47 protein-coding genes, 1 tRNA gene and 1 pseudogene are annotated in these 40,525 nt (G+C 50.7%); 21 read left to right on the top strand and 28 right to left on the bottom strand.

Annotated features, from left to right (window positions below; genetic code table 11):
- The first annotated feature begins 479 nt into the window (after positions 1-479).
- A complete protein-coding gene (locus AC5JMP_RS15450) occupies positions 480-1,019 on the top strand; it encodes a GNAT family N-acetyltransferase (protein ID WP_495852376.1) in 540 nt (179 codons plus the stop codon).
- Between the two features lie 6 nt (positions 1,020-1,025).
- Positions 1,026-1,655: a DUF3592 domain-containing protein gene (locus tag AC5JMP_RS15445; RefSeq protein ID WP_495852375.1), complete on the top strand. Its 630-nt coding sequence runs from the start codon at positions 1,026-1,028 to the stop codon at positions 1,653-1,655.
- Between the two features lie 217 nt (positions 1,656-1,872).
- Here the strand turns inward: AC5JMP_RS15445 and AC5JMP_RS15440 are convergent, their stop codons facing one another.
- Both AC5JMP_RS15440 and AC5JMP_RS15435 read right to left on the bottom strand, forming a co-directional pair.
- The gene (locus tag AC5JMP_RS15440; RefSeq protein ID WP_495852374.1) at positions 1,873-2,964 is read right to left on the bottom strand and encodes an NAD(P)-dependent alcohol dehydrogenase; all 1,092 of its coding nucleotides are present in this window, start codon (positions 2,962-2,964) and stop codon (positions 1,873-1,875) included.
- Between the two features lie 47 nt (positions 2,965-3,011).
- A complete protein-coding gene (locus AC5JMP_RS15435; protein WP_495852373.1) occupies positions 3,012-3,746 on the bottom strand; it encodes an SDR family oxidoreductase in 735 nt (244 codons plus the stop codon).
- A gap of 162 nt (positions 3,747-3,908) precedes the next feature.
- On the opposite strand from AC5JMP_RS15435, the gene AC5JMP_RS15430 reads away from it, so the two are divergent.
- Complete coding sequence (locus AC5JMP_RS15430) at positions 3,909-4,841, top strand: AraC family transcriptional regulator (protein WP_495852372.1); 933 nt, start codon at positions 3,909-3,911, stop codon at positions 4,839-4,841.
- A 7-nt stretch (positions 4,842-4,848) separates the two neighbouring features.
- On the opposite strand, the gene murD is transcribed toward AC5JMP_RS15430, so the two are convergent.
- Positions 4,849-6,252, bottom strand: coding sequence for a UDP-N-acetylmuramoyl-L-alanine--D-glutamate ligase (gene murD, locus AC5JMP_RS15425; protein ID WP_495852371.1), 1,404 nt, complete (start codon positions 6,250-6,252; stop codon positions 4,849-4,851).
- 482 nt (positions 6,253-6,734) lie between these two features.
- On the opposite strand from murD, the gene AC5JMP_RS15420 reads away from it, so the two are divergent.
- The 3 genes from AC5JMP_RS15420 to AC5JMP_RS15410 all read left to right on the top strand — a co-directional run bounded on the left by AC5JMP_RS15420 (position 6,735) and on the right by AC5JMP_RS15410 (position 12,985).
- Positions 6,735-8,111 carry an ammonium transporter gene (locus AC5JMP_RS15420; RefSeq protein ID WP_495852378.1) on the top strand — a complete coding sequence of 459 codons (1,377 nt, stop codon included), beginning with the start codon at positions 6,735-6,737 and terminating at the stop codon, positions 8,109-8,111.
- Between the two features lie 315 nt (positions 8,112-8,426).
- Positions 8,427-11,363, top strand: a complete 2,937-nt coding sequence (locus tag AC5JMP_RS15415) for a tetratricopeptide repeat protein (RefSeq protein WP_495852370.1) — start codon at positions 8,427-8,429, stop codon at positions 11,361-11,363.
- Positions 11,364-11,377: 14 nt separating this feature from the next.
- Complete coding sequence (locus AC5JMP_RS15410) at positions 11,378-12,985, top strand: FAD-dependent oxidoreductase (RefSeq protein ID WP_495852369.1); 1,608 nt, start codon at positions 11,378-11,380, stop codon at positions 12,983-12,985.
- A gap of 7 nt (positions 12,986-12,992) precedes the next feature.
- On the opposite strand, the gene AC5JMP_RS15405 is transcribed toward AC5JMP_RS15410, so the two are convergent.
- Complete coding sequence (locus AC5JMP_RS15405) at positions 12,993-13,664, bottom strand: DUF305 domain-containing protein (RefSeq protein WP_495852368.1); 672 nt, start codon at positions 13,662-13,664, stop codon at positions 12,993-12,995.
- 394 nt (positions 13,665-14,058) lie between these two features.
- Between AC5JMP_RS15405 and AC5JMP_RS15400 the strand changes: the two genes are divergently transcribed.
- Positions 14,059-15,819: a TolC family protein gene (locus tag AC5JMP_RS15400; protein ID WP_495852367.1), complete on the top strand. Its 1,761-nt coding sequence runs from the start codon at positions 14,059-14,061 to the stop codon at positions 15,817-15,819.
- A gap of 42 nt (positions 15,820-15,861) precedes the next feature.
- On the opposite strand, the gene AC5JMP_RS15395 is transcribed toward AC5JMP_RS15400, so the two are convergent.
- Together AC5JMP_RS15395 and AC5JMP_RS15390 are read right to left on the bottom strand one after the other, a co-directional pair.
- Positions 15,862-15,934: transfer RNA gene (locus AC5JMP_RS15395), tRNA-His, on the bottom strand.
- Between the two features lie 72 nt (positions 15,935-16,006).
- Positions 16,007-16,372, bottom strand: coding sequence for a sll0565 family protein (locus AC5JMP_RS15390; RefSeq protein WP_495852366.1), 366 nt, complete (start codon positions 16,370-16,372; stop codon positions 16,007-16,009).
- A gap of 185 nt (positions 16,373-16,557) precedes the next feature.
- Here AC5JMP_RS15390 and AC5JMP_RS15385 point away from each other — a divergent pair, with 185 nt between their 5' ends.
- Entirely contained in the window at positions 16,558-16,902 is a 345-nt protein-coding gene (locus AC5JMP_RS15385; protein WP_495852365.1) for a DUF6439 family protein, read from the top strand.
- An 8-nt stretch (positions 16,903-16,910) separates the two neighbouring features.
- Here the strand turns inward: AC5JMP_RS15385 and AC5JMP_RS15380 are convergent, their stop codons facing one another.
- The 13 genes and pseudogenes from AC5JMP_RS15380 to AC5JMP_RS15320 form a co-directional block, all read right to left on the bottom strand.
- On the bottom strand, positions 16,911-17,489 hold the full coding sequence (locus AC5JMP_RS15380) for a chromophore lyase CpcT/CpeT (RefSeq protein ID WP_495852364.1): 579 nt from the start codon (positions 17,487-17,489) through the stop codon (positions 16,911-16,913).
- A 151-nt stretch (positions 17,490-17,640) separates the two neighbouring features.
- Positions 17,641-17,907, bottom strand: coding sequence for a type II toxin-antitoxin system RelE family toxin (locus tag AC5JMP_RS15375; RefSeq protein ID WP_495852363.1), 267 nt, complete (start codon positions 17,905-17,907; stop codon positions 17,641-17,643).
- Between the two features lie 282 nt (positions 17,908-18,189).
- Complete coding sequence (locus AC5JMP_RS15370) at positions 18,190-18,429, bottom strand: type II toxin-antitoxin system HicA family toxin (RefSeq protein ID WP_495852362.1); 240 nt, start codon at positions 18,427-18,429, stop codon at positions 18,190-18,192.
- Complete coding sequence (locus AC5JMP_RS15365; RefSeq protein ID WP_495852361.1) at positions 18,426-18,635, bottom strand: 2-oxoisovalerate dehydrogenase E1 subunit beta; 210 nt, start codon at positions 18,633-18,635, stop codon at positions 18,426-18,428. The genes AC5JMP_RS15370 and AC5JMP_RS15365 overlap by 4 nt, the downstream gene beginning before the upstream one ends.
- Positions 18,636-18,780: 145 nt before the next feature.
- Positions 18,781-19,044, bottom strand: a complete 264-nt coding sequence (locus tag AC5JMP_RS15360; protein WP_495852360.1) for a DUF4926 domain-containing protein — start codon at positions 19,042-19,044, stop codon at positions 18,781-18,783.
- A gap of 126 nt (positions 19,045-19,170) precedes the next feature.
- Positions 19,171-19,395, bottom strand: coding sequence for a type II toxin-antitoxin system HicA family toxin (locus AC5JMP_RS15355; protein WP_495852359.1), 225 nt, complete (start codon positions 19,393-19,395; stop codon positions 19,171-19,173).
- Positions 19,392-19,595, bottom strand: a complete 204-nt coding sequence (locus tag AC5JMP_RS15350; protein WP_495852358.1) for a type II toxin-antitoxin system HicB family antitoxin — start codon at positions 19,593-19,595, stop codon at positions 19,392-19,394. Before AC5JMP_RS15350 ends, AC5JMP_RS15355 begins: the two co-directional genes overlap by 4 nt.
- Before the next feature lie 188 nt (positions 19,596-19,783).
- Positions 19,784-19,900, bottom strand: a pseudogene (locus AC5JMP_RS15345) (type II toxin-antitoxin system RelE family toxin); the annotation flags it as partial.
- Between the two features lie 158 nt (positions 19,901-20,058).
- A complete protein-coding gene (locus AC5JMP_RS15340) occupies positions 20,059-20,268 on the bottom strand; it encodes a hypothetical protein (protein ID WP_495852357.1) in 210 nt (69 codons plus the stop codon).
- A gap of 80 nt (positions 20,269-20,348) precedes the next feature.
- Positions 20,349-22,139 carry a tetratricopeptide repeat protein gene (locus AC5JMP_RS15335; RefSeq protein ID WP_495852356.1) on the bottom strand — a complete coding sequence of 597 codons (1,791 nt, stop codon included), beginning with the start codon at positions 22,137-22,139 and terminating at the stop codon, positions 20,349-20,351.
- Between the two features lie 48 nt (positions 22,140-22,187).
- A complete protein-coding gene (locus AC5JMP_RS15330) occupies positions 22,188-22,649 on the bottom strand; it encodes a hypothetical protein (protein WP_495852355.1) in 462 nt (153 codons plus the stop codon).
- Between the two features lie 483 nt (positions 22,650-23,132).
- Positions 23,133-23,378, bottom strand: coding sequence for a hypothetical protein (locus AC5JMP_RS15325; RefSeq protein ID WP_495852354.1), 246 nt, complete (start codon positions 23,376-23,378; stop codon positions 23,133-23,135).
- A 39-nt stretch (positions 23,379-23,417) separates the two neighbouring features.
- Positions 23,418-23,666: a hypothetical protein gene (locus AC5JMP_RS15320; RefSeq protein ID WP_495852353.1), complete on the bottom strand. Its 249-nt coding sequence runs from the start codon at positions 23,664-23,666 to the stop codon at positions 23,418-23,420.
- 332 nt (positions 23,667-23,998) lie between these two features.
- Here AC5JMP_RS15320 and AC5JMP_RS15315 point away from each other — a divergent pair, with 332 nt between their 5' ends.
- Entirely contained in the window at positions 23,999-24,250 is a 252-nt protein-coding gene (locus tag AC5JMP_RS15315; RefSeq protein WP_495852377.1) for a helix-turn-helix domain-containing protein, read from the top strand.
- A gap of 15 nt (positions 24,251-24,265) precedes the next feature.
- Here the strand turns inward: AC5JMP_RS15315 and AC5JMP_RS15310 are convergent, their stop codons facing one another.
- Together AC5JMP_RS15310 and AC5JMP_RS15305 are read right to left on the bottom strand one after the other, a co-directional pair.
- On the bottom strand, positions 24,266-24,655 hold the full coding sequence (locus AC5JMP_RS15310) for a HEPN domain-containing protein (RefSeq protein ID WP_495852352.1): 390 nt from the start codon (positions 24,653-24,655) through the stop codon (positions 24,266-24,268).
- Positions 24,652-24,972 (bottom strand): nucleotidyltransferase domain-containing protein, encoded by a 321-nt coding sequence (locus AC5JMP_RS15305; protein WP_495852351.1) that lies wholly within the window; start codon positions 24,970-24,972, stop codon positions 24,652-24,654. The genes AC5JMP_RS15310 and AC5JMP_RS15305 overlap by 4 nt, the downstream gene beginning before the upstream one ends.
- Before the next feature lie 170 nt (positions 24,973-25,142).
- Between AC5JMP_RS15305 and AC5JMP_RS15300 the strand changes: the two genes are divergently transcribed.
- The 5 genes from AC5JMP_RS15300 to AC5JMP_RS15280 all read left to right on the top strand — a co-directional run bounded on the left by AC5JMP_RS15300 (position 25,143) and on the right by AC5JMP_RS15280 (position 27,139).
- Positions 25,143-25,454 (top strand): helix-turn-helix domain-containing protein, encoded by a 312-nt coding sequence (locus AC5JMP_RS15300; RefSeq protein ID WP_495852350.1) that lies wholly within the window; start codon positions 25,143-25,145, stop codon positions 25,452-25,454.
- A 103-nt stretch (positions 25,455-25,557) separates the two neighbouring features.
- On the top strand, positions 25,558-25,929 hold the full coding sequence (locus AC5JMP_RS15295; protein WP_495852349.1) for a hypothetical protein: 372 nt from the start codon (positions 25,558-25,560) through the stop codon (positions 25,927-25,929).
- Positions 25,930-26,083: 154 nt separating this feature from the next.
- Positions 26,084-26,302 carry a hypothetical protein gene (locus tag AC5JMP_RS15290; RefSeq protein WP_495852348.1) on the top strand — a complete coding sequence of 73 codons (219 nt, stop codon included), beginning with the start codon at positions 26,084-26,086 and terminating at the stop codon, positions 26,300-26,302.
- A 12-nt stretch (positions 26,303-26,314) separates the two neighbouring features.
- On the top strand, positions 26,315-26,569 hold the full coding sequence (locus AC5JMP_RS15285; RefSeq protein ID WP_495852347.1) for a helix-turn-helix domain-containing protein: 255 nt from the start codon (positions 26,315-26,317) through the stop codon (positions 26,567-26,569).
- A 186-nt stretch (positions 26,570-26,755) separates the two neighbouring features.
- Positions 26,756-27,139, top strand: a complete 384-nt coding sequence (locus AC5JMP_RS15280) for a DUF2614 family zinc ribbon-containing protein (RefSeq protein WP_495852346.1) — start codon at positions 26,756-26,758, stop codon at positions 27,137-27,139.
- A gap of 50 nt (positions 27,140-27,189) precedes the next feature.
- Here AC5JMP_RS15280 and AC5JMP_RS15275 read toward each other — a convergent pair whose 3' ends face one another.
- The 3 genes from AC5JMP_RS15275 to AC5JMP_RS15265 all read right to left on the bottom strand — a co-directional run bounded on the left by AC5JMP_RS15275 (position 27,190) and on the right by AC5JMP_RS15265 (position 29,630).
- The gene (locus AC5JMP_RS15275; RefSeq protein ID WP_495852345.1) at positions 27,190-28,065 is read right to left on the bottom strand and encodes an ABC transporter permease; all 876 of its coding nucleotides are present in this window, start codon (positions 28,063-28,065) and stop codon (positions 27,190-27,192) included.
- A gap of 87 nt (positions 28,066-28,152) precedes the next feature.
- Positions 28,153-28,794, bottom strand: a complete 642-nt coding sequence (locus tag AC5JMP_RS15270) for an alpha/beta hydrolase (RefSeq protein ID WP_495852344.1) — start codon at positions 28,792-28,794, stop codon at positions 28,153-28,155.
- 11 nt (positions 28,795-28,805) lie between these two features.
- On the bottom strand, positions 28,806-29,630 hold the full coding sequence (locus AC5JMP_RS15265; RefSeq protein WP_495852343.1) for an alpha/beta hydrolase: 825 nt from the start codon (positions 29,628-29,630) through the stop codon (positions 28,806-28,808).
- A gap of 346 nt (positions 29,631-29,976) precedes the next feature.
- Here AC5JMP_RS15265 and AC5JMP_RS15260 point away from each other — a divergent pair, with 346 nt between their 5' ends.
- Positions 29,977-30,684: a response regulator gene (locus tag AC5JMP_RS15260; protein WP_495852342.1), complete on the top strand. Its 708-nt coding sequence runs from the start codon at positions 29,977-29,979 to the stop codon at positions 30,682-30,684.
- 215 nt (positions 30,685-30,899) lie between these two features.
- On the opposite strand, the gene AC5JMP_RS15255 is transcribed toward AC5JMP_RS15260, so the two are convergent.
- Together AC5JMP_RS15255 and AC5JMP_RS15250 are read right to left on the bottom strand one after the other, a co-directional pair.
- The gene (locus AC5JMP_RS15255; RefSeq protein WP_495852341.1) at positions 30,900-31,160 is read right to left on the bottom strand and encodes a hypothetical protein; all 261 of its coding nucleotides are present in this window, start codon (positions 31,158-31,160) and stop codon (positions 30,900-30,902) included.
- An 85-nt stretch (positions 31,161-31,245) separates the two neighbouring features.
- Entirely contained in the window at positions 31,246-31,791 is a 546-nt protein-coding gene (locus AC5JMP_RS15250; RefSeq protein WP_495852340.1) for a DUF4168 domain-containing protein, read from the bottom strand.
- Between the two features lie 241 nt (positions 31,792-32,032).
- Between AC5JMP_RS15250 and AC5JMP_RS15245 the strand changes: the two genes are divergently transcribed.
- Complete coding sequence (locus tag AC5JMP_RS15245; RefSeq protein WP_495852339.1) at positions 32,033-32,782, top strand: 2-phosphosulfolactate phosphatase family protein; 750 nt, start codon at positions 32,033-32,035, stop codon at positions 32,780-32,782.
- Positions 32,783-32,896: 114 nt separating this feature from the next.
- Here AC5JMP_RS15245 and AC5JMP_RS15240 read toward each other — a convergent pair whose 3' ends face one another.
- Together AC5JMP_RS15240 and AC5JMP_RS15235 are read right to left on the bottom strand one after the other, a co-directional pair.
- Positions 32,897-33,802, bottom strand: a complete 906-nt coding sequence (locus AC5JMP_RS15240) for a pentapeptide repeat-containing protein (protein WP_495852338.1) — start codon at positions 33,800-33,802, stop codon at positions 32,897-32,899.
- A 167-nt stretch (positions 33,803-33,969) separates the two neighbouring features.
- Positions 33,970-35,244: a lipid-A-disaccharide synthase-related protein gene (locus tag AC5JMP_RS15235; protein WP_495852337.1), complete on the bottom strand. Its 1,275-nt coding sequence runs from the start codon at positions 35,242-35,244 to the stop codon at positions 33,970-33,972.
- Between the two features lie 203 nt (positions 35,245-35,447).
- Between AC5JMP_RS15235 and AC5JMP_RS15230 the strand changes: the two genes are divergently transcribed.
- The 5 genes from AC5JMP_RS15230 (at position 35,448) to arsB (ending at position 40,464) form a co-directional block, all read left to right on the top strand.
- Positions 35,448-35,765, top strand: a complete 318-nt coding sequence (locus AC5JMP_RS15230) for an ArsR/SmtB family transcription factor (RefSeq protein ID WP_495852336.1) — start codon at positions 35,448-35,450, stop codon at positions 35,763-35,765.
- Positions 35,766-36,008: 243 nt separating this feature from the next.
- Complete coding sequence (locus AC5JMP_RS15225) at positions 36,009-37,070, top strand: PstS family phosphate ABC transporter substrate-binding protein (protein WP_495852335.1); 1,062 nt, start codon at positions 36,009-36,011, stop codon at positions 37,068-37,070.
- A 45-nt stretch (positions 37,071-37,115) separates the two neighbouring features.
- A complete protein-coding gene (locus tag AC5JMP_RS15220; protein WP_495852334.1) occupies positions 37,116-38,126 on the top strand; it encodes an ArsJ-associated glyceraldehyde-3-phosphate dehydrogenase in 1,011 nt (336 codons plus the stop codon).
- A 24-nt stretch (positions 38,127-38,150) separates the two neighbouring features.
- Positions 38,151-39,407 carry an organoarsenical effux MFS transporter ArsJ gene (gene arsJ, locus AC5JMP_RS15215; protein WP_495852333.1) on the top strand — a complete coding sequence of 419 codons (1,257 nt, stop codon included), beginning with the start codon at positions 38,151-38,153 and terminating at the stop codon, positions 39,405-39,407.
- 1 nt (position 39,408) lies between these two features.
- Positions 39,409-40,464, top strand: coding sequence for an ACR3 family arsenite efflux transporter (gene arsB / locus AC5JMP_RS15210; protein ID WP_495852332.1), 1,056 nt, complete (start codon positions 39,409-39,411; stop codon positions 40,462-40,464).
- The last annotated feature ends 61 nt before the right edge of the window (positions 40,465-40,525 follow it).

Raw genomic sequence — 40,525 nt, 5'->3', positions numbered from 1 at the left:
ACAACTTTATTTTGGAAGCACTCTTCTATGTGGCTTCACATTAAATTGGTATTAACCTTATCTTTAAAGTGAATGTTCTTTTTTATCATCTTATTTTCTACGCTATTAACTATAAAGGAGAGTACATGGACGTTAGTGAGCTTGGTTTTCCAATTAAGCAATACCCAGCCTGTGCCGAAACAGAGTAATTTGGCGGCAGCAGCAGCCCAACACTGCGTTGGTGCGGACGTTACAGAGGCTATCTGTGAGAGTTCAAAGTTATCTGCCGCCGCTGCGTTTTACCGTTAGCCCGTTCAGTTGTCTGCGGGGAGAGGGCAGCAACCTTATCGGTTAGTGTTCAAAGTCCAGCTTTACCAGGATATTTAAGGGCGATCGCAAAATCCTCAAGAGTACCCTTAAGGGGAATTCAAAAGTTGGGTTACATCCAATAATCTCAAACGTGTGAACCCGCTACTTGCTGAAAAGGTGAAAGCGCCCTCATGTTACAGGCTCCTGAAGTATTTACAACGGAAAGGCTTGTTTTACGCCGCCCTCGCCTCTCAGATGCAGAGGCAATCTTTGAATACGCCAGCGATTCAACAGTCATTCACTACATGGATTATGGTTCTCGTACTGATGTCAGCGAGGTTGTAAAATCCCTTGAGAGCCGTCCGGCAGAATGGGAATCAGGTAGTTTCTCCTGGGTACTTACAGTCAAGCCCGATGATCGACCCATTGGTACGATCGGTTGTTGGTTAGAAGATCATGCGGCTGGTTTTGGTTATCTGCTCAATCAGAAATATTGGGGACAAGGTTATGCAACAGAGTCCGCTCGTGCTGTAGTGGAATGGGCAATTAGCTTGCCAGAAATTTATCGGGTTTGGGCAACTTGCGATACGGAGAACCTTGCTTCAGTTAAAGTTCTGGAGAAGAGTGGTTTAGTGTGTGAAGGGAGGTTGCGTTGTTATCTGATCCGCCCTAATATTTCAGCAATTCCTAGAGATGCGTTTATGTATGCTAGGGTGCGTGGTGCGAGCTAACCCTTCATGGTAGCGGACGGTCGAAAGCCCCTGGTGCTGAGTTCGAGGTTACTTGCCGCCGCTGCATTTTGCCATTGGGCTGCTTTAAGCTATATACAAGGAGAATATTTCAAGGTTGTGGGTAAGCAGGAGAAATTCATAAAAATGAAAAAAAGCAGCATTTGGCAAACAATACAATACCTCATATTTCCTGGAGTTCCTGCTAGTCTCTGCATCTTGTTTGGAACAGCTGTATCAATCCGAGGACTCTCAGATTATCAAACTGCGGGTGATTTCTGGAATAATGCTATTGAAACTAGAGGCACCATCGTTAAGACAAGTCTTGAATCTAGAACAGCGTCGAGTGGTGGTATTCCCATATCGCATGCAGTTAACGTCTCCACTATTCAATTCATAACTCAACATGGAGAGATAATCACATTTGAAGGCGATGATGATATGTGTGTCGATCGTCCGAACTCTAGTCTCTGCATGGGAAGAGAAGTAGAGATTGTATATGACTCTAGTAATCCTCACCAAGCAATAGTCAAAGGAAGTGCTAGTCCTTTGGCTAGACTCAGGTATGGCATTGGGTGGGGCATGTTTATCTTGCTTAGTGGAATAGTAATTATGGTTGCTCCCACTCGGCATAACTAATGAAGTTGAAGAGTGCTAGGACAAGCAATTGTAGCCCAACGACGTTGGAGCCGAACGCCTTGAGCTGAATTAGTTAGGGTCGCAAGATTATCTGCGTCGGCTCAACTATGCCATTAGGCTGCACTGTCTTTTAGTGGACACATCTCACCTACCTAGGTGCAATTCTGCCGCCCGTTGCAAGCAAGGTAGTGAACCGCTTACCCTAATCTCGTGACAATCAAGATAGGGCGATAGTCCCGACTGGTACATCGAGCGTAGACATATCGATCACCAGACGATAGCGCACCTCTCCCCGATCGAGCCGTTCAAACCCATCCTCAATATCCATAGCCGAGATAATTTCGACATCAGCAGAGATATGGTGCTGGCTACAGAAGTCCAGCATCTCCTGCGTTTCAAGCGTACCTGCCACCCCTGAGCTTGCCAGCCGTCGCCGTCCCAACGTCAGGAAGACGGGACTGAAATCCAGATTTGCGGGAATGCCAAGACAGCAGAGCGTCCCGTCGAGTTTGAGCGATCGCAGATACGGGTTTAGAGGATGACGAGATGAAACAGTATCGAGAATGAAATCGAAGCGTGAGGCTTGCTTTGCCATTTGCGCTTCGTCGGTTGAGAGGATTGCCTCATCTGCTCCCAGCGCTTTTGCATCGGCAAGCTTATCTGGCGAGGTACTGAACAGCACAACATCAGCCCCCAGCGCATGCGCGAATTTCACTGCCATGTGACCTAGACCGCCCAAACCGACAATCCCAACCGTCTTGCCAATCCCTACATCCCAATGACGTAGGGGTGACCAAGTGGTCACTCCTGCACAGAGCAGCGGTGCAACGCTTGCCGGATCAAGACCAGCGGGGAGATGGTAGGCAAACTGAGCGTCGACGACATAGTCATTGGAGTAGCCGCCGCGCGTGATGCTGCCATCCTGCCTGTCGATGCCATCATAGGTGGTGGTCACTCCCTCCAAGCAATATTGTTCCAGCTGGCGTTGGCACGAAGAGCAATGACCGCAAGAATCGACGATCGTGCCCACCGCCACCGCATCACCGACTCGGAACGTTGTGACATCTGTGCCGATCGCCGTCACCTCACCCACGATCTCATGCCCTGGAACGAGCGGAAAGCGGCTTACCCCTCGAATGGCGTGCAGATCACTATGGCAGATGCCACAGAACTGAATTTTTATGGTGATGTCGGTCGGTCGCAATTGCCGACGCTCAAATGCCCAGGGAACAAGGCGATCGCCCTGATTGAGAACCGCAAGTCCGTAAGAGAGATCGATCGCAGTGTTCTGCTTAGTCGTTTCTGACATGTGCTGTTTTCCTGGTTGTGATCTGAGGGGAATGAATATGCAATGCTCTAGAAGGCGCTTGCTGTCGGGCGAACAATGATTTCATTGACATCCACATCTTCAGGTTGAGCGATTGCATATAAAACGGCTCTGGCGATCGCATCTGGCATGAGTGCAGTCTTGCGAAGTTCTTGTAAAAAACCTTTGCTGGTATCATCCGTGATATCAGAGCCAAGTTCGGTTTCGACTACGCCAGGAGAGATGAGGGTAACGCGGATATTTTTTGACTCCTGACGCAGCCCATCAGAGATTGCCCACACCGCATATTTTGTAGCGGAATAGACGGCGCTGGTGGGTCCCACCATGTGCGCGGCGATCGATGCCGTATTGATAAATTGTCCACCGCCTTGCGCTTCCATGATTGGCAGTCCCGCCGCAATGCCATTCAATACGCCGTGGATGTTGACATTAATCATGTTGTCCCACTCCTCGACTTTTAAGGCATTCATCCGCGATAGAGGCATCACACCTGCATTGTTAAAAATCACATCCACGCGACCAAATTTATCTTTTGCAAAGTGAATGAATGCTTTCACATCCTCGCGATTTGTGACATCGACTGCTTTGAATTCTGCTGTGTTACCTTGATCACGAATTTCCTCGACAATCTTGCCGAGCTTCTCTGTCCGCCGCGCCCCCAAAACGACTTTTGCGCCATTTTGAGATAGCAATCGAGCGGTTGCTTCACCAATTCCACTACTGGCGCCAGTAATAGCGACAACTTTTTCGTTAATGTTCAACATAGTCATTTTTCCTGATTGATCTGCTTCTATTTACATTAGAAGTAAAAGCAAGAATGCTAAATACACAGACCTCGCAAGTTATTGCCTAATCCTCCAAGTTGGAATTTTTTGAGTGCTCTATAATGCTGAATGGAGCAGGATTCAATGAGTCGATAGAACAACATGACAACTGAAATCATTGGCTCAGTTATCAATCAAGGTGAGATCGCGAAGCAGTTCCAAGAATTAGCGGCACTGATCACCCGGCACACGGATGGCAAGGGGGATGGGTTTCATCAAACCGCGATTGCTCAATTGGAATTTCAGCGAGAATCTTTAGTTTCCACTGCACTACGCGGTGTCTGTGACCCGATCTTTGCAATTCTAGTTCAAGGTAGAAAAGAACTGTTGCTGAATGAGGAAATCTATCGGTATGGTGCGGCTCAATACTTGGTTGTTTCAGTTGATTTGCCGTTAAGCGCATTTATTACAGAGGCGACTCCCGACAAGCCTTATCTAGGATTTAAACTAACGTTAGATTCCCATCAGCTGTGTGACCTAATTACTCAAACCAGTACGATTCAGCGTCAGCAAGAGAACGCTGTGAGAGGACTGTTTGTCAGCACTATTGACATCCCATTGCTCGATTGCGTTCTCAGACTGACAAAGCTTTTAGATACGCCACAGGATATTCCAATCCTTGCGCCGCTAATGATTCGTGAAATCTACTATCGCCTTTTAATGAGTGAGCAAGGCGAAGCAGTTCGTCAAATTGCCACATCTAGCAGCAATATGCAACGGATTGCAGAGGTGATAAAACGGCTCAAGGCTGATTTTGTCCAACCGTTGCGGATTGAGGATCTAGCAGGACAAGCGAAGATGTCTGCCTCCTCATTTCATCACCACTTCAAAGCCGTGACAGCTATGAGTCCGCTGCAATATCAAAAGCAATTAAGACTATTAGAAGCGCGCCGTCTAATGCTTTCCGAGAACTCCGATGCGTCTAATGCTGCCTATCAGGTGGGGTATGAGAGTGCTTCACAGTTCAGCCGTGAATATTCTCGGATGTTTGGTGCGCCGCCGATTCGGGATATTGAACAGTTACGAATAGCCTGAACATGACTCAGCGATCGTTCAAAAAATCTTGACACAATCGCCGAAAGTGATCGCCCCTCTGCTCAAAATTAGGATATTGGTCAAAGCTGGCGCAGGCAGGTGAAAGCAAAACCACTTTTGCTCCAAGCTGGTGCGCTAGTTCTGCCCCTCTTGTCACGGCACAATCCATCGTTTCCACAATTTCTATATTGGCGTAGCCCACCTGTTTGAGGCGTTCTGCAAAGGCAGGAGCGGCTTTGCCAATCAGCAAAACGGCGATCGCTCTGTCATGAATAGTTTGCAGCCAGCCTGTATCATCTCCGGCTTTAGCCTCTCCCCCGGCAATCAAAATCACGGGTGCTGCTACTGAAGATAAGCCGACTTGCGCCGCGTCATAGTTTGTCGCTTTGCTGTCGTTAATAAAATCAATTCCCTCCCATGTGCAGAGATATTCTAGGCGATGGGGTACTCCAGGGAAAGCCGCAACTGCTTCAGCGATCGCCTCTCGTTCAATTCCGGCAAGCCTTGCCGCTAAGACTGCCATCAGCAGGTTCTGCTGGTTATGTGCTCCCACCATCCGTAAAGCTGAGGCTTCGACGATCGGTTCACCGAGAGCCATTACCCACCCGTTCTCTAGGTATGCCCCGCGATCGGCATCGCCCAAGAGTCCGGCTCTACCTGTTACGCTCGTCCAGCAAGCCTGTGACCACTGATCAGAGGCTCCCCGCAAATAGGGATCATCTCCGTTGAAAATCTGATGCTGCGACTGTTTTAGCAGCTGGGCTTTGATGCTGTAGTAGTTCTCTAGGGTTTTGTGCCGACTGAGGTGATCAGGGGTGAAAGTCGTCCAGATGCCAATTTGGGGAGCAAGGGTGGAAGAAGCCTCAATTTGGTAGCTGCTGAGTTCTGCGATCGCCCAGTCAAGCTGAAAGTCAACCTGACCCGTGGCAGACGCCGGATAGAGTGTGTCGAGCGCCAGATCGCAAGCCGCATAGCCAATATTTCCACAGGCAGGGGCATGAAGTCCGGCAGCCTGAAAGATGGCGGCAATCAGAGCCGTTGTGGTGGTCTTGCCATTGGTGCCTGTAATACCCACCCAGGGATAAGACTGGAGCGATCGCCATGCCAATTCCATCTCGCCGATTGTTTCGATGCCTAGCGATCGGGCTTCTATAAGCGCAGGCAGATTCCAGGGTACACCAGGGCTAACCACAATCCGCTGCATCAGATCAGGCTGGGGCTTAAGCCGATGCCCCAACTGAACGGCAATACCCTTTGTTTGCAGTTCCTGCTGAGTCTGCTGGAGCGCATCAGACGTTCCAGAGTCGCTGATGGTGACTTGCCAACCTACCTGGTGTAGCAGGTGAGCAGCGGCAATTCCCGATCGCCCCAACCCTATCACATAGGCACTCCTCGTCTCAGCTCTAAGCATTATTTCAATGGCCACTTCGGATTTAGCGACTTCAGGCAAAGCAGAATCATAGTACCGCAGTGAGGGTTCACCCCGGCATTTGAGCGGTGAATTTGTATCGATGTAAAGCCAAATTGGACAGAAATTGCGACCTAATAAAATTTTTTATAGTCAAAAGGCGAGTTTGCCCTCACTAATGTAGTCTCAGATGCAAAATGATTTCTTCAGAATTGGTGCAATCATTCAAGCCGTGGTTTTGATAAATGGTTTCCGCATCAGTTTCCCGCAACAATGCCCAGATCTTAAAAATTTGGTGTTTCTGATGCGGCTGTGTACTGAATCTCCCCGATCTTTAGCATTTGCCCGTGTAAACTCAGAGAGATTTCTGAGTTTACGGTATTATTTACCACAACGTACGTTTCAGACATATCTTAAGGATCATGCTCGTGTTGAAGAAAGTTTTCCTGACTGTACTACTTGCCATCTGTTTCTTTGGTGGTCCTCTGGCAGACGCTGCCTGGGCACAAGACGATAGGGTCGCGGGTCTGCTTGACAGTGGTGACACGGCTTTTATGTTGATTTGCTCGGCGCTGGTTCTGTTCATGACGCCTGGACTAGCGTTTTTCTACGGGGGCTTGGTGAAGTCTCGCAATGTCCTCAACACCATGATGATGAGTCTGGTGCTAATGGGTATTGTGGGAGTCACTTGGGTGTTGTGGGGCTATAGCATTGCTTTTGCGCCAACTGATGTTTCCCCGATTGCCGTGGCTGCTGACGGTGTGCCCACGTTTACCTATACGTCAAATCCAATTATCGGTAGCCTTAGATGGCTGTTTCTAGGAGGTGTTGAGGCAGGTCAACCTGATCCAATCGGGTATGCACCTACCATTCCTCACCAGGTTTTCATGATCTACCAGATGATGTTTGCCATCATCACCCCGGCACTCATCTCTGGAGCGATCGTTGAGCGCATGAGCTTCAAGGCATACTTCTGGTTTGTCTTGCTGTGGTCTACGCTGATTTACGCTCCTCTGGCTCACTGGGTCTGGGGTAAGGGTTTCATTGGGATTAATATCGGCGCTCTCGACTTTGCAGGCGGCACGGTGGTTCACGTTAGCTCTGGTATTTCAGCGGTCGTCGCCGTTTTGGTTCTGGGTGCACGCAAAAATTATCCGGCTCAACCCACCGTTCCTCACAACGTGCCTTTCGTGATGTTAGGGATTGGAATGCTCTGGTTCGGCTGGTTTGGGTTCAATGCTGGAAGCGCCGTGGCGGCAGGCGGATCTTTGGCAACGGTGGCTTTCGTGTCTACAGCGATCGCTCCTGCTGCTGCGGGTCTGACTTGGGTCGTGATGGAATGGGTGCTGCGCGGTAAGCCGACTGCGGTCGGTATTGCCAGTGGTTTCCTGGCTGGTCTAGTGGGAGTTACACCTGCCGCTGGTTTTGTGACCCCGATCGGCGCAATCTTGATTGGCTCTATCACCTCAGTGGTTTGCTTCTTTGCAGTCAGCCTGAAAGCGAAGCTTCAGTTTGACGATTCGCTGGACACTTTCCCAATCCATGGAGTTGGGGGAACGGTTGGAGCGCTGCTCACAGGCATATTTTGTACCAAGGCGGTGAATGCTGCTGGTTTTGATGGTCTGCTGTACGGCAACCCAGGTCAGCTTTGGAACCAGTTCTTGGGAGTGGCTGTCACCTATATTTTTGCGGGTATCGGGACGTTCCTCATTCTTAAGTTTCTGGCGCTATTTATGGATCTGCGTGTCAAGCCTTCCATTGAAGATCAGGGCTTGGATGTCAGCGAACATGGTGAAGAAGGTTACGGCGAGGAATTTGTGGGCGGAATGACCCTAGTCGAGGATTCTATCCCGCAGACGTAGTTCTTTGCAGCAGCGTTCTTTGCAGCAGCTCTCATGATGAATTTCATATCGGGGAGTTTGCGCCCGCAGGGCGCAAACTCCCCCAACAAAGTCCGAAAAAAGCCCGCCGCAGGCGGGCTTTTTTCGGACTTTGTTTCAAAATAAGAATTGCTGAGTTCTTTGAGCTAGATTTGTGTAAATTCTGGATTCATTTAGACAAGGTAAGGGGTTGCAGGATTGCAGCCCCTTTTTCAATAGCAGATTTTAGGAACCGTCTGAGATAATAGCTAAACAAGATTACTCAACAAGCTCAGCTTGACCGACAGGGGGAATGGGATGAAGCGCCAAGATCTACAGATCTTCACTCGACAGATCTTCATAGGGGTGTCGCGGAGCAGCGCGGTTCTCTCAATTCTTTTGCTGTCTGCGGCTACAGCGCAAGCTACAGCGCGATCGGCGAACTGGATGCCAGCAGTGCTTCCAGACAGCCAAGTGATGACGATCCGTTCGCCGCTCCTCGCCCAATCACTCTCACAGAACGAGCAGCAAGAGCTAGAGCGACTGCGTAGCCTGAGCCGCACGACAACGCTGTTTAACATCATGCTGGGGGTGTTGGCGGTACTACTGACGGCAGCAATTGCTGGACTCTATCTGTTGCGGCGATCGGTAATCCGAGAAGTCACGGCCATTGTTCAAACGCACCTGAAAGAACTGGGCGATCTAGAAGGGCAGATTGGCGTAGCGAAGCAAGAAGTTAGAAAGCTATTGCGAGATTACGAGCATTATGCTGAGGATTTGGGCAAAGATGCCGAGTCGTTTCAGCAGGAAATTGAGGAAAAGCGGGGGACATTGGTGCGGCTAGTTGCCGAAGTGGCGCAGCGTCAGCAGGAGACTGCTGGGGCGATCGCCCAACAGCTAGACGTTGCGAAGCGGCATCTAGATGAGCAGCAAGCAGGATTTGCGGCAGAGTTAGCTAATCTTCAAGGCGTAGCGCAAGCTCAGAAAGATACAGCGCTACAGTCCTTTGCCCAGTCAGGAATCGAATTTGCTGGAGAGCTGGATGTACTGCGATCGGCAGCCCAGCAGCACAAAGAAGCAACTTACCAGCAGTTGGGACAGCTTCAAGCTGAGCTATCGCCCTATCTGGATAATCTACGGCAATCTACCCAAACCGAAACGCAACAGCACAAAGAGGCAGCCCTGACGCAGCTCCGCCAGATCGAAGCCGAATTTGCTGGACAGCTTGTCGCCATTCAGACCGATGCTGCTCAGCGCCGAGATCAGGTTTTCGCTAATTTGGACAGCCTCCGAGCCGATCTGATGGGTCAGCTCTCCCAGCTTCAAACTGATACCCAAAATCAGCTAGATACCCTGCGGCAAAGCCTGGAGCAGCTTCAGATCGAATTGGCAAATCAGCGATCGCAGCTTCAGCTTGAAGCCCAGACCCAGCGAGACGAAATGCGGCAGGGCTTACGGCGTTTGAGCGAAGATTTTGCCGTGCAGCGATCGGATCTGACCGCCGATACCGAACGCCAAAAAGCCGACATTCGCCAGAACATTCAGCAGATGAGCGTTGAGTTTAAGGCGCGGTTGGCAGAGCTACAGGCCGATATTCAGAATCAGAAGGAAGCAATTCGGCAAAATATGGTGCAGCTCGATGCCGCCTTTGTCCAACAGCAGGCAGACCTCCAGCAGGCTGCCCAGGCAAAAAGAGCCGATCTCGATCGCCTGCTCACCCAGCTTGAAACCGAAATGGCGGCAGAGCGATCGCGTCTGCAGACCGATGCACAAGCCAAGCAAGCCGAACTCCAGCAAGCCCTCGATCGTTTGGAAGCCGACTTTGCCAGCCAGCGATCGGGCTTAGAGGGCATTGCCCAAGTCCGTCAAGAAGAGTTGCAGCAAGTCATCAACCAGCTTCAAGAGGCTTTCACGGCTCAGCTGACCGAACTTCAGGTCAGCGGCAAAGAGCGGCGAGATGCCATCCTCAAGAGTCTAGAAAAAACCGAAGCCGATTTGGTGGCGCAGCTTGTGACCTTGAAGGCAGATGTACAAGCGCAGCGCGATAAAATGCGGCAAAACCTGGAAAGGTTAGAGGGGCGCTTTGCCGACCAGCTTGCCGACCTGCAAACGGGAGCCGTTGCCCAGCGCGAGGCGACGATTCAAAATTTGCGGACGTTAGAAACGGAGGTCGCCACCCAGCTGACGGCACTGCAATCCGCCGCCCAGACCGAAAAAGACCAGATTATGCAGCGGCTCTCGGAAGTAACTCCCCAGTTTGTTGCTGACTCCTTCATCGTCGCCACTCAGCAGCGCCTGGACGATCTCTACAGCCAGTTTGAGACGTTGAAACAAAGCCAGCCGGAGCTATTCTTTACCCCTGCCGACTATATTCAGCAAGCCGAAACGCTGTTTGCCGCCGGACAGCATGAAGCCGCGATCGCCTTCTCGGAAAAAGCGATTGCCACCCAGCCCGATAGCCCCTCTCTGTGGCTGACGTGCGGCATGGCGTTGGCAGAGCTAAAGCGTAATGACGAAGCTCTGACCGCCTTCGACAATGCTCTCAAGCTCCAGCCCGATAGCGCGATCGCTTGGTATCACCAAGGCATTCTCCTGAAGGAAATGAAGCAGTACGACGCGTCGTTGGCGGCATTCGACAGCGCTCTCAAGTTCCAGCCCAACGACTACAAGGCATTGCTGAATCGCGGCGTGACTCTGGGACGGCTGAAGCAGCCCGATGAAGCGATCGCCGCCTTCGATAAAGCCCTGGAGATTAAGCCCGACTACCACGAAGCCTGGGTAAATCGCGGCGTAATTTTGGGCACAATGCAGCGCCCTGAAGAAGCCTTTGCCGCCTTTGACAAAGCCACCGAAACTGATCCCGATAATTCCACCGCCTGGCTCAATCGCGGGTTGTCTCAACTTGAGCTAGAGCGCTACGAAGACGCGATCGCCTCTTTCGACAAAGTGACCCAACTCAAGTCTGATTCGCCCAAAGCCTGGGACAGTCGCGGCTATGCCCTGCTGCAACTCGGACGCGACAAAGAGGCGATCGCCAGCTTTAATCGCGCCCTTAAAATCAAGCCCGACTATGCCAGCGCCCACTACAACAAGGCGGCTTGCTATGCCCTGCGCGGCGAAGCCGACCTGGCCCTAGAAAGTTTGCAAAAGGCGATCGATCTCAACCCCAAATATCGCAAGGAAGCCAAGACCGATACCAATTTCAGCGAACTCGCTCAGGATGACTGGTTTCAAGAAATCACGGATGTTAAATAGCGGCGCCGCAACCTATGACTACAGCCACTCGCTCCTATGACTTTATTGGATTTGGGGATGAAGTTCCCGGAATTTTGGCGCTAGTCTCTGCTGCCAGAGAATACTACAGCCGCACAGGTCGCTATCCCAAGAGCGTCCTGATGCTGCGAGGTAATGCTCAAGACGGTGTGGGCGGTCATCTGGTGCGCGGCAGGCTAGCCTACCTCGATCGCAGCAGCGTCCCAGAGCCTACCCGCCGAAACTTTTACCTGGAGAACTTTGGCGATCCCCCCGCCATCTATCGGGAGTTTTTGCAGCGATCGGGTGTGGACAAAGTGGCGCTCGACCCCGGCAATGCTACTCTGGTACTCCGGGAGATGATGGGCGAAGTTGGGATAGATATTCTCAGCAACGCCAAGGTTGCCTCTGTGCTTAAATCGGGCGGCAAAATTACGGGCTTGCAGCTTGCTAGAGGCGAGACTTTTTTGGGCAAGCAGTTCATTGACTCTACGGTAAATGGTGAACTGGCACAGTTGGCAGGCATTAAAAAGCTGGTAGGATATGCGTCGCTGGGCTTGCCAGAGGCTGAGCTGTCGGTAACGCTGGTTTTTACAACTCAGGGACTTAGTCCGCAGACCTTGAGAAATATTGAATATGCTTACCTCAAGCGCTTCATCAACGCATCGGATGTAGAAGCCCAGAAGTGGATCGACATAGCGGCAGGCGGCGATGATTCTCTGGCGCAGTTTCTAAGAAACTCGCTGACCCGTGCCTATGGACAGCTCAATACTATGGATTGGGGCACAGACTACATCGATGTTTATAGCCGTGCTTTGTCGATCGCCTATCATGCCTTCCGAGGCTCCAAGCACTACCTGCCTGAAAGCAAAGCCATTTTCGACAATCCCAATATTGCGGTGCTTCCGGGCGATCGCCTGTTCTGGAACGGAGTGCTGTTTTTTGTCAACGCCGCCCAAGCTGAAGCCTTAGCCCGTGGTGGAGCCAAACCCACAGCCGAGATGCTACAGGAAATGGGCTATGTTGAGCGCTGGCTCAAGAGTTTAGGGGCAACATCAGTGAGGGTCGCTCCAGAACTCTACATTCGCCATGCGGGCAATATTGTCGGTGCGGTCGAGCCGCTCAGCGGTGCCCAAATGACGGCGGGTGGCGTATCTGCTGCTCAGGCATTGGGCACCTTCGGCTACCACTTTGACACGCGCGGCGGCATTCTCGGTCTGTGGCAGCGGGCAGCGAAGGTCGGCGTGAAAAAGTTTGCCTTCAAAGCGCCGCTGCTAAACGTGGGGATGCGCCACGCTTTTTTCAAAGAGATTTCTAATCTAGCCGTAGTTAGTCCAGCCTCTGGATTTACAGGCGGCGCTAGCGCTGTGGGACGAATTGTGGAATTTAATGTGGCGGTCGGACAGGCGGTTGGCATTGCCATGGCGATCGCTCATCTCAGCAACCGTAACCTCTCGGATATCGCCAACTCAGAAGTGCATAATATCCTGGTGAAGACAGACAGATTGCCAAAAATCTACGGCAGATACGATCCGACCGAAACCTCCACCATGGGAGATTTTGAGAGACGGATGTATGATGCAAGTCTGGCCGTTTCGGTAGACTTTGATGGGGCGATCGCCTAGCCGCTGGCTACTGCCCATACCACGCTTTTTTCCACTGCTGCATCTGAGAAATTTCCTGCTGCTGACTGCTGATAATCTCTTGAGCGAGCTGCTTAATTTCGGGGCGATCGCTCTTCTGCAATGCCTCTTGTGCCATCACGAGCGCGCCTTCATGATGGGGAACCATGGCGTTGATGAAGCGCAGATCAAACTGGTTATCTGCGGCTCCCAAGTCCACGTTCATCATCATGCTCGATTTCATCTCGGCAGACATCGGCATCATGTGCCCCATTTCTGCGCTGTACATCATTGGCGTATCCCCAACATTGGGATACCATGCCTTTCTCCACTGCTGCATCTGGGCAATTTCTTTTTTCTGAGCCTCAATAATGGCTTGAGCCAACTGCTTGATTTCAGGTCGCTGCGACTTTTGCAGTGCCTCTTGCGCCATAACAACGGCTCCGTCGTGATGGGGAGTCATGCCGTCTAAGAAGCGCAGGTCAAAGTTTTCATCCTTGGGGCCTAGGCTCATGTTCATAGAGCCATGATCCTTCATAGAGCCATGATCCATCCCTGGCATGGATTGTGCCCCATCTGGCGAGGTGCTAGCAGAGGGGCTGCTGGCATCAGGATTGGAACAGGCGCTCAGAATCAGGGTTCCAGCAAAAGCGAGGGATAGTAAGGGAGTTTTAAGTTTCATAGGTTTGTGGGTTAATGCATTTTATGCGGTTTCTGCTTTACCCTTCGATCGAGCAGAAATCTATCTGAGCCAGTGTATTTCTATTATCTTTACAAATGATTATGAAATTGGCATGACGAGTAGCGAGCTGCTTCTTCACTATAAAAACATAATCCTGTAAGACTCATTTTATAGCGGTTTAATCTGCTGCAAATGGCGATCGATTTTCCTGACCTCTAGGCTTCACTCTGTATCAATGAAGCAGGACTCGGATCATCGGAGTCAATAGACAAAACCTTTTTCTAAAGGCTTTTGCTAATTTTGGTACTGATTCAGGCAAAGAGCATAGACAGGCGAAAAGTGTTTTGCCTATCACGAACTTTGTCTTCGTCGGGCTGCAATTCAAGGATAGGTTATGCGTATTTCAGTTGCTACAGTGTGTGCTTTTGCCGCTATTTTAGGCAGGGATATTAATCAGCGGACGATCGCGGCTCCCCTCATAGCAGGCGATTCGAGCGGAGGAGACACAACCCAGCGTCTGCCTGTCCCGGATGTGAATATTCCTGCGCCTGATATTGCACCGCCTGAAAATATCGCACCGCCAAGCAATGTCTCGCTACCAGACCTTATTCCCCTATCAGACCCTATTCCCCTATCAGACCCTATTCCAAATCCCTCGGTTCCGTCTGCTCCGTCCTTAGAACTGCGACCTCTGGTTGTGCAAGTAGAAGCGATCGATATTCCGGTTCCCTACCCTATCCCGGCTGAAGCTAAGGAATCGCCAACAGAAGAGTCTTTGCCCTTGCTTCCTGACTCCCTACCCCCTACCTCCCCAACTCTTACTTCCCCACCAGCGCCAACAGCAGTTTCACCCGCCCTAGATAACTTTACGCCTGCGCCTAATCTTTTTCGCCCGACGCAGCTTGACGAAGTGGAAACCCAGGAGGTTGTTCCTATTACTCTGGAGCAGGCACTAGAGCTGGCACGCCGCAATAATTTGGAGCTGCAAATTGCTCAACTAGAGCTAGAGCGGACTCAGGCTGCCCTGCAAGAGGCTCAGGCGGCAAACTCGCCTACGGTGGATGCCACGGCTGATTTGAGCGCACAACGGGCAAACGATCGCGATAACAATACTTCCGCAGATGCTCTGTTGGGTGGTTCGGTAGAGGTTAACTATGACATCTATACTTCGGGACGGCGATCGGCATTGATCCGGGCGGCTGAGGGACGGGTGCAGGCACAATCGCTGCAAGTCAAGACGGTTGCCGAAACGCTGGAGCTAGATATCACCAATGCCTACTATGATCTTCAGCAAGCCGATGGACAGGTGAGAATTGCCCAGGCTGCAGCCGCCCAATCGGAGCTGAGTTTACGGAATGCGATCGCCACAGAAGAGGCAGGCATCGGCACTCGATTCGATCGCCTACAAACGGAAGTTGACTTAGCCAATGCTCGACAGGAGCTAGTGATTGCCTTGAGTCAGCAGCAGGTCGTGCGCCGCCAGATCAAGCGACGGCTGAATATTGCCGAGTCGATTGGTCTATCGGCAGCTGACCCGGTGCAAATGGCGGGCACCTGGAATTCTAGTTTGGAAGAAACGATTCTGTTGGCTTACCAAAATCGGGCTGAGCTAGAACAACAGCTAGTGCAGCGAGACATTAGCCAGCAGCAGCGTCGTGCCGCTCTAGCAGAGTCAAAGCCCCAAGTTTCGGCGTTTGCTAACTACAGCGTTCAAAGTTCTCTCCTTCAAGGCAATGGTTTGAATGACGATTACCAGGTGGGTGCTAGAGTGCGTTTTCGTCTCATTGACGGCGGTGCATCTAAAGCCAGGGCAGCTCAAGAGGCGGCAAATGTGGCGATCGCTGAAGCCAGATTTGCTGACACCCGTGACCAAATTCGCCTTGAAGTGGAAGAAGCTTATTTGACGCTACAGTCTAATTTCGACAATACTCAGACTGCATCTCAGGCAGTCAATGCAGCAGCGGCAGCTCTGGATCTGGCGAGGCTGCGATTTCAGGCGGGGGTAGACACCCAAACCGATATCTCTCGATTGCAAACTGAATTAACTCGCGCAGAGGGCAATCGTCTTCAGACTATCTTGGGCTACAATCGCGCTCTAGCCGCATTGCAGCGATCGATTAGCCAAATGCCGTTTACGGAACAGCCGCCGACCTAGACTTTAGACGTTGTACAAAAAAGAGACACTGTACACAAAAAGGGCGAACGATGGGGATCGAACCCACGAATGGAGGTACCACAAACCTCTGCCTTAACCACTTGGCTACGCTCGCCGTACGGTTATGAATTATAGCATCAGACTAGGGTGAGAAGGCAAGAGGTAAAATGCCTCGGACGGGATGCTACTAACCTGCCAGAGATTTTAGCAGCCACCCCAACATCACGCCCAGCCCACCAAAACGAACGGCCTGCCAAAAGACTTCTTTCAACCCGCTCCAAGAAAAAAGCTGGCTCTCTAGGGCAAGTTCCAGTCCTTCAAGCTGTTGCTGGATTTGCTTCAGTTCAGCCTTCAAAGACTGAGAGCGATCGCGCCTCATTTGGCGTTGGGTTTCGCTAAGGCGCTGCTGTAAAACCTCCTGCTGCTGACGATCTGCCTGAACTTGGGCATAGCGCGCCTTGAGCAGCAGCAAAGATTGCTCTACCTCTTGGAGAGATTGCTCAAAGTCAGTTTCATGAAAGTCAGCATCGGGTTGAGGAGGTTGAGGAGACATTATTATGGGGAGTTTTATTGACGTTGTACAGTAGAGATAGCGCTGGCATTTCACCCAGCTCGTCAGTTTGCAGCTGTCGTAAGTTTGCTTAAGACATTTTTGGTGGGGCGCTTCGCGCCCCACCAAAAATTTCCCCGTCCTAACCGCCTTGGCGGTTGCTACAATAGCTCATCATTTTAATGAATATGTCTGATTCAAGTCAGGTTACTTCTCAAATTGTCTCTAATCAGGTGCCGATTAAAGCATTGCCTAGTCCTAGAGCCAGTAGCTTGTCAGATGGTGCTAAGCCTGTTTCTGAGCTGAGTACAGTAGAACTGGCTCAGGCGCTAGCAGAACGTCTGGCGATCGCCCCAGACGACTGGCATCGCCTCAAGTCAAACCGTAAGGTGCGGGCTGGAGAACAGGCGGCAGCAGCGCTCGTATACCTGCTTAAAGATCAGCCTCAAGAAGCCTTGGCAAGGCTGCACCAATCGGTAGGCTGGCTCGATCGATCCATTTCAGCACCGCCCTGCCCCACTCATGGGCATTGAGGTGTGACTCAAACCTGCCACTCAAAAGCCTGAAGCCGCCGATACTCATAGGCTCCCATAATTGCCCCCCAGAGTGAAGCGCCCGTTTCTAGGTCAACGCCGCGATCGTAGCTGAGAAAGCGATCGGCACTCACCTCAAAGCCTAAGCTCACCTGTCGGGTTTGCCCATCATACTGAAAGCAGCATTTGGTATCGGGTTCTGGCTCTGCTTTAAACCCAATGCCAGATTGCCTCACGATAAGCAAGCAACCTGGCAGAGCCTCCAGATCTTCCAGGCTTAGCGTCTCTAACAGCTGAGGATTGGCTCCCGCTCCTTTAAATTTTTCAGGCTGCTGAAATGCCCAATACTGAACTTGAAACACCTGGGGATCGTCGGTAGGCTTTAGTTCGGCAATGCGCTGACGGTAGGGGCGATCGCTGTACAGGATATTTGCTTGTTCTGCAAACAGCGCCAGGTTGCCATTAATCCGCTGAGGCAAAGGGCGATGCCACAGCCGCAAATGCACAAACCAGACGGGCTGATCGAGGGCTTGCGCCTTATTGTCAAATTCGCCTGTCAACCATTGAGCAAGGAGTGGCAGAGACATGGGAAAGATAAATATGAAATATTTATAACTAGACTTTAAACCAATCAAGTTAGAAAAAGGCAGTTATGGCTGTCCTGAGCAAACTGGCGACAGCTATAGGAGCGCGATCGTATTCAGAAGTTTGGGTATGGTCATCCTAACCGGATTTCTTTTAGAGGAAATAGCGATAAATCTCGCGTCGATGGCGGACTCTGGTAAAGGTTATAGCGTTGTCTTCGATGAAGAGACTGATGCGGTAGTCGCTCACTCGAATTCGATAGGCTCGATCGTATCCTTTGATTTTCTTGAGGTCAGAAATTTGGTCAATGCCGCTGGTAGGAATTTCTTCAAATGCTAAATGTCTAATCGTTTCGTAAATGAGAGATTTTTTGAGCGCTTTCAAGTCTCGGATGAAACTTGGCAAATCATTGCCGATCACGGTTTTTCTAGTTCTAACAAGGCAGCCTCCAGACTGAGGGGGTTTCGGAGGAAACTTCCTGCATTGCTCCGGTATAGCCCCTCGTCTTCTGGGGCTTTCTGGGGCTTCTAGTAATTTTTGACTGAAGCTACTGTAACCCTGTCTCTGCCACGACCGCGATCGCCCTTCAGCTTTGAGCCAAGACGATCGTGACGGGCTAGGCGCGATCGCCTCAGTTGCTGTAGCATTCCCCGTGTCACGGGGTGATCTGAGGGCTATCCTAACGCGATTTACCAACAGTTGCTAAAACAGCCGCTCGACTAATTGATCACGCGTCAGGTTGAAATGTTGGGCAATGTCTTTCAAAATCGAATTGAGCGTGCCCACTTTGATGGGGCTGTGATTTGGAATCGTAACGTGATGTTCGCCGTTCTGCTGTGTTGTCAGGCGAATATGGCTTCCGGTTTGGCGATCAATCTGATATCCCAGTGATTTGAGTGCCTGCGCCAACAGTTCATCCGACAAGTCTCGCGGCAGTTTCATGAGGCAATCACTTCGTCATGTACCACATGAAGGCGAATCAGCTTGGGGCGGGTTTGCTCATCAGGAAAGTGACAGTGAACCGCGTCTCGGACATATCCTTTGAGTTCTTCCAGGCTATCTGCTTGGGTAAAGATAGATTCTCCGATCGCCCTGGCAGTATAGCCACCGTCGGGATCATCTTCAACTAAGAAAATAATTTCAGTCATCGGCTCGTCCTGATCTTTGAGGTTCAATTTCAGTTATACCCGCGATCGCCCTTCAGCTTTGAGCAAGAGCGATCGCCCCTAGCCTTTGACGATCGCCTCAGTTACTTCAGGACTGCCTGTGTGGTTGGAGCTTTGCTGCTGGAACCTATGAAACTGCCAGCTCTGAGTGCAAAACTAACAACTCTTCAGCATTGAGAGTTGCCATTGCATACTCGCAGCCTTGAGCATCGGAGAACTCTACTTGATAGAATCGATCGCCGTTTTGTTCGTAAACTTCGACGATCGCGCCAATTAATTCAGCAGGTAGTTGTTGAACACTGGCGTAGGCTGGCTCTAGCAGGGTGAGGCGATTGGCTGGAATATCTTTCAGTAATGCAACCGTATCCAGGAGTTTGGGTGTAGGTTTCATCGTTTAATAAAGGCGATCGCCGTTGGGTAATTTCATGCCGCTGATGGATGGCTGACCCTAATGATATCCGCGATCGCCCTTCAGCTTTGAGCCAAGACGATCGCCCTTAGCCTGTCACGATCGCTGTTATTCAGTTTTCCACTCACTTGTGGAAATATCGGCAGTTGTCATGATGTTTCGTAAGGTGCCCATAGGAAGATCGCGTCCCTTGTGATACGGCACAATCACCTGAAGCTGTCGTTCTGAGTTGCGCCACTTGCGATGGCTGCCTTTCTGAGAAACTAATGTGAAACCGTAACGGCGCAAAATCGCTTCAACCTGGTCAACATTCATCCGTCGATCGCGGGTCATCCCACAAAAACCTCGCGGGTGAGAGCGCTAGCGGGAAGTTCGATCGCATCGGGTTCTAAGTAGAGTTCAATCGCTTCTTGAATATTCGCTAAAGCTTCTATTTCAGTAGCTCCGGCAGAAACGCAGCCGGGTAGTTCTGGACACCAAACTGCCCATTCTCCAGTTTCAGGATCAGGTTCTAGAATGACGCGCCATTTCATAGAGTCTCCGAATTCTGTTCTATCTCAGTCTACCCGCGATCGCCCCTCAGCTTTGAGCCAAGACGATCGCGCCTAGCCTTTCACGATCGCCTCAGTTGCTCTAGCATTGCCTGTGTCGTTGGATGATCGGATAACTGCCCGGTTTGCCCTGCCTACATTGCTTCTCCAATCATTCGATAGAATTAGCCTCAAGGAAAGTAGCGATAAATTTCCTTGCGATGTAGAACTCGAATAAAGTCCACTGAATTAGATTGAACCGCGATGCCGATTCTGTAATCTCCAATCTTGATACGATAGTGGTTGCCTTCGGCTTTAAGCTTGCTAAGATTGCTGACTGCCTCAAGACTCTCAGCCCCTTTTACTCAATGACAGCCTACTTCTTCAATAGCGGCAATTCGTTGCAGCAGTGAGGCATCGCGGAGTTTACGCAGGTCTTTTTCAAAGCTTTTTCGGAACTCAACCTTCACGCTTGCTGCTCCAGCAGTTTGAAGATATCGGCTCGGCTAGCTGGTTCGGTAGCTTCGCCTTCTACAATCGCCCGTTCTAGCCCAATCTCTTCGATCGCTTCTGCAATTAGATCGGTGAAGGCATCGCGATTTTCTTGGAACAGCTCAAGCAGTGCAACTTTGACGATCGCTTTAAGTTGAGTTTGATCTAATGTTAGCTCAGACATGATTGTCTCCGGTCTTCAGGTGGGTGTCTACTAAGCTGATGCTTAAGACTTAGGCTATGCCACCATACTACTCTTTGCCTCTACAATCGCCTCAGTTGCTCTAGCACGTCCTGTGTCGTTGGATGATCGGACAACTGCGCGGTTTGCCCTGCCTGAATCACCTGCCTCAAAAACTCAACGAAATTACCCCAAACGGTTTGGAAGGTGGGATGGGTTTCGCCCAGTTGATCGTGAAAAATTACCACTGCCCGAAGATACAAAGGCTCGGCATCACTGTAGCGTCCGGTGGATTGGTACAGCGCTGCCAAATTGTTGAGGCTGCCGGCAGTGTCGGGATGGTCGGCTCCTAACTGTCGCTCATTAATTTGCAGCGATCGCACATACAAAGGCTCGGCATCACTGTAGCGTCCGGTGGATTGGTACAGCAATGCCAAATTGTTGAGGCTGCTGGCTGTGGCGGGATGGTCGGCTCCTAACTGTTGCTCTCTGATTTGCAGCGATCGCACATACAAAGGCTCGGCATCACTGTAGCGTCCGGTGGATTGGTACAGCAATGCCAAATTGTTGAGGCTGGTTGCCACAGCGGGATGGGTTTTGCCTAGACGGGTTTCGGCGGTTGCTCGGCATTGTTCCAACCACGGTTGCGCCTGAGCATAGGCCGCCTGTCCTTCGTAAAACCAGGCAATTCGAATGTAGGGCGTAATCAAGTCATCGTCTGTGAGGCAGTCGGTGAGGGCGGTTGCCACTTCTTCTAGATGGGGAATGAGAGGCGTGAATTGGGCGATTAGATCTAGCGTCAGGGTTTGGGGAATTTGTTTTGCCTCTGCCACCATCACCCGACACAGGGTTTGCTGCATCGCGGCTTCGGCTGGCATTTGCTGCCGCTTTGCCGCAAAGAATTCTCGCAAGAGCTGATGCAGTTGGTATATGCCTGCCTCTGAGGGTTGCAGCAGATGCAGCCCCAGCAGGTCTTCGTCTCGCACATCCTCCAGATCTTCCTCATTCCACTCTGGCAAACAGGCTTGCACCAGCCGCCAAGCGATCGGCGCGAGGGCAAACAAACTCAGCCATGCGGCTAGCTCTTTTGCCGACGGCTTTAGCTCTTGCCAACTCAGCTCAAACGCCGCCGCCACCCCCAGCGATGCCGTCATTCCCGGTTCGGCTTGCAGCAGCGCCCTTGCCTCCAGCCGTTTTTCTTGCAGCCGTTGCAGCAGGGTGGCGATCGACACCTCTTTCCTGCGCGCCAGATACCGCCCCACCAGCTCCAATCCCAACGGCAAATAGCCCACCCATTGACAAAGCTGCCGCTCCAGACCTCCGATTTCTTCAAGAAATCGAAGGTCTTTGACCTCTCCGCCCTGGGTGACGATCGCCCTCAGCAAATCTAGCGCCGCTTCTTCCCTCAATACCTCCAGCCGCAACTGCCGCACCGATGCCCCCAGATCGACCCGCGTGGTCAACAAAATCTGGAAGCGATCGCCCCTCGGCGGCAGGTAGGGCTGAACTTCGGCATAGTTGCTTACGTCATCCCAGATCAATAGCGCCTTGCCCTCGCGCCAGTGGCTCCAGCAATAGGCGACCTGCTGCGACAAATCCAGCTCAGTCGGTAGCGATAAGTCTAGGTAAATTCTGGCAAAGCCGACAATTTGAGTGCCGATGTCTTCCCGCGATCGCAGCCAGCACACCCCCCCCGGATATTGGTCTTGCGCCAGTGCGCCATAGGCATATTGCAACGCCAATTCAGTCTTGCCAATGCCGCCCATGCCCTGAATCGCCGTAATTGCCAGCAGGTTAGATTCTTGGAGGCGATCGTGCAGCGTTTTTAGGTCGGCTTCTCGCCCAACAAACTCAGTGGCTCCGGTGTAGGGCAAATTGTGGGGCGTGCCTCGCTCTGTCGGTGCCCTTCCCGACGACTCCAGTCAATCAGATTGGGGAGCAGATCCAAAATGAAAGGTCGGATTTCCCTGAACTTGAATCACGGGCTGATTGGGATCATTCACCTGTAATCCCTGCGCTTGCCCGGTTACATACTGCACGTTCCGCGCCTGAATATCGTTGTTCGTTACTTCCAGATGGATCTCTGCCGCCAGCTTCTGCGCTTCCTGCTTCAGTGCCAGATCAGATTCCAAAACCTTATGTAGATAGGTTATCAACTGCTTTTGAGCCTCTGTCGAACCCTCCGCTGCCTGTTGCAAGATTTGATCGGTGCCCGGTTTGCCCCGTAAACATTTCTCCCACATCAACTTGCCCAACTGCTGCACCTTATCCGGCAGCATCTCCACCGCCTTTTCGCCCAACTTAGACCCCACGCCCTCATAAAACTTATCCAATATTGCCTTAGCGATCGGCGTAGCTAGCAGCAGCGTAATTTGCTCAATCATGGGGGGAAAACGCAGAAAACTACTGGCTTAACTTTACTTCAGCCGCCTCTATTTGTCGCTGATTTGCTTGCTATTGGGCGCTCGCAACGCAGAAAATGCCAACATTTTCACTCTCACCGAGAAACGTCAAGCTTTGAACTCGAAGCGTTGAGCTTTGAACAGCAACTGTCGAGCTTTGAACACGAAACGCCAGCCTTTGAACACGGAACGCCACACTTTTTTCGAGAACATTTCTGTTTAGAACTCGGAACGTCTCACTTGAAACAAGAACAATGCAGCTTCAAACAGGAAACGCCACACTTTTTACTCCAATGATGCAGTTCAGAACACGAAACATCTCACTTGAAACTGAAATACTTCTATTTCAAACCAAAACACTGCTGTTTCAAGTGACATTAATGGAGAGGGCGATCGCAATTTTTGTTTTTGAGGGGCGATCGCTGACACTCTCGCTCTAATAAACCTCATCATGAGAGCCAAGCGCTAAGGCAGAAGTTCCTCTTGCCCTAAATCCAGTTCTGTCATTAAGTCAGTGACAGAGCCGCGTTGAACATTACCTGTGGCGTAATCCCGTTCGGCTTCAGAGACTTGCCCTAGCAGATCTTCTCTGCGCTGGTGTTTAAGGCGCTGTTGAACGAGGTTTAGCAATGCTGCCTGATCCTCCAGCGACAGAGCTTCCACAGCCTCGATCGCCTGTTGAAATGTAGAGGTTTTCTCAGTTTGCTGCATGATTAGCGCCTAAACTCTCTGCCCTATCGACCGCCGTTTTCATTCTAATCGAATATACTTCGTCACCACACTCATCCATTTGCCCGTCATCGGCTCCGGCTGCAAGTCGCTCCACTCATCGGCATTGGCAACCGCCTTTAGGTGCAGCGTGTGAATCATCGTGATCACGCCCGTGCGCGAACTCACCACAATTAGTCGTACCGATTCACGATCGCCCCTCGAATACTGCAACTCGCTGGGGGGCAAGCTGTTGGAATCTGGGCGATCGGATAGAAAATCTTCAGTCATAAAATCATCTCAACTAAAGTGTGATCAAATAATACACTAAATTCTTGTTTTGAAATCAAATAAGTAACATTTACGGTTTCATCATCCTCTGACACGATTGGGGCATGGGAAAAGTAGGTCAAGCGCTCCGTCAGGTTTTAGAGGCTTATGCCATTAGTCAGAATAAGCTAGCGGTTACGATGGGCATTGAGCGCACTCATGTCCATCGCTGGGTACAAGAAAAAACCGATCCTGGTGGAGAGGCGATCGCCAACATTACAGAGTCCCTACAGCAACTCAATCCTGAAGCTGCGAGAGAATTTGTTCAGCGTTACTTAGGCGAGATTCTAGGGGTGGGTCAAGCAAGTCAGGCACTCAGACAAGTTTTAGAAACCTATGGAATCAGCCAGAACAAGCTAGCTGTCACAATGGGCATTAGCCGAGCCAACGTCGGTCGCTGGTTTCATGGACTAGATCCGAGTGCCGAAAATATTGCTGAGATCACCAAAGCTTTGAAACAAATTAACCCTGAAGCTGCAAGAGAATTTGTTCAGCTTTATTTAGGCAACCTGCTGGAAGACCCGGAGAAATTAGAGGATGAGTAGAGCGATCGTCAGTCACTATGAGATTGGGGGGTGAGTCAATTTAGCCTCTGCGAGTTCCAAAAACTGTTTTGCTCTATGGATCTGTTCCGTGGCTTGAGCTTCTGTAAGGTCTGGATTAGCATCGTAATCGCCTTGCAGCCGAAGTTGCTCTGCTGTAATTAGAAAACGGTGAAATTCAGTAGGGACTGCTCCCGCCTTCACAAACTCTCGTCCGAAAGCTGAAATTACAGCCGAATGCTTGGAAAAACTCAAGCCCTTGCCCTCTAAAAAAGCTTCTGCCACATAAAACATCGTGTAATAAGCGCGAGAGGCTGCAAATTCAGGCATATTTTGTTGATTGAGAAGTTCTGCCGCATCTAAGCTTCTGTAGGCTTTTTGCAGTAAAGCTCTCTGCTCAGGAGTCATACAGCAATTCCCTCTCTACGAACGTTACGTAAAAAGCCGCCCTGCTGTTGACTGAAGCGATCGCGCCCTACAAATGTGCAAGAAATCAAGACATCATCCTTTAAGCAAATCGACGAAACCAGATAGCTTGTTCGCTCGATTTCAGTTACATAATCAACAGGCTCTTTCAAAACCACCAGAATATCAATATCAGAATCAGGGTGGGCATCGCCTCTAGCTTGAGAACCATAGAGAATTATCTGGCAGAGACGATCGCCATACACATCCTCTAGCTGCTCTTTTAACTCCTGCAAAATTACAGACAACAGCGCATTCATCTACTTACTCATCTTTAAGTCTCTCAAACCAGCATACATCAGGCTATCAGAGCGATCGCCCCCACCGCTCACGCTACTCCAGCCGAATATATTTCGTCACCACACTCATCCATTTACCCGTCATCGTCTCTGGCTGCAAATTGCTCCACTCAACAGAACAATCTTACAGCATGACCACAAAAACGTGTACATTTACGAGTTCATCATCCTCTGACACGATTGGGGGCATGGGAAAAGCCGGAAAAGCCCTCAGACAAGTATTAGAGCAATACAAAATTAGCCAAAACAAATTGGCTGTCACTTTAGGCGTTCAGCGGTATGTGGTCTACCGATGGTTTCACGAACAGGTTGATCCCAGCGGAGAAACGATCGCTGAGATCACGCAAGCGCTCAAACAAATCAATTCAGATGCAGCTCAGGAATTTGTTCAGCTTTATCTGGGCAACCTGCTAGGAGACCCAGAGACATTGAAGGATGAATAGGGCGATCGCCAGGAGTAGTTATATCCTCCAGAGCGCATCTCATCACGTAAATAACTGTTAGAGCTTGGGAATCCTATAGACGAAGCACTCGATTAGTTCAAAGATGGATGATCTTGATGGAGATGGACTTTTTAGCCTCTACTTCGGAATAGGTTTGATCTTGTTTAGCACAGTCGGAGTTTTTGTAGGTATGGTGGCTGCTATGATTTCAGCGATCGTGATTGAGCGATTGAGCCGATCTAGCTATGACTATGATGCCCTTCAAGTTCTCCCTTGGACATTGAGTGGATGTTTTATTGGATTCTCGATAGCCCTATTAACAGCTCTTGGCTTAATTCATTGCATTGATAGTTCCCAAACCTGTATTCTTTCAATTCCATTTGAGTTGGCTGATTTAGCAGTTCGACTAATCGGAATAGTGCCTTCTTTAAGTGCAATTATTGGAGGTGCAGTGTACTGGCGAAGATACCAATAACGTTAAGTATCATTCACTGCTACACCTATGCCGCCGTTAGCGAAAGAACACTCCTCACGCACTAGGCGATGAGAATCGCCGCTCAGCCAACATAGTCCATGCAACAGGCGAGTAATGATTGCTGGTGTGGCTACAAAGGTGTGGGTCATCGCTGATGGCGATCGTATGTGAACCCACCACAATCAGTCGCACGGATTCACGATCGCCTCTGGAGTACTACAACTCGCTAGGGGGCAAGCTGTTGGAATCTGGGCGATCGGACAAGAAATCTTCAGTCATCAACTTCACCTTCTACAATAATGTTGTCCACATAGACAACATAACACAGAATGTGGTCGATCTAGACAACATTTACGGGCTTGCCATCCTTTGACAGGATTGGGGCATGGGAAGGGCAAGTCAGGCGCTAAAACAGGTTTTAGAAAAATTTGGCATCAGCCAGAACAAACTGGCAGTCGCGCTTGGAATCGATCGCTCTGCGGTATTCAAATGGGTTCATGATCAGCGAGAGCCGACTTCTGAAACGATCGTGGAAGTCACCAAAGCCTTGAAACAGATTAACTCAGATGCAGCCCAAGAATTTGTTCAGCTTTATTTAGGCAACCTGCTGGATGATTCAGAGGAACTAGGGGATGAGTAGAGCGATCGCCCTGTCCAATATCGCAATCCCTAAGCAATGCTGAGCAACCCGAACGCGATAGGGGGATAATCCCTACTTCATTACATATCGTTAGATAGGTTTGGCGATCCGTCTGTCGTTTATGCTGGAGAAAACGAATTCACCGACTGAAATCTTCGTTTAATCATCTCAAAGCAGGAGGTCACTGTGAACCCAAATAGCTTTAGAAGCTGGCAATTTAACCTATCGGGTCTACGCTTCTGGCTTGTCCTTTTCGCAGTGATCTGGCTACTAGGGGCGATCGGTCTAGGGTGGCTGGTCAAGTCAATATTTATCTTGCTAGTTCTGCTGATTCTGGCACCCATTGTTGGGTTTTTGGTTTTTCGCTGGTGGCTCAAACGCAACCTGGTTTCTGATCAGTGTCCTGTCTGTCGCAATGAGGTGGCTGGCATCAACGGTGTAGATATGCGCTGTCCTAGCTGCGGTGAACCTCTCCACATTGACAAGGGGCACTTTCAGCGAGTCACACCACCCGGAACCGTCGATGTTGAGGCGATCGACGTTTCGGTGAAGCAGATTGAAGACCAGTAAGGCTACGAGCAGCGCTCTGGGCACTTCTAGGCAAATGCAGTTCCAGAGTTTTAACGATTGCCTCTGGGGTCAAGACTATCGCGCAATCCATCTCCCAAAAGATTGAACGCTAGCACGATCAGCGTAATCATCAAACCGGGCATCAGAATTGTCCAGGGAGCCGAAAGCGCGTAGCCGTTGGTGAAAGAATCCGACAGCATCGTGCCCAGTTCTGGCGTGGGCGGTTTTGCACCCAATCCTAGAAATCCCAGCCCAGCCGCCTCCAAGGTTGCCGTCCCGATCGATAAGGTTGCCTGAACCACAATCGGCGCAAGGCTAGAAGGCAAAATGTGATTAAAAATAATCCGTCCAGGCTTGGCACCAAAGGCGCGCACCGTCTGGACAAACCCCTGCTCTCGCAAAGACAAAACCATGCTGCGCGTCAGGCGAATAAACTTGGGAATCTCTACCACGCCCACCGCAATCATGACGCTTTGCAGACTGGCTCCAATCACCGTGGCAATGGCGATCGCCAGCAAAATCGAAGGAAATGCCAGCAAAATATCTGTCATCCAGCCAATGACTCGCTCTAGCCAGCCTCTAAAATACCCGGCAATTAGCCCCAAAAATGTCCCGATGATCAACCCCAGCACTACGGACACAATGCTGACTAACAGCGATACGCGAATGCCGTACCACACCAAGCTCAGCATGTCGCGCCCTAGCCCATCTGTGCCCAACCAGTGAACGGCACTAGGCGGCTTAAGCCGAGCGGCAAAGTCACGGGCGGTTGCCGGATCGAAGGGGCGTAGGATGGGCGCGAGCAGGGCGAGAAGAATAATGGCGATCGTCAAAACTAGCCCCACTCTGCCTGAAATAGACTTGAGGAATCGTTTCTTAGCTTTTTGAAATGAAGATTCTTGAGCGGCTAGCGCGATCGAGTCCATGCTGTGTCTCTACTCGATGAGGTTATTCTTCTATGATTAAAGGTCAAATTTGCGTACCGTGATCATTCCAAAAAGCTGCCAATCTGACTAGGGCTGAGAGGTCTGAGCTGGAGTATTTTCACAGTCACAAATCAGTCCTTCTAGCAGAGTCTCGATTGTGGCAACGATCGGCTCAATTCTGTCCTTAATTCGTTCAACGTCTTTGACGAACTTCAGCAGAGATACTCCATCAATATAGAGTTCTGGGGTGGGGTAATTTTCCAGATACTCCAGCAGTGAAATTTTGTTGTCTTCGCTAGTCGAAAGCAGCAAAGCCGCTCGATTTGCCTGAATATTGGCGCGATCGGAACGGGTGCGAATCGTGTTGCCAATTTGATACAGAATGAATTCCCCCGGTAAGGAATAGGTGACGCGATCGACCAAGCGCTGGCTCAAATTCACTTCCTGATTTAACGCCTGCTGAAGGGCTTCAGGACTGAGGTCGGCAAGATTCAAATACCACCGAATCTGTCTAGTTGCTTCTCCAGTCTCAGCCAATGTTCTCAAATCTTCAATGGGAATTGAGCGTCCGATCGGGCCAAGCGTGAAGACTAGACGCTGCGCCGCCACAGCCGGAGGCACAGGCAGCGCGGCAGAAATGCCAATTCCTAGAACCCAAGCCCCTCCCATCAATTTGATCAGATTCCGACTCAGCAAGCGCTGGAAAAGCGGTGAAGAAAAACATTTCATGAGGGACTGTCTCAGGGGGTGGGAGAAGATGATTGAGATAAAGCGCCATGGCTTGAAAGAACTGCACCTGAGGGCTGAGTCGTTACAGGTGAACTAGAGGCAGCAGAACCAGAGGCAGCAGGAGAAGTGGAACAGGCAACCGCACGATCGCCCTCAACATTGCTGCTCTGAGGCTCGCCTGCCGCAGGCTGCTCACAATCACAAATGATGTCCTGGAGGTACTCTTTGGCTACTTCTAGCGCAGGCAAAACGCGACCGACGAAAGAGCTAATGTCTCCGTAAATTCCTACCAGGCTCGTCACATTGACGCTGACCCGATCCGCAGGATACTTTTCAATAATTTCCAGTAAAGAGATGTTGCGATCGTCTTGGATTGAACCTTGGATTGCTGCGCGCAAATTGGGCGAAGCATTCGAGCCTTGAATCAGCTTTTCAAGCTGAAGCACTACAAATCTGCCGATAGAACTGTCTACAAAATCTTGCCCAAAATTGGAGGGCACCTGAATTTGCTCTGTCAAAATTTGCTGAATAGGAGCCGGATCTTGCTGATTAATATTGAAAAATTCTCTAGCCTCCTGTCGCAACTCACCAGACTGCACAAACTGCTTGATCTCATCTAAAGAGAGCGTCACCTCAGAAGGAACAGAAGGGTCAGAGCCATAATATCGCAACTGAATAGTCTCAACGGCCTGGGCACTGTTCGCGACAAAGATGCTTCCTGTACTGAGCAACAGAGCCGCGAGACTCGTCAACTTTGATTTGAGGCTAAGAGATTTGAGGCTGAGAGATTTGAGGCTAAGAGATCTAGGATTAAAGCGGCGCGAGAGTTTAGACATTGTATTCATCAGATTCTGCGAATCGCTAGGGTGCTAGGTGCTAGGTGAAGTGTGTGCCAGAGAATGTGTGCCGGAGAATAGACTGTCAGGTGAACTGTAAACGTGAACTATAAAATAAGAACTCCAAAATGTGAACTACCTTCAGTAATAAATTTGCTTAAGGTAGCAGTACAGCAAAAAGGGAGACGATCGCTAGACTCCATGAGAATGAAATAACTTACTTAACTCCGATTTTTGCTGTCACCTGAGTCACATTTCAGACGTTAAGATTCTAGATAGGCTGAGTAAAAATCTGCCCGATCTACTTATAAAACCCTATGCCTACTCCTCAGAGTCCGAACCCAAGATGGACATCCTGATTGTTGAAGACGAATCCGAAATTTCTCAGCTTATCCAGCTCTACTTGGAGAAAGAGGGATTTAATTGCCGCACCTGCCGAGATGGATTGACGGCGATTCAGCTGTTTCAAGACCATCAGCCGGATCTAATTATTCTGGATTTAATGATTCCCGGTATGGATGGGTTAGAGGTTTGCACCCGCATTCGGCAAAAGCCGGGAAGCAAAGACCCGTACATTATGATGCTGACGGCAAAAGGGGAAGAGATCGATCGCATCATCGGTCTTTCCACAGGTGCAGACGACTACATGGTCAAGCCGTTTAGCCCCAGAGAGCTAGTGGCGCGGGTCAGGGCGCTCTTGCGGCGAACGCTGCGCCAAGGCGGACAAACTCGTACTTTTCAAACGCCCCACTTCTCAGCCGATGTCGATCAGCGCGTTGCGAGTCGCCAGATCGAGGGCGGCGAGGTAGAGCCATTAGAGCTAACCACGCTAGAGTTTGACCTACTGACTACCTTCATGAGCTATCCCGGACGCGTGTGGAACCGGACTCAGCTCATTGAAAAACTCTGGGGTAATGACTTCTTCGGCGATGAGCGCGTGGTGGATACTCATGTAGCCCGTCTTCGCAAAAAAATCGAGCCTGATCCCGCCAATCCAGCTTTTCTCAAAACGGTGATTGGGGTAGGGTACAAGTTCGAGGATGTAGCTAGCTAATATTGTGTATGACAGCCGCCAAGGCGGTTGAGACAAGCACATTTAGGGTGAGGCGCTTCGCGCCCCATCCTAAATGTGCTAAGCAAACTGGCGAACGCTACAGTGAAAATCGGCATTGCTTAATCTGGGTATAAACTTTTTTTGGAAAGGGGCACACCCCTTTCCAAAAAGTCACACATAAAATTAGCCACGCCTGAAAATCTAGTGAAAAATGCCTAGGACTGTCGGTTCACCTCTTGCTGGAGCCATGCATCCACAGGCTGACCGTCCTTACGCTGTAGCTCAATTTCAATAGCGATCGCCTGTGCTGCCCCCACAGGAGCGGGCTTTTGATGGAACAGGATGTTGTAGGCGATCGGGTCTTGATTATGATCTCGTAGCCAGTCTTGCACCTTAGTGACAGCAAAAAAAGACTGCCCCTGTTCAAACAAACGAGTGACTTGCAGTTGCAGGGTGTAGGGATCGAACCGAGCCATAGGGTTGCCTTCAAACGAACCAACCCTATTTTAAGCGGTTTTGCAGCAGTCAGCTGTATGTCTAAAGAGCGTACAGCCCAAGTCCCTACTGTCCTTGAATCACTGCCATTGCCTGTTGAATTCGCCCTGCCAACCCTGCATCTGACTTGTGCGCCATCGTAATTTCGTTGAAGCGGGTGATGCTGAGGTTGTTGGTCTCGACGATCGCGATTGCCTGATTGCAGTAATCAATGGCGATCGGGCGAATGCTAGTGTCGAGGCTATTAAGGCTGCTGGGGCGATGGCAGAGAATAGGCGGTACTTCCGCACCGCTCGCTCGCTTGATATTATCGTAGGCGGCTTGACGGATTGGCTCAATTTGCAGCACCGATCGCGCATAGCTCTGAATCTCACCCTCTGTAACGGCAGATTGGGCGTAGGCGGCACTGTCGAATGAAAGGTTAAAAGACGGACTATTTGAGGCTTCGGCTAACGTGCTGGCAGGCTGCTGTATAGGCACCCACCCGCACAGCAGTCCCATGAGGGCAAGGGAGCCGACCCACAGCGATCGCGACATCAAACGACTCATCCCAAAGCGATCGCTGGAGCGACTAAAACTAGATTGAGGCAGCAAAGATAAGGCGGTCATCATAGCGGAAACGCGAAACTCAATATCGAACAGCTCAAATAATCAGAATCATTCTAAGGGTGAGAAGTTCCAGGAAGATGTATCGCCATGAGAACCTATCCCAGCAAAGTTGCGCGCAATAGTCTCCGATCGCCCTAAAATAATACTCTGACGACTTCACGCACAGCGTCCGACCCAGTGTGACTTGGCTTTACTACGCCGTTTCGCCGTCACCTACTCTCGTTCCCTATTCCTAACCTTACTTGTGAAAGTCTCTATTTTTCATACTCCTGAACTGATCCCCTCGGATAGCCAACCTGATTGTGCGATCGCCATTGATGTTTTACGAGCAACGAGCACCATTTCAACGGCGCTGGCGGCAGGTGCCGAAGCGGTTCAGGCGTTCAGCTCAATGGATGAATTGATGCGGGTCAGTGAACAATGGCCAGCCGATAGGCGACTCCGTGCCGGAGAACGAGGCGGAGCTAAAGTGGAAGGCTGTGAAATGGGCAACTCGCCCCTCGCCTGTACGCCTGAGTTGGTGGGCGGCAAGCGGCTGTTTATGAGTACCACCAACGGCACCCGCTGCTTGGAAAAAATTCAGCATGCCAAGACGGTTTTGGCGGCAGCGCTGATTAATCGTGCGGCGATCGTCCAGTATTTGCTAAATCAGCAGCCCGACTCGATCTGGATTGCCGGATCGGGCTGGGAGGGGAGTTATTCCCTAGAGGATACGGTGTGCGCAGGGGCGATCGTCCATTCGTTAAGCGCCCATCTTGCCAGCCAAGGGCAGACGCTAGAGAGCATTGCGGGAAATGATGAAGCTTTTGCTGCCGTAGCGCTCTACACTCAATGGCAGGATCGGCTGCTTGACCTGCTTTGTCATGCGACCCACGGTCAGCGATTGCTTCGCCTTGACTGTCTAGATGACCTGAAGTACTGCGCTCAACTTGATACTCTAGATGTGCTGCCTATCCAGCGTGAGCTAGGCGTATTGGTAAAGCACACAGCATAGACTCTGTTCTCGGTGCTAGGGATGAATTTTTGGAAAGGAGTGTGCCCCTTTCCGAAAAATTCATGACCAGATTAGAGAAGAGTAGGAATTGAGGGCTGTGGGCATCGGGTTAGCTCACAAACCTTCCAAAATACCGATCGATTGCTCATTCCAGTAAGTCTTGGTCAGCGTAGCCCGTCGGAAATCCGTGTTTTTTAGCACTGCTTGAGAGAAGTTTGCTCCCGTTAGATCTGAGCCTCTAAAGCTAGTGCCCCAACGCGCAAATACAGTTCTGCCCAAAACTCGAATCTGCTCTCGCAGTCGAAGCGTGCGCCAGCCCACATAGGCACTGAGGATCATCGCTGTTGTGGCGATTGCCACGGCAGCAACCGAAGTGCGAGTTTGATGCAGGGTGATGGCAAAAGCGATCACAAAAATAGCCGCTGCCGCCCAGGCAATCCGGGTGTTCATCGCAATTCGCGCCACGATAGCGACGATTGCAGCCACGATGGTGACGGCAGCGACGCAAAAATCAATCACGATGGCAATGGCGATCGCTCCGGCAATAGGAATGGCAGCCGAATGAATGATTACCGCTGCAAAAGCCAGGGCAAGCGCGAGGGCAAAAATGCTGAACCCGGCAGTGATGCCTTTGCGCAGGGCAATCAGCAAAAAGCCAATGTGAACCAGAACTGCGATCGCCTTAGCGGAAATCTCTAGGGCATTGGTATGAAACTGTAGCCCGATGGTTGCTCCGATAAATCCTGCCAAAGTGCCTAGCAGCAAGGCTGTCGCTAGCAAAACTACCGAAAGGGCGATCGTTTCAGCGCGATTGAGTCCGGTGATGGCATGGCTAAAGTCGGCGTTTCTGAGAATTGCGTTGGTAAAATTTGTGCCTCGGATATCCGCCCCGCTGAAGTCCAGCCCAGATAGGTCTTCGCCCTTAAAGGACTGACCCCGTAAATCCTGTTTTTTAAAGCTTTTTCTTTCCGATGCAGAATAATCTGACGCAGAATGAGTGGATAGCTGTTTATTATGCATGTTCGACCTCGACTGTGCTGAATAACCAATAAACGCACCCGACTCAAAGCTAGTTCTGTAGCCGTTTCGCGCGGCTGATCGCTATTACTAAGCTGATTGCTATTACTAATTTGTATGAACGGCAGTGCGAATTAGGACAACCCAAAAACCCATGGCTGCATTATCCATCAACTCGAAGCATTTTGTATCGCTTCAACACTGAAAATCTGATTTAAGCAGTCAGCAATCCGGCTTGCCGCCCCTGATTCACCCATGCGGCGACATCCGTTTTCAGCAATGCGTTGCAGTCGCGGGGCATCTTGCAACAGCGATCGCACCTCTCCTGCTGCCGCTTCAGGAGATGCTACTAGACTAACCGAAATTCCTAGAAGGCGGGTTTGTGCCTCGGCAAATTTTGGCGTGAATTGTGGACCTTTCCCAGGCATCACGATCGCGGGTTTTCCCAGTCCGACAAATTGCTCGGTTGCTGTGCCCGCCATAGCGATCGCTAGCTTTCCCTGATGGATACAGTCGTTAAACGCGGTTGTGATGATCAATGTAGCGTTCTTCTGCCTAAAAGCTGCGGGTGATGACGTTACTTTTTGCCAGTCAGCCTGCTCTAGCATTTGTTGCAGGGGCGCGAGATCGAGACTGGGGGCGATCGCCGCCAAAAATAAAAGCTCTTGAGCCGCAAACTCGATCCGTATTGCAGCCACAGCCTGAAGAATTATTTGCCAATTTTCGTAAGCTTCTGACACTCTGGAGCCGGGGAGAAGGGCGATCGTTAGAGGGATGCTTGAAGAAGCTAGGCTCTCAGAAGAAGCTAGAAAGTCCAGACCTGTTGGTTCCAGACCATCCATCATCGGATTGCCCAAATCAAACGCCCGAATAGCGTACCTTCTCAACACTTCTGCCGTCAGCCTGTCTCTGGGAAATACTGCTCTACAGCGAGGATGCTTCATCAGCCAACGCTCCCAGGGTAGATAGACAGAACCCAGCGAACTTTCCAGCTGCTCAAACCAGGACGGGCGTGGCAGCACACCCTGCTCATCTTGCAGATAATACTCCGACTTGGCAGTGCCCACAAAGGCGTAGGGGATACCGCTCCACCAGGCAAATAAGAGAGGCACAATATCGCCAACCGCCAAAATCATGCCGCCTTGCCGCGCCCAGGTTTTTATGGTGTGGAGCTGCGATCGCGTCAGACTCAGCAATCCGCCCTGCAAATCTCGCGCGAGCTGCCGTCCATCCATATATAGAAAGCCGCCCGACGGCATGGATTTTGATTCACCGATGACTGGGATACCGTGTTGTTTGTAAGCTTGTCCTTCACCGACGATCGGCAAGGCGGCTAGTTCCATAGGTTCCATTTCTTCTAGAGAAGCATCTTGCTGAAGCGCTTGCAGGATACGCAGGGCGATCGCATCTTCACCGTGACCGTTGCTGAGACAAAGAAGGCGCATGGAGATCTGGTTTTACTGAGCCTGCACAATACCATGTTTAAGATACAGGCGTTCAAGATACAGACTTGTCATGGGTCGTCCCAAATAAATCACTACCCGAATATCGCCTCATCGTGAAATTCTAAAGAGGAGCGATCGACATTTCTTCAGTCTGGTTCTAGAATCGAAGAACGTTTCAACAAAAGTTAATTAAAGAAAACTTGATGCCATTAGCTACGATATCTCCCCTCATCGCCTCTGGCTTCCATGCCCTCTCCGAACCGCTGAGACTACAGATTTTAGACTTATTGCGGAGCAAAGAGCTTTGTGTTTGCGACTTGTGTGAAGCTTTAGGCGTGTCGCAATCTAAGCTGTCTTTTCATCTCAAGGTGCTGAAAGAGGCTCGGCTGCTGCGCGCCCGCCAAGAAGGACGCTGGATGTACTACAGCCTTGATCTGCCGCAGTTTGTGGTGCTGGAGCAGCATTTGGGAGAGTTTCGCCGATTTAGCCCCATCGTTTCAGCTCGACCTTGCGATGACTAGGCGTTTTGGTTGGGTGTCACAGCATTTTCAAGAGATAGCATTTTCAAGAGATAGCATTTTCAAGAGATAGCGTTTTCAAGAGATAGCGTTCTTAACAAATATTGTCGAACTTGTGTTCTTCGCTGCTTGACTAAACAAATTTAATTGATGTATCAATATTTTTAGATGCAAATTTCAAAAAACATCAAGTTTCAAAGATTTTGCCCCTTTGCGTATTAGACATTTACCTAAGTAAGGAAATTTATGACTTTTTTAATGCAGATGAGGCTGAGGCTACCTATTTCTCTGGTCACTGCTGCCATCCTGTTTGTGTCATCCTGTAGCGCTCCATCTTCAACCTCCTCCCCATCAGCCGCTTCAGGGAGTCCAGTCGCAGGGTCGGCAGCCTCCGTTAAGGTTGATGGGTCTAGCACAGTTTTTCCCATCAGCGACGCAGTTGCCAAAGAGTTTCGACAGTCCAATCCCAGTGTAGAGGTGGCGGTTGAATCTTCTGGGACGACGGGCGGATTCAGAAAATTCTGTGCTGGAGAAACCGACATTAGCAATGCCTCTCGTCCCATTTCTACTGAGGAGATCGCGACATGTCGGAACGCAGGAATTAGATATGTTGAATTGCCGATCGCCTTTGATGCCCTGACGGTAGCGGTTAATCCCCAAAACGATTGGGCAAAAGACTTGACGGTAGAGGAGCTAAAAAAACTTTGGGAGCCTGCCGCTCAGGGCAAAATCAAAACCTGGCAGCAGGTGCGCTCCTCGTTTCCTAATCAGCCAATCACCCTCTATGGAGCGGGGACAGACTCCGGCACCTACGACTACTTCGCAGAGGTCATCATGGGCGGAGCCGATACCCGGACTGACTACACGGGCAGCGAAAATGACGATGTTTTGGTGGAAGGCATTGCCAAAGATCCGACGGCTCTGGGCTTCTTTGGTCTAGCTTACTTTGAGAAGAATCAGAATCGTCTCAAGGCAGTGGCGATCGATGATGGCAAAGGCAAAGGAGCCGTTTTGCCTTCGCGCCAGACAGTCGAGAGCGCTGCTTATCAACCGCTGTCGCGTCCGCTGTTTATCTATATCAATCTTCAGGCATCCCAGAAAAACACAGGCTTGCGGGACTTCGTGCAGTTCTACCTGAAAAACGCTAAGCGCATCGTGGAAACGGTGGGCTACGCGCCGCTGCCCCAAGAAGCCTATGACATTGGCTCAGTCCACCTCTACAAGGGTGAAGTCGGCACAGCTTACGACGGCAAGCCTCAGCCTTACCTGACGATTCGGGAGGTGCTTCTGAAAGAACAAACTTTCTAAAGCCGTTCGATCAGATCTCGCTATTTTCAAGTGCAGGAAGAAATCATGAGTGTAAGGGTTGGGATTAATGGGTTTGGGCGGATCGGGCGATTGGCGCTCCGGGCTGCTTGGGGCTGGTCGGAACTAGAGTTTGTCCATATCAACGAGCTGAAGGGCGGCGCGGTCACGGCTGCACATCTGCTGAAATTTGACTCTGTACATGGACGCTGGGCACCTGAAGTCGAAGCCAAAGACGGGAAGGTGTGGATTGATGACAAATCCCTTAGCTTCAGTGAATGCGCTTCACCCAGCGAAGTCTCTTGGGACGATCTGGGCGTCGATCTGGTGCTAGAGGCATCCGGCAAGTTCCGCACGACCGAAACCCTCGACCCTTACTTCAAACGCGGGGTGAAAAAGGTAATTGTTGCGGCTCCGGTCAAACAGGGCGCGCTGAACATTGTCATGGGCGTGAACGATGACCTCTATCAGCCGGATCAGCATCACCTTTTAACTGCCGCTTCCTGCACCACCAACTGTCTCGCGCCCGTAGTGAAGGTGATCCAGGAGGGGCTGGGCATTCGGCATGGCGTGATTACGACGATTCACGACAACACCAACACCCAAACGATCGTCGATGCCCCCCACAAAGATCTGCGCCGCGCCAGAGCTACCAGCCTGTCGCTGATTCCTACCACCACGGGATCGGCAACGGCGATCGGTCTAATCTATCCAGAACTCAACGGCAAGCTGAATGGCTTAGCCGTGCGGGTGCCGCTACTCAACGCCTCTCTGACTGACTGCGTTTTTGAAGTCGCGCGTCCTACCACCGTCGAAGAAGTTAATAGCCTGCTGAAAACCGCTTCTGAGCAAGAGCCGCTTAAAGGCATTCTGGGCTATGAGGAACGTCCTCTGGTGTCGATCGACTACAAAGACGATCCGCGCTCTGCCATCATCGATGCCCTGTCTACGATGGTGGTGGATGAGACGCAGGTGAAAATCTTTGCCTGGTATGACAATGAGTGGGGCTATGCCAACCGCATGGTGGAACTGGCCAGAAAAGTTGCGTTGAGCCTTTGACCTTTACATTCTGACGCTAAACCCATGGCTACCGCCTCTCAAGCTAATCTACGCAACTACATGCTGGTGACGATCGCCTACTGGGGCTTCACGCTCACAGATGGCGCGCTGCGAATGCTGGTGTTGCTGTACTTCTACAACATTGGCTACACGCCGCTGCAAATTGCGTTCCTGTTTTTGTTCTACGAAATCTTTGGCGTCATCACAAACTTTTTGGGCGGCTGGATTGGCTCTCAGTTGGGGCTAAAGGTGACGCTGTACGCCGGGATTGCGCTACAGGTTTTGGGTCTGGGAATGCTGGCTTTCCTCGATCCGGGCTGGTCGCAGGGGGTGGCGATCGCCTATGTCATGACGGCTCAAGCTTTCTCAGGCATTGCCAAAGACTTGACCAAAATGAGTTCCAAAAGCGCCATTCGTTTGGTCGTGCCCCAGGAGGCGCAGTCTTCTCTGTTTAAGTGGGTGGCAGTGCTGACCGGATCAAAGAATGCGTTAAAGGGGGTAGGCTTTTTCCTCGGTGCGGCTCTGCTGGAAGTCTTTGGGTTTAAGAATGCGCTGCTGATCATGGCGGCAGGACTAATCGCCGTTCTGTTGACAGGATTCTTCTTGCCTAACGGCATGGGCAAAATTAAGAAGAAGGTGGGCTTTAGTCAACTGTTTTCCAAAAGCCGAGAAATCAATATTCTTTCGGCTGCTCGGTTCTTTCTGTTTGGCTCCAGGGATATCTGGTTTGTGGTGGGCTTGCCTGTGTTCTTACGTGGACCATTAGGCTGGTCGTTTTACCAGGTGGGCGGTTTCATGGCTTGCTGGGTGATCGGCTATGGCTTGGTGCAGTTCCTGGCTCCGGTGCTGCTGAAGCGATTTGGCAACGGGCAGCCGCCGAATGCCAACACCATTCAGTTTTGGACGTTTGCCCTGATCGCAGTACCCGCAGGAATTGCGATCGCCCTTCAGATGAACCTTCCCCCAGACGCAGTAATTGTCGTGGGTCTGACGATTTTTGGGATTGTCTTTGCCTTCAACTCAGCCGTGCATTCCTATTTGGTGCTGGCATACACTGATGACGACAAGGTTGCCCTCAACGTTGGCTTCTATTACATGGCGAACTCTGGTGGGCGATTAATCGGCACGGTTCTGTCGGGTCTGGTGTTTCAGTTTTTTAACCTAGTAGGCTGTCTCTGGGTGTCTAGCTTCTTTGTATTAGCAGCAGCGCTGATCTCATTAAAGCTACCTGACCCGCAACCCCAAAAAGCGATCGCCTGGAAAGCCGGAGAGGGAGATTAGAATGAAGACCCAAGCGCCAAGACTTTCATTTCTCGATCGCTTTCTCACTCTGTGGATTTTTCTGGCAATGGCGATCGGGGTGGGGATAGGCTATTTCTTCCCTGGAGTTGAGGGAGTCATTGACCAGTTTCAGGTGGGTGCGACCAATATTCCGATCGCGATCGGGTTGATCCTGATGATGTATCCGCCGTTGGCTAAGGTGCGGTACGAGGAATTGGGCGATGTCTTTCGCAACGGCAAGGTTCTGGGTATTTCGCTGGTACAAAACTGGATCATTGGTCCGTTCCTGATGTTTTTTCTGGCGATTATCTTTCTGCGCGACTACCCAGAATATATGGTGGGGCTAATCCTGATTGGGTTGGCGCGATGCATTGCTATGGTGGTCGTCTGGAGCGACTTGGCACGGGGCAACACGGAATACACGGCTGGGCTAGTTGCCTTCAACAGCATTTTTCAGGTGATTTTCTACAGCCCTTATGCCTGGTTTTTTATTAGCGTCTTGCCGCCGCTGTTTGGGTTACAGGGCAGCGTGGTCAATATCAGCATTGCCGAGATCGCCAAAAGCGTGATGATTTATCTTGGCATTCCCTTTCTGGCTGGATTTCTGACGCGCTTTTTTCTGGTGAAAGCAAAGGGCAGGCAATGGTATCACGAGGAATTTGTGCCAAAAATCAGCCCGATTACCCTGGTTGCCCTACTGTTTACGATCGCCGTCATGTTTAGCCTCAAAGGCAATCTGCTGGTGCAAATTCCGCTAGATGTAGTTCGGATTGCCATCCCGCTGATCCTCTACTTCGTCCTCATGTTTTTTATCAGCTTCTATATGGCATGGCGGGTCAAGACGGATTACTCCAGAGCCGCTAGCGTGGCGTTTACGTCCGCAGGCAATAATTTTGAGCTGGCGATCGCGGTCGCCATTGCCGTATTTGGCATCAATTCGGGTGCTGCCTTCGCAGTTGTCGTCGGGCCTCTAGTAGAGGTGCCGATGTTGATTAGTCTAGTCAATGTTTCTCTCTGGTTTCAGAGGCGTTATTTTAAGGTCGCATCGCTGGATTAATTGTGTTATGGCATTACGTAATTGAGTTAGGACGAGTTATTTTTTGAGAGCCGCGCGGAGC

This window comes from Drouetiella sp., assembly GCF_059504425.1.
The sequence above is the reverse complement of the archived record's forward strand: the minus strand, read 5'-3'. Positions and strand labels throughout refer to the sequence as shown.

Bases quoted from the DNA above. Each gene is read 5' to 3' on its own strand.
- AC5JMP_RS15450 (WP_495852376.1), top strand. From the start codon at position 480: ATGTTACAGGCTCCTGAAGTATTTACAACGGAAAGGCTTGTTTTACGC.
- AC5JMP_RS15445 (WP_495852375.1), top strand. From the start codon at position 1,026: ATGGTAGCGGACGGTCGAAAGCCCCTGGTGCTGAGTTCGAGGTTACTT.
- AC5JMP_RS15440 (WP_495852374.1), bottom strand. From the start codon at position 2,964: ATGTCAGAAACGACTAAGCAGAACACTGCGATCGATCTCTCTTACGGA.
- AC5JMP_RS15435 (WP_495852373.1), bottom strand. From the start codon at position 3,746: ATGTTGAACATTAACGAAAAAGTTGTCGCTATTACTGGCGCCAGTAGT.
- AC5JMP_RS15430 (WP_495852372.1), top strand. From the start codon at position 3,909: ATGACAACTGAAATCATTGGCTCAGTTATCAATCAAGGTGAGATCGCG.
- murD (WP_495852371.1), bottom strand. From the start codon at position 6,252: ATGCTTAGAGCTGAGACGAGGAGTGCCTATGTGATAGGGTTGGGGCGA.
- AC5JMP_RS15415 (WP_495852370.1), top strand. From the start codon at position 8,427: ATGAAGCGCCAAGATCTACAGATCTTCACTCGACAGATCTTCATAGGG.
- AC5JMP_RS15410 (WP_495852369.1), top strand. From the start codon at position 11,378: ATGACTACAGCCACTCGCTCCTATGACTTTATTGGATTTGGGGATGAA.
- AC5JMP_RS15405 (WP_495852368.1), bottom strand. From the start codon at position 13,664: ATGAAACTTAAAACTCCCTTACTATCCCTCGCTTTTGCTGGAACCCTG.
- AC5JMP_RS15400 (WP_495852367.1), top strand. From the start codon at position 14,059: ATGCGTATTTCAGTTGCTACAGTGTGTGCTTTTGCCGCTATTTTAGGC.
- AC5JMP_RS15390 (WP_495852366.1), bottom strand. From the start codon at position 16,372: ATGTCTCCTCAACCTCCTCAACCCGATGCTGACTTTCATGAAACTGAC.
- AC5JMP_RS15385 (WP_495852365.1), top strand. From the start codon at position 16,558: ATGTCTGATTCAAGTCAGGTTACTTCTCAAATTGTCTCTAATCAGGTG.
- AC5JMP_RS15380 (WP_495852364.1), bottom strand. From the start codon at position 17,489: ATGTCTCTGCCACTCCTTGCTCAATGGTTGACAGGCGAATTTGACAAT.
- AC5JMP_RS15370 (WP_495852362.1), bottom strand. From the start codon at position 18,429: ATGAAACTGCCGCGAGACTTGTCGGATGAACTGTTGGCGCAGGCACTC.
- AC5JMP_RS15365 (WP_495852361.1), bottom strand. From the start codon at position 18,635: ATGACTGAAATTATTTTCTTAGTTGAAGATGATCCCGACGGTGGCTAT.
- AC5JMP_RS15360 (WP_495852360.1), bottom strand. From the start codon at position 19,044: ATGAAACCTACACCCAAACTCCTGGATACGGTTGCATTACTGAAAGAT.
- AC5JMP_RS15355 (WP_495852359.1), bottom strand. From the start codon at position 19,395: ATGACCCGCGATCGACGGATGAATGTTGACCAGGTTGAAGCGATTTTG.
- AC5JMP_RS15350 (WP_495852358.1), bottom strand. From the start codon at position 19,595: ATGAAATGGCGCGTCATTCTAGAACCTGATCCTGAAACTGGAGAATGG.
- AC5JMP_RS15340 (WP_495852357.1), bottom strand. From the start codon at position 20,268: ATGTCTGAGCTAACATTAGATCAAACTCAACTTAAAGCGATCGTCAAA.
- AC5JMP_RS15330 (WP_495852355.1), bottom strand. From the start codon at position 22,649: ATGATTGAGCAAATTACGCTGCTGCTAGCTACGCCGATCGCTAAGGCA.
- AC5JMP_RS15325 (WP_495852354.1), bottom strand. From the start codon at position 23,378: ATGCAGCAAACTGAGAAAACCTCTACATTTCAACAGGCGATCGAGGCT.
- AC5JMP_RS15320 (WP_495852353.1), bottom strand. From the start codon at position 23,666: ATGACTGAAGATTTTCTATCCGATCGCCCAGATTCCAACAGCTTGCCC.
- AC5JMP_RS15310 (WP_495852352.1), bottom strand. From the start codon at position 24,655: ATGACTCCTGAGCAGAGAGCTTTACTGCAAAAAGCCTACAGAAGCTTA.
- AC5JMP_RS15305 (WP_495852351.1), bottom strand. From the start codon at position 24,972: ATGAATGCGCTGTTGTCTGTAATTTTGCAGGAGTTAAAAGAGCAGCTA.
- AC5JMP_RS15300 (WP_495852350.1), top strand. From the start codon at position 25,143: ATGACCACAAAAACGTGTACATTTACGAGTTCATCATCCTCTGACACG.
- AC5JMP_RS15295 (WP_495852349.1), top strand. From the start codon at position 25,558: ATGGATGATCTTGATGGAGATGGACTTTTTAGCCTCTACTTCGGAATA.
- AC5JMP_RS15290 (WP_495852348.1), top strand. From the start codon at position 26,084: ATGGCGATCGTATGTGAACCCACCACAATCAGTCGCACGGATTCACGA.
- AC5JMP_RS15285 (WP_495852347.1), top strand. From the start codon at position 26,315: ATGGGAAGGGCAAGTCAGGCGCTAAAACAGGTTTTAGAAAAATTTGGC.
- AC5JMP_RS15275 (WP_495852345.1), bottom strand. From the start codon at position 28,065: ATGGACTCGATCGCGCTAGCCGCTCAAGAATCTTCATTTCAAAAAGCT.
- AC5JMP_RS15270 (WP_495852344.1), bottom strand. From the start codon at position 28,794: ATGAAATGTTTTTCTTCACCGCTTTTCCAGCGCTTGCTGAGTCGGAAT.
- AC5JMP_RS15265 (WP_495852343.1), bottom strand. From the start codon at position 29,630: ATGTCTAAACTCTCGCGCCGCTTTAATCCTAGATCTCTTAGCCTCAAA.
- AC5JMP_RS15260 (WP_495852342.1), top strand. From the start codon at position 29,977: ATGGACATCCTGATTGTTGAAGACGAATCCGAAATTTCTCAGCTTATC.
- AC5JMP_RS15255 (WP_495852341.1), bottom strand. From the start codon at position 31,160: ATGGCTCGGTTCGATCCCTACACCCTGCAACTGCAAGTCACTCGTTTG.
- AC5JMP_RS15250 (WP_495852340.1), bottom strand. From the start codon at position 31,791: ATGATGACCGCCTTATCTTTGCTGCCTCAATCTAGTTTTAGTCGCTCC.
- AC5JMP_RS15240 (WP_495852338.1), bottom strand. From the start codon at position 33,802: ATGCATAATAAACAGCTATCCACTCATTCTGCGTCAGATTATTCTGCA.
- AC5JMP_RS15235 (WP_495852337.1), bottom strand. From the start codon at position 35,244: ATGCGCCTTCTTTGTCTCAGCAACGGTCACGGTGAAGATGCGATCGCC.
- AC5JMP_RS15230 (WP_495852336.1), top strand. From the start codon at position 35,448: ATGCCATTAGCTACGATATCTCCCCTCATCGCCTCTGGCTTCCATGCC.
- AC5JMP_RS15225 (WP_495852335.1), top strand. From the start codon at position 36,009: ATGACTTTTTTAATGCAGATGAGGCTGAGGCTACCTATTTCTCTGGTC.
- AC5JMP_RS15220 (WP_495852334.1), top strand. From the start codon at position 37,116: ATGAGTGTAAGGGTTGGGATTAATGGGTTTGGGCGGATCGGGCGATTG.
- arsJ (WP_495852333.1), top strand. From the start codon at position 38,151: ATGGCTACCGCCTCTCAAGCTAATCTACGCAACTACATGCTGGTGACG.
- arsB (WP_495852332.1), top strand. From the start codon at position 39,409: ATGAAGACCCAAGCGCCAAGACTTTCATTTCTCGATCGCTTTCTCACT.